General features: G+C 49.0%; 34 protein-coding genes, 1 other RNA gene and 1 pseudogene (1 of these 36 running past the window's edge). 9 read left to right on the top strand and 27 right to left on the bottom strand.

Annotated elements, in window-relative coordinates:
* Positions 1-252: 252 nt before the first annotated feature.
* The 14 genes and pseudogenes from FJQ58_RS01660 to rpoE all read right to left on the bottom strand — a co-directional run bounded on the left by FJQ58_RS01660 (position 253) and on the right by rpoE (position 12,959).
* On the bottom strand, positions 253-516 hold the full coding sequence (locus FJQ58_RS01660; protein WP_139990706.1) for a pro-sigmaK processing inhibitor BofA family protein: 264 nt from the start codon (positions 514-516) through the stop codon (positions 253-255).
* Positions 513-761, bottom strand: coding sequence for a DUF2508 family protein (locus FJQ58_RS01655; protein WP_238403706.1), 249 nt, complete (start codon positions 759-761; stop codon positions 513-515). Before FJQ58_RS01655 ends, FJQ58_RS01660 begins: the two co-directional genes overlap by 4 nt.
* Positions 762-928: 167 nt before the next feature.
* Positions 929-1,528, bottom strand: a complete 600-nt coding sequence (recR, locus tag FJQ58_RS01650) for a recombination mediator RecR (protein ID WP_139990705.1) — start codon at positions 1,526-1,528, stop codon at positions 929-931.
* A 137-nt stretch (positions 1,529-1,665) separates the two neighbouring features.
* On the bottom strand, positions 1,666-1,977 hold the full coding sequence (locus FJQ58_RS01645) for a YbaB/EbfC family nucleoid-associated protein (RefSeq protein WP_139990704.1): 312 nt from the start codon (positions 1,975-1,977) through the stop codon (positions 1,666-1,668).
* Between the two features lie 23 nt (positions 1,978-2,000).
* Positions 2,001-3,791 carry a DNA polymerase III subunit gamma/tau gene (gene dnaX, locus FJQ58_RS01640; protein ID WP_139990703.1) on the bottom strand — a complete coding sequence of 597 codons (1,791 nt, stop codon included), beginning with the start codon at positions 3,789-3,791 and terminating at the stop codon, positions 2,001-2,003.
* A 231-nt stretch (positions 3,792-4,022) separates the two neighbouring features.
* Positions 4,023-4,291: signal recognition particle sRNA large type (gene ffs / locus FJQ58_RS01635), an RNA gene on the bottom strand.
* Positions 4,292-4,361: 70 nt separating this feature from the next.
* Complete coding sequence (locus tag FJQ58_RS01630; RefSeq protein ID WP_139990702.1) at positions 4,362-4,769, bottom strand: hypothetical protein; 408 nt, start codon at positions 4,767-4,769, stop codon at positions 4,362-4,364.
* An 83-nt stretch (positions 4,770-4,852) separates the two neighbouring features.
* Complete coding sequence (rpmE, locus tag FJQ58_RS01625) at positions 4,853-5,050, bottom strand: 50S ribosomal protein L31 (protein ID WP_053373265.1); 198 nt, start codon at positions 5,048-5,050, stop codon at positions 4,853-4,855.
* Between the two features lie 143 nt (positions 5,051-5,193).
* Positions 5,194-6,447 (bottom strand): radical SAM family protein, encoded by a 1,254-nt coding sequence (locus FJQ58_RS01620; protein ID WP_139990701.1) that lies wholly within the window; start codon positions 6,445-6,447, stop codon positions 5,194-5,196.
* 21 nt (positions 6,448-6,468) lie between these two features.
* Positions 6,469-7,806, bottom strand: coding sequence for a transcription termination factor Rho (rho, locus tag FJQ58_RS01615; protein ID WP_139990700.1), 1,338 nt, complete (start codon positions 7,804-7,806; stop codon positions 6,469-6,471).
* Between the two features lie 128 nt (positions 7,807-7,934).
* Positions 7,935-9,191, bottom strand: coding sequence for a UDP-N-acetylglucosamine 1-carboxyvinyltransferase (locus tag FJQ58_RS01610; protein WP_139990699.1), 1,257 nt, complete (start codon positions 9,189-9,191; stop codon positions 7,935-7,937).
* A 484-nt stretch (positions 9,192-9,675) separates the two neighbouring features.
* Positions 9,676-10,135, bottom strand: a pseudogene (locus FJQ58_RS01605) (response regulator).
* A 157-nt stretch (positions 10,136-10,292) separates the two neighbouring features.
* Positions 10,293-11,894 (bottom strand): CTP synthase, encoded by a 1,602-nt coding sequence (locus FJQ58_RS01600; RefSeq protein WP_139990698.1) that lies wholly within the window; start codon positions 11,892-11,894, stop codon positions 10,293-10,295.
* Positions 11,895-12,383: 489 nt separating this feature from the next.
* Positions 12,384-12,959, bottom strand: coding sequence for a DNA-directed RNA polymerase subunit delta (rpoE, locus tag FJQ58_RS01595; RefSeq protein WP_139990697.1), 576 nt, complete (start codon positions 12,957-12,959; stop codon positions 12,384-12,386).
* Positions 12,960-13,421: 462 nt separating this feature from the next.
* Here rpoE and FJQ58_RS01590 point away from each other — a divergent pair, with 462 nt between their 5' ends.
* Positions 13,422-14,558 (top strand): S8 family peptidase, encoded by a 1,137-nt coding sequence (locus tag FJQ58_RS01590; protein WP_238403705.1) that lies wholly within the window; start codon positions 13,422-13,424, stop codon positions 14,556-14,558.
* A gap of 29 nt (positions 14,559-14,587) precedes the next feature.
* Here the strand turns inward: FJQ58_RS01590 and argS are convergent, their stop codons facing one another.
* From argS to FJQ58_RS01525, 13 genes are all read right to left on the bottom strand, one after another.
* A complete protein-coding gene (gene argS / locus FJQ58_RS01585) occupies positions 14,588-16,267 on the bottom strand; it encodes an arginine--tRNA ligase (protein ID WP_139990696.1) in 1,680 nt (559 codons plus the stop codon).
* Complete coding sequence (locus FJQ58_RS01580) at positions 16,264-16,737, bottom strand: YwiB family protein (protein ID WP_139990695.1); 474 nt, start codon at positions 16,735-16,737, stop codon at positions 16,264-16,266. The genes argS and FJQ58_RS01580 overlap by 4 nt, the downstream gene beginning before the upstream one ends.
* 79 nt (positions 16,738-16,816) lie before the next feature.
* The gene (locus tag FJQ58_RS01575) at positions 16,817-17,326 is read right to left on the bottom strand and encodes a DNA-deoxyinosine glycosylase (protein WP_139990694.1); all 510 of its coding nucleotides are present in this window, start codon (positions 17,324-17,326) and stop codon (positions 16,817-16,819) included.
* Between the two features lie 188 nt (positions 17,327-17,514).
* A complete protein-coding gene (speB, locus tag FJQ58_RS01570) occupies positions 17,515-18,384 on the bottom strand; it encodes an agmatinase (RefSeq protein WP_102708963.1) in 870 nt (289 codons plus the stop codon).
* Positions 18,385-18,421: 37 nt separating this feature from the next.
* Positions 18,422-19,249, bottom strand: a complete 828-nt coding sequence (gene speE, locus FJQ58_RS01565; protein ID WP_139990693.1) for a polyamine aminopropyltransferase — start codon at positions 19,247-19,249, stop codon at positions 18,422-18,424.
* Positions 19,250-19,541: 292 nt separating this feature from the next.
* Positions 19,542-20,249, bottom strand: a complete 708-nt coding sequence (locus tag FJQ58_RS01560; RefSeq protein ID WP_139990692.1) for a hypothetical protein — start codon at positions 20,247-20,249, stop codon at positions 19,542-19,544.
* 43 nt (positions 20,250-20,292) lie between these two features.
* Complete coding sequence (locus FJQ58_RS01555; RefSeq protein ID WP_139990691.1) at positions 20,293-22,386, bottom strand: 3-keto-disaccharide hydrolase; 2,094 nt, start codon at positions 22,384-22,386, stop codon at positions 20,293-20,295.
* A gap of 90 nt (positions 22,387-22,476) precedes the next feature.
* A complete protein-coding gene (locus FJQ58_RS01550; protein ID WP_139990690.1) occupies positions 22,477-24,048 on the bottom strand; it encodes a response regulator transcription factor in 1,572 nt (523 codons plus the stop codon).
* Positions 24,026-25,762, bottom strand: a complete 1,737-nt coding sequence (locus FJQ58_RS01545) for a sensor histidine kinase (RefSeq protein WP_238403713.1) — start codon at positions 25,760-25,762, stop codon at positions 24,026-24,028. Before FJQ58_RS01545 ends, FJQ58_RS01550 begins: the two co-directional genes overlap by 23 nt.
* An 83-nt stretch (positions 25,763-25,845) precedes the next feature.
* Positions 25,846-27,207, bottom strand: coding sequence for an ABC transporter substrate-binding protein (locus FJQ58_RS01540; RefSeq protein WP_139990688.1), 1,362 nt, complete (start codon positions 27,205-27,207; stop codon positions 25,846-25,848).
* Between the two features lie 165 nt (positions 27,208-27,372).
* Positions 27,373-28,203, bottom strand: a complete 831-nt coding sequence (locus FJQ58_RS01535; RefSeq protein ID WP_139990687.1) for a carbohydrate ABC transporter permease — start codon at positions 28,201-28,203, stop codon at positions 27,373-27,375.
* Positions 28,204-28,233: 30 nt separating this feature from the next.
* Complete coding sequence (locus FJQ58_RS01530; protein WP_139990686.1) at positions 28,234-29,175, bottom strand: carbohydrate ABC transporter permease; 942 nt, start codon at positions 29,173-29,175, stop codon at positions 28,234-28,236.
* Positions 29,176-29,250: 75 nt separating this feature from the next.
* On the bottom strand, positions 29,251-30,615 hold the full coding sequence (locus tag FJQ58_RS01525; RefSeq protein WP_139990685.1) for an FAD-dependent oxidoreductase: 1,365 nt from the start codon (positions 30,613-30,615) through the stop codon (positions 29,251-29,253).
* A 352-nt stretch (positions 30,616-30,967) separates the two neighbouring features.
* Between FJQ58_RS01525 and FJQ58_RS01520 the strand changes: the two genes are divergently transcribed.
* The 8 genes from FJQ58_RS01520 to FJQ58_RS01485 form a co-directional block, all read left to right on the top strand.
* A complete protein-coding gene (locus FJQ58_RS01520) occupies positions 30,968-33,070 on the top strand; it encodes a transglycosylase domain-containing protein (protein WP_139990684.1) in 2,103 nt (700 codons plus the stop codon).
* A 180-nt stretch (positions 33,071-33,250) separates the two neighbouring features.
* Complete coding sequence (locus tag FJQ58_RS01515) at positions 33,251-33,532, top strand: hypothetical protein (protein WP_139990683.1); 282 nt, start codon at positions 33,251-33,253, stop codon at positions 33,530-33,532.
* A gap of 362 nt (positions 33,533-33,894) precedes the next feature.
* A complete protein-coding gene (gene cyoA, locus FJQ58_RS01510; RefSeq protein WP_238403703.1) occupies positions 33,895-34,893 on the top strand; it encodes a ubiquinol oxidase subunit II in 999 nt (332 codons plus the stop codon).
* A 62-nt stretch (positions 34,894-34,955) separates the two neighbouring features.
* A complete protein-coding gene (locus FJQ58_RS01505; protein WP_139990682.1) occupies positions 34,956-36,926 on the top strand; it encodes a cbb3-type cytochrome c oxidase subunit I in 1,971 nt (656 codons plus the stop codon).
* Entirely contained in the window at positions 36,926-37,567 is a 642-nt protein-coding gene (cyoC, locus tag FJQ58_RS01500; RefSeq protein WP_139990681.1) for a cytochrome o ubiquinol oxidase subunit III, read from the top strand. Before FJQ58_RS01505 ends, cyoC begins: the two co-directional genes overlap by 1 nt.
* A gap of 1 nt (position 37,568) precedes the next feature.
* Complete coding sequence (gene cyoD / locus FJQ58_RS01495) at positions 37,569-37,892, top strand: cytochrome o ubiquinol oxidase subunit IV (protein ID WP_139990680.1); 324 nt, start codon at positions 37,569-37,571, stop codon at positions 37,890-37,892.
* Positions 37,893-38,520: 628 nt separating this feature from the next.
* On the top strand, positions 38,521-39,525 hold the full coding sequence (locus FJQ58_RS01490; RefSeq protein ID WP_139990679.1) for a GNAT family N-acetyltransferase: 1,005 nt from the start codon (positions 38,521-38,523) through the stop codon (positions 39,523-39,525).
* Positions 39,526-39,788: 263 nt separating this feature from the next.
* On the top strand, positions 39,789-41,386 hold the 5' portion of the coding sequence (locus tag FJQ58_RS01485) for a CotH kinase family protein (RefSeq protein WP_238403701.1). 289 nt of this gene lie beyond the right edge of the window; the window shows 1,598 of its 1,887 coding nt (coding positions 1-1,598); it begins with the start codon at positions 39,789-39,791; the stop codon falls past the right edge of the window.

The following is a 41,386-nucleotide window of genomic DNA, read 5'->3' as shown; positions in this document are numbered from 1 at the left end:
TTTTCGCTTATCCCGAAGGATTTGCGAGGCAGTTATTACTCGTTGTTCAGTTTTCAAAGAGCAATCTTTTCTTTCGTGTCGGCCGTGTGTCTCATTGGCGACTTTTATAATATATCACAGATGCCCAAGTTAATGCAAGTACTTTTTTTATTTCTTTTTTTGAAGCTTGTTTACTTACTCTTGGCGCGAGATATAATGTAGCATATAAATACAGCCCGAGTCAACCTTTTGCCTGAACCTTTTTTAAATTCACTACACAACAACCCATTGAAGACCGGCAATTAACGCAACTCCAGGTACTCCCAAGGTGAGTACAGTACCGATCGTCACTGGATTCAACGGGATATACATGCCAGGTACGAGTCCGGAATAGTTAAGTACATACAATAAACCAGCTGCCATCACCAGGTGAAGAGTAAAGCTTCGGAGCCACCCCCATGACAACTTGTTCCTTAATATAACCAAGATCAATAAAGCCGATGAAGCAATAAAAACAGTCATCCAAATCGTTTTCATTTTATGATCCCCCTCCAGCTTGCCCAATTTCCACTCGTACGCTTAGCTAATCGAAGCAGCATGTCATATCTTTTCTCCGCGGTCACCATACAATGAATGGCATAATCGATTTGATCCTTTCCAAGCGCATAATCAAAAAATCGATTGGCATTCTCCCACTCTCGGTGAGCCTCAACGATTTCGCTTCGAATCTCATCCATTTGTTTTGCTTCTTTCTCCATATTGATATCCTGCCGCTTTTTCAATTGCCAACCCCTCCCGCTTGTCCGGTTTTCATACAGCACATTACTATATGTATAAACATGGGGAAAGGATTAGAACGCCGTTCCTCGCTTTTAAGCGTTCCTTCCAGAAAACAAACAAAACGGCAGACCGTATTTCCCTCGGCCTGCCGTTTTGTTTGTTTTCTGCTCTAATTTATTTCCCTGCGGCCCTCCAGCGCTTTGGAGAGAGTTACCTCATCGGCATATTCAAGATCGCCGCCAACAGGCAAGCCGTGGGCAATTCGCGTTACACGAATACCGAAAGGCTTAATCAGCCTAGATAAATACATGGCCGTCGCTTCACCCTCGATATTCGGATTAGTCGCCAGTATTAGTTCTTGGACTCGCTCGTCGCTCAGTCGCCGCAATAGCTCAGCGATTCGAATCTCATCCGGACCAATTCCCTCCATTGGAGAGATGGCACCCTGCAGCACATGGTACTGCCCTTGAAAGTCCTTCATTCGTTCAATGGCCACAAGATCTTTCGATTCTTGTACGACGCAAATGACGGAATGATCGCGGGATTTATCCTGGCAAATCCGGCACGGGTCCGTATCGGTAATATTGCAGCAAACCGAACAATAGAACAAATTGCGCTTAACGCTAACTAGCGCCTTCGCAAAATCAATGACGTCGTCTTCTTTCATTCGAAGCACATGAAACGCCAGACGGGCGGCCGTTTTGGGTCCAATACCCGGTAATCGCGTAAAAGCATCAATTAACTTCGCTATCGGTTCGGGGTAATACAAATCAGGGTACAGCTCCTTTCAAGCAAAAAACGCCTTCGGTGTCTCCTAGACACTGAAACAGCCTTGACGAAGAAATAAAAGAAAAGTACGAACGTACTATACTTTTATTTATTTCAAGCAAAGAGCAGGGTCGCTTCTTAGAACAATCCAGGTATTTTCATACCGCCAGTGAATTTGCCCATATCTTTGTTAGCCAGCTCATCGACTTTAGCGAGTGCATCATTAACAGCGGTAAGCACTAGGTCCTGCAGCATTTCAACATCATCCGGATCAACCGCTTCTGGCTTAATTGTAATGCTTAGAAGCTTCTTGTGGCCATTTGCTGCAACCGTTACAACGCCGCCGCCTGCTGTGCCTTCAACCGTCTTCGTTTCAAGCTCTTCCTGTGCTTTCATCATTTGATCCTGCATTTTTTTCACTTGCTTCATCATTTGGTTCATATTGTTCATTACAGTCACCTCATCATTAGTATTTAATCTTTATCCTTCACTACAACCAGATCCTCACCAAACAGCTTAACCGCTTCTTCTACCCATTCAGGCCTGCCGGAATGCTGTGCTGGAATGGAACCCTCAGGCTCCAACTGAAGCGTCTCGCTCTTCTGAACGGTTGCGCCTTGCGCTGCAGCTTGCCAATCCTTCAGCATAACGGTAACAATCCGAAATGGGCTGCCAAGGACAGTATGCATGACTTTCTCAATAATATCACGATTTGCAGGTTTTTCGGTCGTTTCCCTATGCATTGTATTTTTGAAAGCGACAAGTATGGCGTCGTCAGCCGATGCAACCGGCTCGCCATCCTTCAACCATGCATGTACCGTGATTTTTGCATCCTTTACGCCCTGGAGCACATCATTCCATTTCATGCGGATTTGATTGAACTCCGGGCTTCCCGCTGTCGCAAGATAAGGATCGAGCTTAACCGATGACCTTGCTATGCCGCCTGAACCGCCAAATGAGTTGCGAACCGCATTGGTTCGCGCCGCCTGCTTGCTGGCAGCTTGGTCGCTAGCCGAAGCCGATCCCGAACTAATTCCATTCTGAATCGCTTGCTCGAGCTTCCGCTCCAACGCCTCTATCTGCTGCCGCAATCGGCCGACTTCAGCCGATGGCACTCCACCAGACGCAGCTCCCTGCGATTCAGAAACCGCCGATTGCCCTGAGCCAGACGACTGTTCTTCGCTTAGCGTGCAAAGTTTCATCAGAGCAACCTCAAACAAAGTCTGTGGCTGCGATGCATGCTTTAGCTCAACCTGATAGCGGTTTAGCGTATCAATCATGGCAAACAGACGGGTTGGAGTGAACGCTGCAGCCATGGCCTTAAAGCGCTCTGGATCAACGATGCGCTCGGTGGCCGCCCCCCCTTGCGGAGCAAGCTTCATGACTAGCAAGTCTCGGAAATAATATATCAAATTCTCCATGCATTTGTCCGCACTTTTGCCTGCTTGCATCAAGCTCTCCACAAGCGGCATTACTGCCGCAACATTTCGGTCCTTCACAGCCTCGGCCAGCTGATAAAAATGGTCAGCCGCCATGCCCCCGGTAACGTCTACCGCCGCTTCTAGAGTGATGCTTCCATCGGCAAAAGCAGAAACCTGCTCCAGCAAGCTTATTGCATCGCGCATTCCGCCTTCAGATAATCTTGCGATATACGCAATGGCATCCTCTTCTGCCTGAATGCCTTCCTCGCGGCAAATCTTCACTAAATGCTCCGTCTGCTCTTCCAGCGAAACCTGCCTGAAATCAAAGCGCTGGCACCGTGAGATAATCGTCGCAGGAAGCTTATGCGGTTCAGTCGTCGCCAAGATAAAAATCACATGCCCCGGCGGCTCCTCAAGTGTCTTGAGCAGCGCATTGAACGCCTCTGCCGTAAGCATATGTACCTCATCTATGATATAAACTTTGAACCGCACTTCCGAAGGGGCATACCGCACTTTATCGCGAATATCACGGATCTCGTCAATCCCACGGTTAGAAGCGGCATCGATCTCGATAACATCCATAATGTGGCCTGCGGTAATGCCGATACAAGCGTCGCACTCATTACAAGGCTCTTCTGCAGGGCCCCTTTCACAGTTAACCGCTTTCGCCAAAATTTTAGCCGCGCTTGTTTTTCCCGTCCCCCGAGGACCATTGAATAGATACGCGTGAGATACGCGCTGTTCGCGAATGGAGTTTTGCAGCGTTTGAATAATATGCTGTTGACCAACCATGTCCTGAAACGTCTGCGGACGCCAGGCACGGTATAAAGCGATATGTGACACGCAGACCTTTCCTTTCATGTTGCCTTTTTGTATCCATGAACTGCAATATATTAATGCTTTATCCCTATTATACAACAACTGTGTAGCAAGCAAAACTTCTTTTGACCTTAGCCGCTTGAATAAAACAAAAGATTTAAAAACAAAAACACCTGCAATCGCTAGTTTCGATAAAATATCGAAAAACGGTTACAGGTGTTATGATTAGCGTTACACTTCAGAAAATAGTTAGTACCGTGCACCTACTCCTGATAAATGCGACCCAAGCGACATCCTTGCACTACAGCTCGAGTCAGGCACTCCCCCGGCACATGAACTAATTTGCTTATGGCTGCTTCCTTCCGGACCTGACCGGGTTCACAAACGTCCATTGCGGCGGACCCAACTGTCAACACTGCTCGCAAGTGCCAAGACCCTACATCAGCACAACCTCAAATAGGAATTCAACCTCGCTACAGCGGATTGCGAGTTACAGGGCACCGCTACCTCCCCATCTAGCACGGCAAAAATAAGTATAGCCGATTCCGAGGCAAAGCGCAACTCGTACCTATAATTGATTAAAATGGGCTGCAATTACTTCTTCGCCTCAACATGCACGTCATACCGCGGCATATTATATTGCACCACGGATTGGGCCTTTGCAAGCAGTTGCTCGGCTTGCGCGTCAGAGAGCGATTTGTTTACTTTTATATTCACATGCAAAGCCGTACCATTGAAGTAGATTTGGGTACGTTCTATTCCCGTTAGAGGCTCAAGCACCTGCTCCACCATCTTGCCGTCTGCATCATAATTAAGATATTGATACCGGTTAGGCAAATTGGGGTTGCTGTTGGAGTATCCCATATACCCGTCATGCCCATAGGTTTTTAGCCTGTTTTCTTGCTTGCTGTTGCCACAGCCCGCCACCACAAATAGGAACGCAGCTGTCAGCATCATAACAAAGGCAATGCGGCTAAACGATTGCAATGATTTTTTTTCCAATCAAAAAACCTCCCTTCTATCCAATAGGATGGCTGAGGGAGGCTCTTGTATTCTGCCAAATAAAGGCAAAATGATTTGTAGGATTAGATGCCGTATTTCTTCTTGAAACGATCGACGCGGCCGCCAGCATCCAGGAACTTTTGCTTACCCGTGTAGAATGGGTGGCATTGGGAACAAACCTCTACGCGAAGGCTCGGTTTAATCGAACCAGTCTCGAAGGAATTTCCACAAGCGCAAGTTGCTGTAATGATGTGGTATGTCGGATGAATAGCTTGTTTCATCTCGTTCACCTCTTTCTGCCCTGAATCGCATGCGGACCCAGAGTTAAATCACACATCTCGGATTATAGCATGAACTGATTTGCAGTTGCAATGAATAATCGCTCATATGTTAATAATAACTGAAATTACCGTTTAATTGTCAGTTAACGAAGCATCGTGGCTGGCGGTACATGTGTGTAGGAACCAATGACAACGTCAGGAAGCTCTTCACGGAATATTTCAAGCATCTGCTTCATCCCGTAAATTTCGCCCTGCGCCTTTGGAATAATAGCCAGATAACTCTCGGGATCGATATTGAGATTACGCATCTGAATGAGCTTCAAGCCCGTCCGCTTCACGAAACCAATCATCGCTTCGATTTCTTCCTCACGGTCCGTAACCCCTGGAAAAATCAAATAATTGATTGAGGTATAGACGCCCTTGTCGGAAGCATATTTTAAAGATTTCTCGACATTTTTCAGCGTATATCCGCGCGGTTTGTAATAAGCGTTGTAATGATCATCCAGCGCACTGATCGTACTTACGCGCATAAGATTCAGTCCTGCATCTACAATAGCACGCATGTAATCGGTCAAACCCGCATTAGTATTAATATTAATATAACCTAACGAGGTCTGACTGCGTACGCGATTCATCGCTTCCACAATAATTCTCGCTTGCGTAGAAGGCTCGCCTTCGCAGCCTTGGCCAAAGCTGATTATGGATTCCGGGGCATTTAAATGCTCCAGCATGATCTCAACGACTTCATCAACGGTAGGCTTAAAGTTCATCCGTGTCTGAGGCGCTACAAAGCCGCTGTCATCCGGCTGCTCTGAAATACAGCCAAAGCATCCCGCGTTGCAGGAATAAGATACCGGGACTGCGCCTTCCCAACGGCCCAAGAACGTATTGGATGAAGTTAAACACTCATAACCCAAAGCGCAGTTGGATAAATGCTTGTATAAGCGGTTTTCCGGGTATTTAGCAAGCAGTCGCTCGACCTGAATGCCCAGCTCGCCACGATCGCAGTTGAGCGGGTCCCAACGTTCCGGATCATCGCATTGCTCCGCCGTTACATAGAAATTGCCGTCCTTCCATACGACTGCTGTATATCCGAATAACGGGAGTTTTTCGTTTTTGTCTGCCTTGACATAACCAGGCAGGCACAGACGCGTAAAGCCTTGCGGCAGCAGCGCGCCAACCGCCTGAGCACCTCCAGGAAGCACCTGCATGTCACCCGTGTCCGGGTTAAGTCCAATAGGCCTAGTAAAGGGCAAGCTGACTAAGGTCGCACCATTAGGAAGTGGAATTAGTTCATCCTCCATAATTTCAACGATCATGTCACCACTTCTACCCAAGGCTATAAAATCCGGATGGTCAAATACATTGCCTTGTTCATCCGCATATACGAGATTCATGTTGTTCTCCCTCCTGCGGTCTTACGATCCGTGCGTCGTTCTAGGCGTAGGCCGTCTGCTTGTCGTCGTTGCTGTGCTGCTCTTGATACTAGAGCGCTCCGGCTTGGCTTCCACTGTAGTATCTAGCGACATCAAAAACTGTTCGTTGTTCTCGCTGTCCTTGAGCTTCTTAAGGAAATTATCAACATAATCAGGAGTATCCGTCATGCCTCTACGGATCGCCCACACTTTATCAAGCTCTTCCTTCGTAAGCAGCATTTCTTCGCGTCTTGTCCCTGATCTGCGCATATCAAGCGCAGGGAATATCCGCCGTTCGGAAAGCTTCCGGTCAAGATGAAGCTCCATATTGCCCGTACCTTTAAATTCTTCATAAATGATATCATCCATACGCGAGCCCGTTTCAATCAGAGCTGTAGCGAGTATCGTCAAGCTGCCGCCTTCTTCCACATTCCTTGCCGAACCAAAGAAACGTTTCGGACGGTGGAACGCCGCCGGATCAATACCGCCGCTTAGCGTACGGCCAGATGGAGGTATGACCAAGTTATAAGCACGAGCTAGACGTGTAATACTATCCATTAGAATAACGACATCCTTCTTGTGTTCCACAAGGCGAAGCGCACGTTCAAGCACAAGTTCGGCTACTTTAATATGATTTTCTGGCAGCTCATCGAACGTTGAGGCGATAACTTCACCTTTAACAGAGCGCTGCATATCGGTAACTTCCTCTGGACGCTCATCAATGAGCAGAACGAATAATTTAATATCGGGACGGTTTTCAGAAATACTGTGGGCAATTTCTTTGAGAAGCAGCGTCTTGCCTGTTTTCGGAGGGGCAACAATGAGTCCGCGTTGTCCGAGCCCAACAGGAGCGAGCAAATCCATCATGCGAGTAGAAAGCTTCGAAGAGGTGGTCTCAAGCACCAGCTTCTTTTCGGGATAAAGAGGGGTAAGCGCTGGGAAATGAAGTCTTTCTGATGCTGTTTCCGGGTTTTCACCATTTACAGCATTTACCTGCAAAAGCCCGAAATAACGTTCGTTCTCTTTTGGCGGGCGACATTTCCCGGATACGAGATCGCCGCTTCTAAGATCGAATCTCCGTATTTGGGAAGCTGAGATATAAATATCTTCCTTGCTCGGCAAGTAATTAATCGGCCGTAAAAATCCAAAGCCTTCGGACAAAATATCCAGCACGCCTTCCATGAACATTAAGCCGCTTTTTTCCGCTTGAGCACGCAATATAGCAAATATTAATTCCTTTTTCTTAAGAGTCCCGTAATACGGCACCTGAAATTGCTTGGCTAATTTGTATAGATCGGTCAATTTCATTTCTTCTAGATCAGCGATCTGAAGGTCTGTCATATTCTCACCACTTTATTCAATTTTCAATATAAGGTTGGATATCTAGTAAAATCATAGCACTGATTAACCATCATTGCCGAATTAGACGCCGTCTATTCCACAGCGTCCGCATCGCCATGTTTCTGAGATTATGCTTCCGTCTCCCGCCACACCTCGGCACCCAAACGGCACAGGTTTTCTACGAGATTATCATATCCGCGGTCGATATATTCCACGCCTGAAATTTCAGTAACGCCATCATCCACCGTTAGCGCAGCAACAACAAGCGCAGCGCCCGCTCGCAAGTCCGCGGCTTTCACTTTAGCGGCATTGAGCTGATTGCCCTCAACTACAGCCGATCGGCCTTCCACGCGAATATTCGCACCCATACGGGTAAGCTCGGGGACGTGCTTGAATCTCGTCCCATAAACATAATCGGTTAGAATACTAACCCCGCTTGCCTGGGTAAGCAAAGTCGTCATAGGAGATTGAAGATCCGTAGGAAAACCAGGATAGACGAGCGCTTTTACATCAATCGAAGAATACACCGGCGCGCCAATAATTCGGATGGATTCATCCATCTCAATGACTTGGACACCCATTTCCTCGAGCTTGGCTGTCATTGCTTCCAAGTGCTTTGGAATAACATTATCAATGAGGACATCGCCGCGCGTCGCGGCAGCTGCAATCATGTACGTACCGGCTTGAATGCGGTCTGGAATAATGGAATGGCGGCAACCGTGCAGCTGATCGACTCCTTCAATCCGAATCGTTTCAGTCCCGGCACCTTTAATTTTTGCGCCCATGGCATTAAGGAGGGTAGCTACATCTATAATTTCTGGCTCTTTTGCCGCGTTTTCGATAATGGTTAACCCTTTGGCCCGGGATGCCGCCAGCATAATGTTAATGGTTGCTCCGACGCTTGATACATCGAGATATATTTTCGCTCCGCGCAGCTCCTTAGCAGAGATACGAATCGAACCATGATCATTAGTAACCGTGGCGCCCAACGCTTCAAACCCTTTAATGTGTTGATCGATCGGTCTCGGTTCGAAGTTGCAGCCGCCAGGCATGCCTATCGTCGCTTCCCCGAAACGCCCAAGCATAGCACCCATTAGATAATAAGAGGCGCGCAATAGCTTTACTTTTCCGTTGGGCATAGGCTTAGAAACTAGCTCCGAGGGATCAATTCGCATCATGTCGCCATCACGCTTTACTTTAGCCCCAAGCTCTTGCAAAATTTCACTGTATACGGCTACGTCACTTATCATCGGCAAATTATCTAAAATGACTTCAGATTCTGCTAAAATCGCTGCGGGCACAAGCGCAACAGCGCTGTTTTTGGCTCCGCTAATTTGGACGGTTCCACGAAGCGGCCGTCCACCGCGTATCATCAATTTCTCCATCTAATTATAGTTCCTCCCGTAGATTGGAAGAGAATAAAGGAAAAACCGCCTATGCAAGCGAGTGTTGAGCCCACTTATCGTTTTGAGGCGGTTTGACTCCCTTGCTCCTGTTATTACGCTTGATTGTAGCTTCCGAACAAACGGATTTCCTTGCATAACAGCCATCGCCGCATGGCAATCGGCTGTTAAATATTTACGCAGACTCGGTGTATCACCTTATTCGCTATAGCTTCACGTATAAGGCCAGTACAAGCTGCTTGGTTTTCGGTGTTCACATGGGTTTGGCTTAAATCAGCTGCAATAGATTAAATAATAGCTTTATCAGAAAAAATGGAGCACGACTAGTACAGCCTGCTCTGACTTGTCATTCTGAGCCATTATAACATAATGCGCCTCCAAATAGTAAAGCTTGTTTCGCCGCTTCCAACAAATGCAAAAAACGACACCGTCTCCAAGCTAGCGACGATGCCGTTTGTAAGCTACACTAAGAACCTATTGCAAAACGACTTGGAGGGTTCCCGCCTCGCAGCTGCATATTGACTGCAATTCGCATCTCATCGATGTCGAAAGGCTTCGTAAAATGCATTAATGCGCCAAGGTCTGTCGCTTCTTTAATCATATCTAATTCACCATATGCGGTCATCATGATGACTTTAATGTTTCGGTCGATTGCCTTCACATGCTTCAAAATTTCGAGACCATCCATCCCAGGGATTTTCATGTCCAGCAGCACAAGGTCCGGAGCATCGTTTTTCACGATTTGCAGAGCCAGCTTGCCATTAGACGCCTGGAACGNGGTCCGGAGCATCGTTTTTCACGATTTGCAGAGCCAGCTTGCCATTAGACGCCTGGAACGTATTATAACCCTCACTGCTGAATACTTCCATGAGCAATACGCGAATACCGTTCTGATCATCAACGATCAACACTTTCTTCTTATCCAACTCCAAATCCCCCCGCGACTGAGCTTACCTACAAAAATGGCCAACTCTTCCATAATCGTTAATATATTCGCTAATGTGGGTATATAATCCTTCTCGCCTTGAGAAAAACTTATCAGGTGTTGTAATAGAATGTATCATTGATAGAAATCGCAACTATTTACTCCGAATATCCTAGCGCAGCTTGAACAAATCCACGGAACAATGGCTGAGGACGGTTCGGTCTGGAAGTGAATTCCGGGTGGAATTGAACAGCCAGGAACCAAGGGTGATCAGCCAGCTCCACCATTTCGACAAGGCGGCCATCCGGGGATGTGCCGGAAATGGAAAGACCTGCTGCCTCAACAGCTTCACGGTATTCATTATTAAATTCGTAGCGATGACGATGGCGCTCATAAACAAGCTCATCTCCATATTCCCGTGCAGCAAGCGTGTCCGACTTGAGCTTGCAAGGGTATAGGCCAAGACGCATCGTGCCGCCCATGTCCTCGATGTCCTTCTGATCCGGCAGCAGATCGATAACCGGATACGGGGTAGACGGATTAATTTCAGAGCTGTTTGCATTAGCAAGTCCCACTACATTGCGGGCATATTCAATGACGGCTACTTGCATACCCAAGCAGATGCCGAAGAATGGAATTTTATTCTCACGTGCATATTTAATTGCAGCAATCTTGCCTTCAATGCCACGATCGCCAAATCCGCCTGGTACAAGAATGCCATGAATGCCTTGCAGTTGCTCGTGCGCATTCGCATCCGTAAGCTCATCGGCGTGCAGCCAGCGAATCTTAACTTCCGAATCTGATGCAATACCTGCATGCTCAAGCGATTCTACGATACTGAGATAGGCATCATGCAAAGCTACATATTTGCCGACAATCGCGATTTCCGTCTTCTTATGAAGCGATTTTACGCGTTGAACAAGACTTTCCCACTCACGCATATCCGGCTGCTCGGTTTTCAGCTTCAAATGATTAACAACGATCTCATCAAGGCCTTCCTCACGAAGCATCAATGGCACTTCATACAGCGTCGATGCATCGCGGCATTCTACAACGGCATTGGCATCAATATCGCAGAACAAACCGATCTTGCGCTTCAAATCCTCGGCAAGCGGGTGCTCTGTACGGCATACGATGACGTTAGGCTGAATACCGATGCTGCGCAGCTCTTTAACGCTGTGCTGGGTAGGCTTCGTTTTCACTTCGCCTGCCGCTTTAATATAAGGAATAAGCGTAACATGGATATACATCACGTTGTCGCGGCCAATATCACTCTTAATTTGGCGGATAGCCTCGAGGAACGGCAAGCTTTCGATATCGCCGACCGTACCGCCGATTTCGGTGATAACCACATCAGATCCTGCTTCTTTGCCCGCGCGGAATACGCGGTCTTTAATTTCGTTTGTAATATGCGGGATAACCTGAACGGTTCCTCCCAAATAATCGCCGCGGCGTTCTTTCGTAATGACGTTGGAGTAAATTTTACCGGATGTCACGTTGTTGTTCTTCGACAGGTTAATATCGATGAAACGCTCGTAGTGACCCAAATCCAAATCCGTTTCCGCGCCATCATCGGTGACGAATACTTCTCCGTGCTGATATGGACTCATCGTTCCCGGGTCCACGTTGATATAAGGATCAAACTTTTGAATCGTTACTTTGAGGCCCCTGTTCTTCAGCAATCTACCGAGCGAGGCTGCTGTTATCCCTTTGCCCAAGGACGACACTACGCCGCCGGTTACAAATATATATTTGGTCACTGTGATGATACCCTCCAAGCTCTTATGGTTATTGTTTAGGTTTGCCCATTTACTCGATAAACATGGATGCGGATACGCTCCGCCATTCCATCCAGTTTGTGGAAACTCGTCCTACAGAGCCATTCCCTACAAACAAAAAAAGTGACACCCGTAGCAACGGGGCACTTTTCATTTTTTTGGCATATATAAAAATATAAGAAAGCATAAACTCAAGCGAGCCACACTTTGCTCATACTTCAACGCGAAACGAGTTTATGCTGCCAAATGACAGCGTCCGTCGCTTACGGTTGTATGCGTTATTTGTTAACCGAATCTTAAGCCCATGAGATAGTTTACTCTGCCCTTGTAGGACCTGTCAAGCGAAACTGACAGGATAAGTAAAAGTGAGCCTGAATCGGCTTAATCCCTATCTATCGCCAAGCATACTCACCCATATAATACAGGGCAGGAAAAGCTCTTCGCTCATCCTGCCCTGCTGCTTGTCGCTTATTATTTCTCGTTCTCGTCATCGTCCTCGAAATCTTCATCCTCGTCCGAGTCGTCATCGTCAGCTTCCAAATCGCCGTCGACCTCTTCCTCATCCAATTCTTCATCATCGATTCCGACTTCCTCATCGACTTCGGTTTCCTCTTCCGCTTCTTCGAAGTCCTCGCGGTCCTCGTCAAATACGTCGTAGTCCTCTTCCGCCTCTGCGTAAGTATCTTCTTCCTCGTCCGCGAATACATCGTCATCCTCGAGATCATCGTCATCGTTAATGATGCGCGTACGCTTAGCGTTGCCTACAGGATCTTCCGAACGCTCAACCGGGTACCAACGCTTCAGTCCCCACATATTGCTGCCTACGCAAGCAAATCGACCGTCAATATTGATTTCCGTGTATACCTGAGCAATAAACTGGTTGATTCCGTCTGCGGAAAGACCGCGTATTTTAGCGATCTCCATCATAAGATCGCGATAGTAGTAAGGGGTATTAGCCGCTTTCAGCACTTCAAAGGCCAAATCGACCATAGGCATTTCCTTCATACGTTCAGGATCCAGCTTTAACGTAAAATTGCTGCTGCTCATATGGACACATCCTCTCTTGCCATTCAAATTTATGTACTCGTTCATTACCTTCAACATGCCAGGAATGTGTATGCTTTCCTCTTATACACCGCTCGCATATCATTGCGCAACGAGCGGGTGCTGCCAGAGGATGGCACCGTCGTATACGCTAGTCAAAGTATAGTAAAACCTATTTCCCCCAAAAAAGCAAGCGGCCCTTGCGCCAACGGGTACAGCTTGGACTTAAATGCAAAAAGCGAAAGGATAGACCTTCCGCTCCGACTGTATCCATCCGACCATGACACGAGGTATCGTATCTTGGGCGTAAGAGCCCCTGAGAACTCTTTGTTCATCGTATGTACCCCGATGATTTTTGACACGGTTTGTTGCCCAATTATACGAAAAAAGGCAAGTGGCTCATGCGCCGAAGAGCATTTCCTCATACAATAGTTCAGCACGGTCCGTCGGGAGGGGAAGCCAAGTTTGGACACCGCCGCTTTTATCCGCTTGCTGCAGGATACGATGGCTTGCACGGACGCCACGACTGTAAAACGTATCATTCGTTTTCGGCGTGCGAGCGACTACCGATATTTTCTACAGCAATTGTCTCAAGTCGCTTCGTCGTCATCGCCTCAAAAAAGCATCAGACAAATGCCCAGTATTCGCGGTATTTCTTGTAGATTGCCAGCCGAAGAAACGCTTGAGCGATTCTCGGGACGCGTATGGATTGAGAAGGATTGCAAAATCAGCGTTCATTCCTCTGCACAAAAGTCGATTATTGTAGATAAAGGAATTCCCTGGGGTGTCAATCAAATAAAAGCCCCCCAGGCATGGAGCACGACAACGGGCCACCGCATAAAGGTTGGCGTCATCGATACAGGAGCTGATTTCAGTCATCCTGATCTCCGTCATTCCCTCTCTAGGGGCATCAACCTGCTGAACCGAAGCATGCTTCCTCACGATGACAATGGTCACGGTACGCATATTGCCGGCACGATCGCTGCGGCCAACCAGCTGCAGGGGATGATCGGTGTAGCTCCGCGCGCGCTGATCTCGCCGGTCAAGGCCTTCGACCACAATGGGAGCGCCTTCGTATCCGACATTATTCTCGGTATTGAATGGTGCATCCGCAATCGCATGAATGTCATTAATATGAGCTTCGGCATGAAGACCAGAAGCAAAGCGCTGCTCGGCGCTGTAATCAATGCGCATAACGCAGGCATCATTATCGTTGCCTCCTCCGGCAATGACGGAAAAAGGCGCACGGTTGACTATCCCGCCCGCTATCCCCAGACCATCGCTGTAGGAGCTACAAACAAGCTGCGCCGCGTTGCTCCATTCAGTAACCGCGGGGCCTATATTGATGTATATGCCCCAGGAGACAAAATTGTATCGGCATGGCTGCGCGGCAAATACAACGAAATGAGCGGCACTTCGATGGCCACCTCGCACGTCAGCGGTGCTATTGCCTTGCTGCTTGCCCACAAGCCGGGGCTTACCCCAACTGAAATCAAGACCATTATAAAACGCTCCGTACAGCCCCTAAGGGGCAGCAAAGCCCGCCGAACGATCGGCGAGCTTGATGTGATGCGTATGATGCAAGCCGTGGATAAAGCATGAATCCACGGCTTGTCTTTGTGCGGCAGGTTCTACATACGCTCGGGAGCGGATACGCCAACCAAACGCAGTACATTGGCAATAGAGAGGCGAACCGCTCCAAGCAATGCCAGACGTGCCTGCGACTGCTCAGCATCGTCAGTAATGACGCGCTCTGCCCGATAGTAGCTGTGGAACTGCGAAGCCAGCTCGTAAACATACCGAATCAGGCGATGCGGCGCGTATTGGGCAGCTGCCTCCGAAATCTCCTGTGGAAGCTCTCCAATTTTGCGAAGCAGATCATACTCCCCTTCGGCAGTCAGCTTGCTGAAATTAATGCTGTCCACAGACTTAAGCGCGATACCTTGCTCCTCAGCCTGCCTGAATATGCTGCAAATGCGCGCGTGCGCATATTGTACATAAAAGACCGGATTTTCATTAGAGGTTGAAATGGCAAGGTCCATATCAAAGTCAAGATGCGAATCCATGCTCCGCATAGAGAAGAAATAACGAATGGCATCGATGCCGACCTCATCCATCAAATCCTGCATCGTTACCGCTTTGCCCGTACGTTTGGACATTTTCATTTTCTCGCCATTCTGGAACAGGCTTACCATCTGGGCGATCAGTACGGTTAGTTTCTTCGGATCGTTGCCAAGCGCCTCCATAGCTGCTTTCACACGCGGAATATAGCCATGGTGATCGGCTCCCCAAATATTGATCATTTGATCAAAGCCACGGCCGTATTTGTCACGGTGATAGGCGATATCCGGCGTCAAATAAGTGTACGAGCCGTCATTTTTCACGAGAACGCGGTTTTTGTCGTCGCCAAAGGTCATGGTTGACAGCCAGGTCGCCCCTTCTTCTTCATACACATGCCCAGTTGCTTTGAGTGCCGCAAGGCCTTGCTCGACTAACCCGCTCTCATATAGAGATGTTTCACTGTACCATACGTCGAAACCTACGCGGAACCGTCCCAGATCACGCTTGATCTTGTCAAGCTCCCGCTCTAGGCCGAACTGGCGGAAGAACGTAAAGCGTTCCTGATCAGGAAGCTCAAGCAGCTTGTCTCCCTCTTGCTCCACGAGCAGCTTGGCGAAACCGATGATGTCCTCGCCGTAATAACCATCCTCGGGCATTTCCGCGGTTTGTCCTAGCGCTTGCCGGTAGCGAGCTTCAATGGAGACAGCGAGGTTCTCGACCTGTTTTCCCGCATCGTTAATATAGTATTCCCGAGTAACCTCATAGCCGGCGTAATCGAGCACATTGCACAATGCATCGCCAACGGCCGCGCCGCGCGCGTGGCCAAGATGCAGGCTGCCTGTTGGGTTTGCGCTGACAAACTCTACTTGGACGCTTTTGCCGCGGCCATCCTCGGTGCGTCCGTAGTTTTCTCCCGCCGCAAGCGCAGCCCCTACAACCGGATAGAGGTAGCTGTTGTCCATGCGGAAGTTGATAAAGCCTGGACCGGCAATCTCAGCGGCTTGAATGGATGCTTTCTCTTTATCCAAATGAGCGATAATCGCTTCCGCGATCTGGCGCGGGTTTTTCTTAGCCAGCTTCGTCAGCTGCATGGCCGCATTTGTCGCCAAATCGCCATGCGATTTGTCCTTTGGCACCTCCAGCACGAATGCGGGCAGCTCCTCCCGCTCCGCAAGTCCCGCCGCTACTGCCGCATCGGCGATCGCCGCCTTGACCTGCTCATACATGTTTTCCAATACATTTGCACTCATGAAATTAGTTCCTCCTGTATATGGAGCCGTATATGAAAACGGCCCGACATTTGTTCGCCTACGTGAAGCTCGTATTTCCATTCTAATGTAAAAGGCAGCTGTGTGGGCAGCAATTCAGCCTCCGTGCTTCCGCCCTTGCCGTCTGGCACCTGCATGGAGAGCATATTCGTGTCCGTCTCAAGCTCAAATGAAGTCATACTCGAGTGATAACGGCCTGTCCGTCGCAGTCCCTGCACGAACAACTGCTCCGATTCGATGACGCCGCGACGCACAATAGACAGCTCGCCAATCCGGTATTTGAGCAGCGTACGCACTTCGCCGGCACTCGGATCTCCTTCGACAGCGGGTTCACTGTAACGAATAAAAATCGATTTTTCCTTACGGAACCATTCGCCCTCGTAGGTGTGAAGGTGCGAGCTTCCATCCTGCACGCTCTCTAATGTAATTCGCACTTTCCTGCTATCGCTCATGATCTTTCTCCTGTTATCAGACTAATCTTATGTAACTACTATATACAGGAAGCTTCTTAATTTCAACGCTAGAGCATGGTTAAGTTGTGGCATATGGCACAATTACGCTCCATGCGCTTACGCGATCCTCAAGCGTCCGCATGCGGGGGGTTGGGATCGGGCTGGAGGAAGGAAGCTTAAGCAGGGCAATATCTTTAAAGCTTTCATGCCCACGGTAAAACTTATGAAAGGTATCATAGGCTTTACTCCCATTAAAAGCAAAACAGCGCAGCGACGGGTAATTGGCGACAAGTTCCGGCAGCTTTTGCGGCACTTCCGCCTTTATATTCACATCAAGGCTGCCCTCCCGCTCGCAGGATTCGATGACGTCCCATAACGCCAGATGGTGCTCCTTCAAGAAAACAAGCCGGTTTTCATACACCGGGTCCATCTCGGAATCGTTAAACAAACGATAGATAATCTTCCACATAAAATTTTGCGGGTGGCCATAAAATTGTTTGTGCTCCAGCGACTTTACGCTCGGTGCCGTTCCTAATATGAGCACGCGCGCATGCTCGTCTATCACTGGCGGAAATGAATAGATGCGCATGTGATCATCCCCTTGGCTCTTTTCTGCTGAAGATCGTTATCCTTTCATTTTAGCCTAATTTGTATGCTGGCATCCACCTCATCCGGCTTGGCGGGTTCAGAAGAAACCGTCATTAACGCAAAAAAGAGCTTCGTCCCAAGCGGAATGTTTACCGCAAGGGGCGAAGCCTTATTTTGATCAAATCAATCCTATTTTAAAAATCCGAGCAGCATTTCACGAATGACTTTAGCTGCCACGATCTGCGTTTGCTCCGTTGGATCATAAGCTGGCGCGACCTCAACGAGGTCAAAGCCCACGATATTCACGCCGGAACGGGCGATTGCATGAACCGATTCGATCAACTCTTTCGACGTAATGCCACCCGCTTCGGCCGTGCCTGTGCCAGGCGCCGCAGAAGGATCCAGCACATCGATATCGATCGTCAGGTAAACCGGACGTCCTTCAAGCTCTGGAAGCACCTTCTTAAGCGGCTCCAAAACCTCGAACGGATGGAAGTTAATATTCTCGCGTGCATACTGCCATTCCTCACGGGAGCCTGAACGGATACCAAACTGGTAAATGTTCTGACCGCCCATTAGGCCTGCTGCTTTGCGAAGCGGCGTAGAGTGCGACAATGGCTCGCCTTCATACGATTCGCGCAGATCCGCGTGAGCATCGAAGTGGATGATCGCAAGATCAGGATATTTTTTGTATACCTCTTGGAAAATCGGCCATGAAACGAGATGCTCGCCGCCGAGTCCAACAGGGATTTTGCCATCGTCTAGCACGCCGCGCACGAATTCACCGATAATTTCAAGGCTGCGAGCCGCGTTTCCGAAAGGAAGCAGCAAATCGCCGGCATCGAAATATTCAATATCCTCCAGGCTGCGGTCTAGGTAAGGGCTGTACTCTTCAAGTCCAATGGACACTTCGCGGATGCGCGGAGGGCCAAAACGCGAGCCCGGACGGAAGCTGACCGTGAAATCCATCGGCATACCGTAAATAACCGCTTTGGAAGCTTCATAGTTTTCCGAGCTCAAAATGAAGACATTGCCGGAATATTTTTGATCCAATTTCATGAGGGCTTGTCCTCTCCTTCTATATCGTAGCCGCTAATTACTTAATGAGGTCTTCAACAAATTTAGGCAGCACGAAGGCTGCTTTGTGAAGGCGCGGCGTGTAGTATTTCGTATCGATTTCCGGAATTGCCGTCTCGTCAACAGCCGTCGGATCGTATTTTTTGCTGCCCATTGTGAATGTCCACAGACCGCTTGGGTAAGTCGGGATGTTAGCGCCATAAACGCGAACGATCGGGAATACTTCTTTTACGTCTTTGTTTACGCTTTGAATCAGGTCAGCCTTGAACCAAGGGTTGTCCGTTTGCGCAACGAAAATGCCGTCTTCCTTCAAGGATTCGTAGATGCCTTGGTAGAAGCCTTTCGTAAACAGGTTGGCAGCAGGGCCTACGGGCTCCGTAGAATCAACCATGATCACGTCGTACGTATTTTTATGGTCATGAATATGCATAAAGCCGTCGTTCACAAGCACTTCAACGCGCGGGTTGTCGAGCTCGCCAGCGATGGATGGCAAGTATTTTTTGGAGTACTCAATCACTTTACCGTCGATGTCGACCAAAACAGCCTTCTTCACCTTCGGGTGCTTCATTACTTCACGAATGACGCCGCCGTCTCCGCCGCCAACTACAAGCACGTACTCCGGATTCGGATGCGTGAAAAGAACAGGATGCGCAACCATCTCGTGGTATACGAACTCATCCTTAACTGTAGTCATAACCATGCCGTCAAGCACGAGCATCGTTCCGAACTCTTCCGTTTCGATCATATCCAACTGTTGAAAATCCGTTTGTTCATTTACGTAAGTTTTCGTAATCTTCGCCGTAATGCCGAAGCTCTCTGTTTGTTTTTCCGTATACCACAATTCCATGTCGTAAAATCCCTTCTTTCCTTCAATCGTTCAACCTGTATTATATGCAAATTATCCAATCACTACAAGTACTCTATACAAGCCGTAATATTAAGGATTTTTAAATATTTCATTGTATAAGCTCCTTAGCCCAACGTGATTTTCCGCACTGTATTCCAATCCCCCTCCAAGCTGAAAGTCCAGGTACCCTGTTATGAACATGCGGCCACAAGGCAAAAGAACGTTCCCCGGTTAACAAGAGGAACGTTCCATTTGCTTCTTATGGTCAGCTCAATCGTCGTGTCTGCTTCCGCTATTGTAAACCGGACAGCTTCAGGCGCGAGTACACCGATGGATTGATTTGAACGTCGGCGGCGCTTAACTGCTCTGTCAGCCATGACTCATACGAAGCGTGAGTAAGCGGGTGACTGGATGCCGCTCCGTTAGCATCGGCAGCGTCCTCCAGATGTGCTTTGAGTTCAATCACCATGTTCGCCAGCGTATAGGCATAGTAGACTTTCTCGCTGTACTGCTTAGGCCCATAAATGGTTTGACCCTTAGCTAAGCGGCTCTTACGCTGGCTATTCTCCTTCTCCATCCCAGCCAGGAACGCTTGATAACTGATATCCTCGATAATACCGGCATTTCTCGCAGCTATTTGCTGCACCTTAATTTCGGCCAATCGGTCAAGCGCAAGCTTCCGTAAGGCCTCGATCGGCATATGCCCGTTCTGAGCCTCGTACCAGAAAGAATCCGAGCTGACATCCCCCGAAGACGGCTCCCATTCAGCTGCGACAACACTTCGCAGCTCAAGCATGCGGGGCATCCATTCCCCAATAGTTATCGGCTCGTTATTGATCCATGCGACAACGTCATCAGATGCTTCCGACGGTTGCTCCGTATCAGCTTCTGCATTCATCCCTGCCGGCGCAGCAGAACAAGCGGTAAACAGCAGCGGCAAGATCAACAACAGGAGGGATATGGGCAACAATAATGCCCGAATGCCTACCTTCAATTCCATTTCCCCTATCCCTCCTTTTTACCCTAATCTGCTTAAAATTCGCTTAATGGAAAACTTGCACATTATCGTACGATGCCGGGGTCGAGTGGCTGCGCAGCCCAATCTTTCCGGTTTGCAGCTCCGCAGGATTCCCGGCCCAGGTGAGCATGGACGTTCCATTCACGTAGCCCGTTATATTCCCGCCGCTTATCGCAGCCTTAAGCCGAATAAACTGTCCTGCGCTGATGGGCGAGGACACGCTCGTAAGCAATTGAAGTGTACCCGCTGTCTTCTTATAGAGGTCAACGGTATCGCTCGTGTCGTTCAAACGAAGCATATAGAAGTTGTTCGCATCTTGATAGCGGAACAGAATGCCTGCATTGCCTCCATTGGAATTGATTTTGATGTCAGCTTCCACGCTGTAATCACTCCAAGATCCATCGCCTGCATAAGCGATAAACTCTCCTGACAATGAATTCTGCACATAGGAGAACGTCCCGTCATTCTGCACGGCCCAGCTGCCGCCGATAGTCGTCCAGCCGTTCGCGTTTCCATCTTCAAAGTTATCCGTGAACAGCGTGATGGGAACCGTTACCGCTCCCGTGTATTCATGCACACCGATGTCTGGGACGCCGTTGTACAATGGATTGCCGAAGAAGTCACTCCCACCGTTGCTCGTGATGGTTAGGCCTTTGTTGATGGCAGGAGACGCCGAGGTCAGCTTGTAAGCATCCGCGGTTGCGATGCCGGTTGCTGCCCCTCCGTTTACGAAGAGCGGGTTGCCGATCACTTTATTCGCATCATTGGCAGTGCCGGTATTGGCTCCGTAGAACAAATTGTTATTATATTGAACACGGGGGCTGACTGTATAATTACCACTGCCCATATTATAGAAGATGTTATTGCTGTAATAAACCATGCCCGTATTGCTGCCCTCGGTCAAATGGTTGTATGTCCCGTTGGTCCGATAGATGACGTTGTTGTATACGTATAGGTTCCCCCCGTTGTTAATCACATCAAAGGTCCCAAACCTATCTCCGTCGTTCTGGCTAATGTTATAACGAAACACATTGCCATCTGTATTATTCATAACAAGCAGCGCGCCGCCTTCATTGTGATGGCTGAAATTATATTGGTAAATGCTGTTGTACACATCGATATCGAAGTCCCATGCTTGCCCATCTCCGTTGATAACTTTAGTATTGAAGGCTTCATTGTTCTGGAATACAGCCCCCGTCGTCGCATAAGCCCACTGCGCGGCCACAACATAGATCGGATCCAAATAGTTGACGATAGTCGTATTGACGTCGCAGCTTACTCCGATCTCGTTCGTCGTATTGTATTCAATTAAAGGAGAAATCGCGGCACGTACAAGAATGCCATCCCGATGAATACGCTCCACATAATTGTCGCGGATGACTACATTTGTAAAGGCGTTGAACTTGTGCGTCCAAGAAGCATTCGCAAAGGCATCTGTCATAATCTGAATGCCCGTATCCGCCACGTTAATCACGGTGTTATTCTCAATAAGCACATCGTCCCAAGTGCTCTCCGCCATCCAATTGCTTCCCCGCGCATAGAAATTGATGCCGCCGGTTCTTCGGTTTGTGCCAAAAACATCATGAATATCGTTGTTGCGAATATAAATATGGCGGAACGCTCCCGCTCCGGCGCCTTCACCGAGCACCAAAATGCCGCTTCGTTTGCGGTCTGTCGCATGCTGTCCACTCGTAATTTCTAAATTGTTGACCTCCCAGTACGAGACGTTTTTGAGCCTGACGCCAAAACCGTCTCCCTCTACCTCCGTGTCCCCAAAGTTGATTAGCGGCTTAGGACCCGAACCGTAGCTATCAACCACAATGGGGCTGCCGCTCGTCCCTGAGCCTTGCAGATCCAAATACTGATTGTTCCAAATGGAACCTGCCTTTAGCAGGATCCGGTCTCCTGGACTAAACACGGCATTGTTCACCTTCGGCAGCGTACGCCAGGCGGTTGAGCTGCTTGTTCCTGCGTTGGCATCATTCCCTGCGGCGGCATCTACATAATAAGTCGTTCCTGCGGCCTGCACCGATGGCGTACGGATAGGACTCTCTGGCGCTACGAATACAATGGCAGAAACCAGAATCATTAACGAGACTTTAAATAAGAGCGCTTTCATAAATACTCCTCCTAAAAATAATATTTAATTGGCCAACTAAAGAGATTCACCCCGATAACAGGATGCCTTAGCGGCACCCCTTGATTTCTCTTATTGACCCTTGTATTCGCTAGGGCTTTTGCCGCTGTACTTTTTGAAAACCTTGGAGAAGTACGCACGATCCGAAAACCCGATGGTATAAGCAACGTTCTCAACCGTCTCATGCTCTTGCTTCAGCATGGCAATCGCAAGATTGATCTTATATTGGTTAACGTAGTCTGTGAAATTCACACCTGCCAGCCGTTTGAAGAACCGCGAGAAGTAGCTTGCATTCAGGTGCAAATGTGCCGCCATATCTAAGGAGGTGACCATTCGGTCAGCATTGGCCTCTAAATACGAATCGATGGCTTGCAAGCGGACATCCTTCTCGCTTCCTGTCGGAGCCCCATTAAACTGCTGCCCAAGCAGATTTCGCAGCTCCCGCTTCGTCAACCGAGCAGCCTCGTCTGCGGTAAAGGCATGACCCAGGAGCATATAGAAGCCGTCCTCCACTTCGGTATTCGTCTCGTAAGCGGATTGACGTACCAGGTCTGCCATTCTCTCCTTCATTGAACGCGGTGACAGCTGTTCAGTTGCCGCCTGCTGGGTTAAACCGTTGATCGCAAGATCGAATAAGGACATGTTGCCTTCGGAGAAGCCCAGCGCCAACAGCGAGCGCTCCTTGTCTCCTCTTCCATCGAAAGACTGCCGGAAGCTGACCTGCCGCTCCGGTGCTGCGACAACGGCGTCCGATACGTAAAAGATACTATCGCAGCGGCTCATTAAGGAATGATAGGAAGCGCTAATCTGATGAAACGAAAAGGCGTCTTTGCTGTATATGCCGTACAGCTCCACCTTTAAATATTGATGGACCTTATCCCCAACCGAAGCAAGGTAGGCCTGAAGTGAGTCTTCTATTCCAACTGAACCGTGAATGTTTGAAATGATATAGAGATTCGATTGACCGCTAGGCAGCACCGTTATTGCCGTGCCTGCAGATAGCTCGGCAGCAATATTGGCGACGCCGAAATGAATAAGCGGCAGATCCTGATTCCGATAGCGTCCCAGGGCACTCGCTGCGTCGATATGCAGTACGGCGTGCTGGAAATACGGAAGCTTCCAGGATATCCCAATACGTTCCCCGAACAACAGCAGCTCCTTCTCACTGCTGCCGGAAAGCAGCTGCTTAAGAAAGCTTTGCTTCAACGCTTCCTTATGCCGCATCATATCCTGCTGAAGCGTGTACCGATCCAACAGTTCGCGACGGCTTCTAATCCGGCGCATCGCTTTGTCAAGACTGGTCGCCAGCTGTTTGGCCGACAGCTCATCCTTGATAATATAATCGTCAGCATCCAGTTGAAAGGCTCGCTTCGAATATTGGAAATCCTCATAACAGGTCAGAAATAGCAAGCGCACCTCGGGATTCACCACTCGGAAGGCTTCGGCCAGTTCGAGACCATCCATGCCTGGCATGCCAATATCGGTCACGACGATGTCGGGCTCGGTAAGCCTGAACTGCTCCAACGCTTGCTCACTCGCAGATGCCGAGGCAACGAGCGCCAAACCCAGATTCGACTCGGCCAGCAGCCGCCCGACATATTCCAACATCGGGACGTCATCGTCAATTAGCATGATCTTCATCATGGCGCTCTGCCTCCTTTCTGCTTTGCATAGGAATCTGCAAGATAAAGCCCATGCCCCCGCCTTCGCCTTTGGCAGCCGTCAAGCGTGCACGATGGCCGTAAAGCACACGCAATCGCCGTGCAGTGTTAACAAGCCCTACGCTTTTCTCTTGCGCGGGCATGTTGGATTCCGCATCCAGCAGCCGTTGATTTAGGCTCATTATCGCTTCTTCCGTCATCCCTCGCCCATTATCACAAATCTCAATTTCCGCCATGCGACCTACTATGCGGGCTGATAACGTGATGACCGGCCATTCGGGACGAGCCGAGAACCCATGTATGATGGCATTCTCCACAATCGGCTGCAATAATAGCCGCGGCAGAGAAAGGGATGACAAGCCTTCATTCAGCGTAACAACAAAGCGAATATCGAGCCGGTTGCGAATCTGCATCACCTGGATGTAGCTATCCAATATTTTGACTTCCTCGTCAAGCTCTAGCGGAGCATCCACTCTTACGTAAGCGCGCAACAGCTTCATTAAGGAATCAATCATTCCGCCATGGGCATCGTCGCCAGCCATGAGAAGGTTGACCTTGATCGAATTAAGCGTATTGAGTAAAAAGTGAGGTCGTATCTGTGCCGCCAGCGCTTGCAGCTCCAGCAGTCGTTTTTCCTCTTGTTCGTTCTCCACATGTCGAAGCAGTTGATCCATCTCATCGAGGATCTGATTAAAGGCTGCGGACAGTACAGCTACTTCATCCTTTCCCTTTACGGGGATGCGTACAGCCCGGTTGCCTCCGACATACTGCTTGACGTTTGACCGCAGCAGACTGATTGGCTTATTAATCTGCCTGGCCCAGAGCATGGACAGAATCAGGAAAAACAGAAAGAACAAGCCGACGAGCGAAGTGGAGACGAAGAATTCCCGATTGATCTGCCCAACCACAGAGCGCTGCGGCATGTGGCTCTCCAGCTTCCAGCCGACTCTCTGGATGACCGTTTCGCTCTTCAGCATGCTGCCTGACGATACCGATTTGCTGCCCTCATGCCTTGCAATCCGTATGCCCGCGCGATCGGACAGCGTAATGGAGACTGCCGGATTGCCCGTATCCAACAGACTGCGGAAATAATCGGCGGGGATACCAATGAACAAAGTAGCCAGCCGCTCCCGGTCAAGCGGATCCACGATGAAACGTGCCGCATAATACGTATCTGGCAAGGCCCCAGCCTCACCATCTGCGAACCAATGTAGCTCAGTTGTTTCCTTCGTATCCAGCTTGCCGAGTTCTTTCTGAAGCCGGTCTGGCAGCACAGCAAACACAGGCCTGCCTTGGTTGGAAATAATGACACGGTCATGGCTATTAATAATAAGAATCTCAAGATTGAGGTCGAGCGACTGGATAGAGAGGATGCTCGCCATCTCCTTCAGCTTCGCTTGATGAACATAGGTCTCGTAATTCGCAAAGCTCTCCACATCCTTCAATCCGCGCAACCGTTCGAGCACATCGGAATCGTAGGGTTGAGAGAAAAAGACCGACGCAAAGGAAATGCCGTCGATCGTTTTCTCCATTTGATGGGCAATGACGTTCAGTGTCTCTTGGTTAGAGAGGGTAATCTTGTCGCTTACATTGCGGCCTACAGAAGAGTAGGACCAGAACGTAACCGCGATGAATGGCAGCAAGATAAAGATAATGAAGGAGAACTGCAGTCTGCGATAGAAAGAAAATCGACTCATCCAATCCAAGCTGACATCCATCCTCACGCTGATTTTTAGTTACGTTCTATTATATCTTATCGCTGCCACTGCCCGGCCATCTTTTATTTTTGGTTCGCCTGAACGACCTTCTCAACTTCAGCAGTCATTTCCTTCTGGACATCCTCGAAGCTGCGTTCATCCAGCATGAAGCTGGCGAAGCCGTTTTCGACGATTTTCTTAAGCTCACTTCCATAAGGAACACTGAAGCTATCAGGCATTTTGTTGCGAGGATCGAACAACGTCTTCGCTAGAGAGTCAATATCGATCAGATCCTTGTTTTCGCTAAAGAATGTATTAAGCAGTGCGGTACCGTCCACATTCTTGATGTTTGGTATTTCCTGCGTAAATTTGTATGACTCCATCGTCATCCAACGCATAAAATCAAAGGCTGCATCCTTGTTTTCCGACTTGGCGCCCATGGCAAGACCGCCGCTGGATATATTCGTCATGCCCACATCCTTGGCATCCACCGAACGCGGCAGCGGTGCGTAGACCATTTGGAAGCTATGAGGGAATTTCTCCAAATTCAGACCAGCCCGAACGGCGTAACTCGGGACAGCCAGCATGCTTGCGTTACCGGCAAAAAATTGCTGAAGCACATGATAATTAGCGGCCAATACGTCGGCATAAGGTTCAACGCTCTTGTCTTCCTTCTCCATCGCACGGCGCAGATTAAAGAAGTAATTGAAAGAAGGGTCATCAAAAATCGGCTTAAGATCGTCGCCGAGCTGCGGATTGGAGCGCTCGGTATACGCTACGATATTCGGATATTCACCCCACGTGTGGAAATAGGTTCCGTAGTGGTCCTTCGTGGTCAGCTTCTTGGCATAAGTACGGAAGTCATCCCAAGTCCAGCCCATCTCAGGCAGCTCCAGCCCCGCTTCTTCAAGATGCTCGCGGTTGAAGACCGTGAACCACTGCGTAACGCTGTTCATCAAACCGTAAGTCTTCTTATCCATTTTGAGTACTTTAAAGTACTCATCTTCCGCTTTAATGCCTTCCGCCTCTAAATAGCTGTCAAGCGGTTCTACCACACCGCGCGACGCGCGTTCCATAAGCGTCTCCTCGTTGCCTGTCATAAAGACATCTACGACTTCGCCGCCCGCGATCAGCACGTCAAGCTTGCTCAGAAATTCTACGCTGTCGCTGTTCTGTACGAGCGACACGTATTCAACCTCCACCTTGTCTTGCGATTTGTTGTACTCCTGAACCGCTTGGTAGGTTGGTTCCTCCGGTTTGTTGGCCTTAAAGGTATAAAACTTAATCTTGGACTTCGCTGACGGCTCCGCCTTCTCAGTCGCCGTTGTTGACGTGCCCGGAGCTGCGGATGGGCTGGCAGGCTGTTCAGTGCCGTTATTTCCTCCGCATGCGGCAAGCGGTACGATAATCATCAGACTGATAAGCAAGGCTAATGCTCTCTTCAAGTTGAATCCCCCTATTTAGATGATCACTGCAGGCTCATTATATAATGGCTAGAATTGAAATACCGTGTATCGTGTTGCGGTTAAGGCGTGGATATTTTTGACTTCATGCATGAGCCTCCCAGGCAAACTGTCGCACAACAGAGAGCGACCTTTATCCACCCCTCGTCAGCCCTTGACGCCACCGATGGCAATTCCATTAATGACCTTTTTCTGCAGCAGCAGAAACAGTATCAGCAGAGGAACAATCGCCGATAAGGATGCCATCATCATGACCGATATGCGGGTGCCAAACTCCTCCTTGAAGAATTGCATCCCTAGCGGAATCGTGAATAGGTTATTCGAATAGAGGAAAATAAGCGGACCCTGATAGTCGTTCCATGTCCAGATAAACTTGATAATGCCCACGGTCGCCAGAATAGGCTGACTTAGCGGTAACACGACACTCCAGAAGACACGAATGAATCCAGCGCCGTCTAGTTCAGCGGCCTCGAGCATATCGCTATGGATGCCAAGCATGAACTGACGCAGCAGAAACGTAAAGTAGCTGGAGAACAGCCCGAGCAAAATAAGTGAGGTATGTGTGTCGTACAGCCCCATCTCTTTAATCATAATATAGCGCGGAACGAGGGTGGCCTGCTCGGGAATCATCATAAAGGCCATCATCAAGCTAAAAATCAAGCCTTTTCCTTTAAAATTCAGCTTGGCGAGCGCATAGCCTGCCATCGAGCAGACCAGAATCGTGCCGATTGTAGACAGAATACTGATCTTCAATGAATTCAAATAAAACAGGCTGAAAGACACATCTCCCATCCAGACCGCCTTGAAGTTCTGGATAAAGTTCCATTGTTCCGGAATCCATTGGATCGGAAACGTCCAGACGTCGAGTTCCGTCTTGGAGGCAGCTGACAGCATCCAGAACAGCGGCAATAGAAAAAATAGGGAGAGCGCTGCAAAGAGCAGCGTTAACAGCAGGTTGCTTACTTGTACTTTTTTCATCACAGCGGGCCTCCATTAAGTCTCAATAGGTCAAGCATGAACCTTCTTGCTTTGCGACATCCAAGTGATCGAAGTGACGAGGAGAATGAGCAGGAACAGCATCCAAGACATCGCTGAAGCATAACCCATTCTGAAATTCTTAAAGCCTTCCTCGTAAATTTGATACACGATGACCGTACTGGAATGAACGGGACCGCCATTGGTTAGGAACTTAATCATGTCGAACACCTTAAAGGAAGAGATTGTGCTTGTTATCGCTAAGAAGAAGGTTGTTGGCGCCAGCAGCGGCAGGGTGATCAGTCTGAACTGCTGGGTGCCGTTCGCTCCGTCGATTCTCGCGGCCTCGTACAGCTCATCCGGAATATTCGTCATGCCTGCCAAGAAGATAATGATCTGATACCCCATTAGCTGCCAAATATAGATAATCATGATCGCAATCAGCGAGAAGCTTGTATCGACAAGCCAGCGAGGGGGATCGGACAGGCCAAGTTGTATAAGAAACTGGTTCAGCGGTCCTTTCGACGGGTGATAAAGTGCCGACCAGACGGCTGCGACCGCAACTGTGGAACAAATATAAGGCACGAAAAAAGCCACTTTAAAATAACTCTTCGCATATAGCTTCTTATGAATCAGCCCCGCCATAATAACGCCCAGCAGCATCGTTATCGGCACTGTACCCAGCGCGAACAGCAAATTATTTTTCAGGGCGCGAAGAAATAAATTGTCTCGAAACAACTCTATAAAATTATCTAACCCAATATAGTTAATGGCAGACAGACCGCCGATGAGATTCCATTCGGTCAGGCTCAGAAACAGGCTGAATCCAAGTGGAAACACCGCCAGCAGCAGCATGCCGAGCGCCTCGGGGGCAATGAAAAGCCAGCCGGCAAGCGTCTCGCGGCGCTTGCGATTCCAATAGGTTCTTGGGGGTACGGATGCCGCTTTCCGAAGTTCGGCTTGTTCGTTTATCATGGGGCACTCCCTTCCTATCGTTAATTACAAGCAAAAGCAATCGTGGTAGCATTTCGAAACAGCGCTTGTTTCTGTTTAAGCTATAGTAAATGGAGTTGTCTCAGCCGGAAATTTAGGCAAATAAGCACCTTCTTCGCGCAAGCGGTCTCTCAGAACATGTACGTCAACCGCATGAACGTCCCCTTGATTGCCCGAGGCCGCCATAGCTGCTGCGAGTCCAGCTGCCTCGCCCATCGCTAGGCATACCGGCATGACACGCACACTGCCGAGCACCTTGCGCTCGCATGAGATCGAACGGCCGGCTACGAGTACGTTGCGCAGACCGCGTGGCGTAAGACAACGGTAAGGAATGCCGTGCGATTCGCCTGGACCGTACAATTCAATGCTAGGCGTATTGCCGCTCTTCTGTTCTTTCTCCGTTCCGTGCACGTCGATGAAATAACTATTGCGGCAAATCTCATCCTCGAAGCTTCTGCGCTCGACGTAATCCTCTACCGTAAGGGTATAGTCGCCGGTAATGCGGCGTGATTCGCGCGTACCCATCAATGTTCCCGTACTCATAATGTAGGCGTTGCTAAAGCCAGCCGGATGCTCGACAGCCAGCATATCCCGGTAAGCGGCAGCCATGCGACGGCCCTGAATCAATGCGCGGGACACCGATTGCGAATCCGTATTATCCACACCCCAGAGATGGCCGGCGTTGAATCCAACCGCGCGAGGGGCGACGAGATTGTTGCACAAATGGGTATCCGGGATCAACGGGTAATTTCCCGATTTGACGACTTCGTGAATCGGGCTTTGCGGGTTGCCGGCGTAGAGCATTTGCCCGTTCAAATAGGCATACTCGTCCACATTGCCAAGAATGAAGCAATGTGTGGCAGGCTGAAGGTCGCCCGTCACCTCGTCTCCCTTGTTATACTCGGCGCCCGCCCAGGCCGCGACATCGCCATCGCCTGTGCAATCGATATAGACCGCCGCGCGGAATGCCTGCAATCCGCTCTTGTTGAGCACGACCAAAGCCTTGATATTGCCTTCGTCATCTGTCTCCACTTGCGCGAGCGAGGTCAGGAATAATACGTCTGCTCCGGCCTCTGTAACGAGATCGTCATACACCACTTTGAGCTTCTCCGGATCGATCGGGACCCAGTCCATCGCATCCGGCCTGACATGAGGCATCTGAGCCTTTAAGGTTTCGAAGACGCGGGCGGCAAGGCCCCGATAGACCATCTTCTCCTTGTCGGAAAATGGACACCAAGCAGGGACAAGGCCGGAAGTGCCCATCCCGCCAAGACTTCCCGTGCCTTCAATTAAAAGCGTGCGCGCGCCTTCGCGAGCAGCGGCTGCCGCTGCCGTGCACCCTGCCGGCCCGCCGCCGACAACGATGACGTCATAGGATTCATTCAGTAATATCTCTCTTTGTTTCATTAAATAAGTTTCCATGTATACCATCCTCTTTTCGGTCTGCGTATCCCTGTTTCCATGAATCGCCCCGTAGTGTTTCTTGCTACATAGTTATTGTAGCAACCGGCTTCCTACTTGACGGTATAGGTTTCATACGCATTTTCGTGTATTATTTTGACCTCGCCTTTGGCGGACAAGAGTTACGGACAAAGACATGCTGACGCTGTTCTCAGTGCACAGCACTGGCTTTCACCATTCGCTTCGATTACGTTCTATTTTCTAACGTAATCAAACAAATATTTATACGAATGGGCTTGGCTCATGAATAGGTTGCTCTTTGTTTTTCCATACTAAGGAAAAGCGAAGCTATGCATCGAAGGGAGCCTGCTCCATGAATAAGCCTTCCAATCGGCAAGGGAAACCGCGCCGCCAACCCGTCTTCCCTATCATCGCGGAACGGTTCCTCCCCTACTTGATGAGAATGAAAAATTGGCTGCGATGGGGCGCCGCTACCGTTATTATATTTTTGCTGGTCATGGCAGGTACGCTTATCTACCTTCGTACACAATCGCTGCCTGTAGCCGCCATTAGCCAAACCTCGCAAATGGTCGATTTGCAAGGCAATGTCATTGATACGTTCCATGCGGGAGAAAACCGTCGTTCGGTACAGCTCTCAGATATATCCCACCATGTGATTGAAGCCACCATCGCCATTGAGGATCGACGCTTTTATGATCATCGCGGCTTTGATATGAAGGGTATGGCACGCGCCGTTATGGTGAATGTTCAAAGCTTCTCGGCACGCCAAGGAGCTAGTACGCTCACGCAGCAGCTGGCACGCAATCTTTATCTGACGCATGAGCGAACCTGGCAGCGCAAGATGAAGGAAGCCATGTACACCGTTCAGCTCGAGATGCGTTATTCCAAAGACGAGATTCTTGGCATGTACCTGAATCAAATTTATTACGGCCATGGCTCCTATGGCATTGAAGCCGCAGCCATGATGTATTTCAACAAACATGCCTCCGAGCTTTCGCTTGCTGAAAGCGCCATGCTGGCCGGCATTCCGAAGGGGCCTAAATATTATTCCCCTTATTTGAATATGAAAAATGCAAAGGACCGCCAACTGACGATCTTGCAAGCGATGCTGGAGGGTGGTTCCATCACGGCGGAGCAGGCGGATGCCGCCTATGCGGAGGTTCTTCATTTTCAATCGCTGGGTTCCGGCGAACAAGAGGGCTTTGCCCCTTATTTCCGGGATTACATTCGTTATATCGCTGTGGACAAGCTTGGCATTCAGGAGCAGTTGCTGAACGAGGGCGGCATCACCATCTACACCACGCTTGATCCTGCTGCCCAGTCGAAAGCGGAAGAGGTGCTTGCGGAAGGCATCCCCGAGAGCTCCGAGCAGCAGGCGGCGCTAATCGCCATTGATCCTCGCAACGGGTATATTAAAGCGATGGTGGGCGGTAGGAATTACAAGAAGAACCAGTACAACCGCGTATTTGCCAAAACGCGCCAGCCTGGCTCATCCTTTAAACCGTTCCTATATCTAACGGCTCTGCAAAGCGGCTTCATGACGCCGATATCCCGCTTTAAGAGCGAGCCTACCGTATTTACTTACGACGAAGGACGCAAAAACTATGAACCGCATAATTACGGAGATAAATACTTAAACGAGCTAATTGGCATGCGCCAAGCGATAGCAAGCTCAGACAACATATATGCCGTGAACACCATCATGACCGTCGGCGCGGACAAAGTCATCGAGACAGCCAAGAAGCTTGGCATAGACAGCCCTATGAAGCCGGTGCCGTCGCTGGCGCTCGGCACTTTCCCGATCAGCCCATTTGAGATGGCATCGGCATTCGGTACGTTTGCAAACGGAGGTGTCCATGTCGAACCCATTGCGATCTTGCGAATCGAAGACCGCAAAGGCCAAGTATTATATGAAGCGGAACGAAAATCCGAACAGGCGTTAACCTCGGCTGAGGCTTATGTGATGACCAGTTTAATGCAGAGCGTATTCGAAGAAGGCGGAACTGCCTTCCGAGTATCTTCTATTATTAAACGCCCAGTCGCCGGTAAAACCGGTACGACGCCAACGGATGCTTGGCTGGTCGGTTACACGCCCGAGCTTGCCACAGCCGTATGGGTAGGCTACGACAAGGATCGGAAGCTTACCGTCGCAGAAGCTTACCGCGCCGCGCCGATGTTCGCCAAGTTTACAGAGGGTGCGCTGGCTGCAATCCCGCCAAAGATGTTTCCAATTCCTGAAGGTGTGGTAAATGTATATATCGACCCGACAAGCGGCAAGCTTGCTGAAGGCAGCTGTCCGAACAGAAAGCTGGAATCCTTCCTTGCCGGAACCGAGCCCACCGAGGTTTGCGGCGAGCCTGCCTCCGCAGAAGAGAACGGCGAGACCAAGGATGGGGCCAAAGCAGCGGGACGGCACTCCTGGTGGAGTGACTTGAAGCGTTGGTGGACAGACTAACTGGACGGCTAAGCGCCGTCGGTCGATCTCAGGTTGTAGACGTCGGATAGACATTCGCAAAGGCCTTTGCACATTTTTGTCCGATTTATGATCAAAAAGTGAATTTTCTTTGAACAAAAGCTTGAAGTTGTGGTATAGTAAACATAAGAAAACACTTACAATTGACCGGGAGTGTTCAATATGACAACGAAAACAGCAACAATTAGCCAAGTTCAGCCTTTAAAATCAGATGTCAAGCGTCTTGTCAAGGCAATGACAGCCATCGCTTGGGTCGTTCTTGCCATCGGCGTTTTGCTCAGTCTAGTTAACTTAAGCCATTTCAGCGATCAAAATGTCGGCCTTATGGTTGGCATCGGGTTCCTAATCGGCAGCGTTCATATTTATGTCATCGGCACAGCGATCGGACTTGTCCACGCACGCCGAGTTCAAGACCAGCTGCAAAACGATCAAAGCGAACTTTAAGCTTTAAACAGCAATCCCATTGTTAGAAGCAAATAGACAGCCCTAAAGGGTCATTGACCTGGACGGGGGTGTCTATTTTCTTATGCCAAGGTGAAACGCCTGACGGCGTCCTTTGGCGGCGCGGCGTATTTCAAGCGTAGACAAGCCCACCTCTTCCTTGTAATGAGGCAATTTCGTTTTTTATGGGTATCTATTAGAAGAAGAATCCAAACCGCCAAGTTCCTAAATGTAACAGTTGTCTAAGCCGTGAACTTTCTATTACAGAAAAAAGACGAATTCTTGACGTAATTGTTAACCCCGCAGTTATTCGTCGAAGTATCTGCTATTGTAATCGTAAGCAGTAATTTTGAGGAGTTGAACTGATGATGAGACCGTATCTTCGTATGCTGACACCCGTTCTTATTATGCTAATGGCCGTTATGCTTTCCGGCTGCGGCGAGCAATTCATTGTGCTCGATCCGAAAGGGCCAATCGGCGAGTCTCAGAAAGATTTGATTTATTTTTCAACCATTCTATGTGCGGTTATCATCGTGCCTGTACTCATCCTGACCGCAGTCATCGTCTGGCGGTACCGCGATAAAAAAGGCAGCACGGCTTCCTATAAACCCAACTGGGAGCATAGCACGAAGCTGGAGATCACTTGGTGGAGCATTCCGATTGTAGCAATTCTGATCCTTGCAATCGTCACTGTTAAATACACGTATGCGCTTGAGCCCTCCAAGCCGATCGAGTCGGCTAAGGCGCCGATTACGATCCAAGTAACTTCGCTCGACTGGAAATGGCTGTTCAAATATCCCGATGAGGATATCGCGACGGTCAACTACATTAAGATTCCGGAAGATGTGCCTGTGAAGTTCCAATTAACATCCGATACAGCTATGAACTCCTTCTGGGTTCCGCAGCTTGGCGGTCAAATCTACTCCATGTCAGGAATGGCCATGACCTTGTACCTTCAAGCAGATGAGCAAGGCAGCTATTACGGCTCTGGAGCGAACTTTACCGGTAAAGATTTTGCAAAAATGACCTTTAAGGTCGATGCAACCTCTGAGGAAGAATACAAAGCATGGATTGCAGAGGTTAAAGCAACGTCTCCTGCGCTCACCATGGAAGGCTTCGAGCAGTTGACTGAGCCAAGCACGTCTGACGTGCAGTTATTCTCCAGCTTCCCAGAAGGATTATTTAATAAAATCGTAACGCAATATGTGAACGGCGACGGCGGTGCTCATCATAACCATGGCGGCGGTACGACCGAGCCGGCAGCAGCTGCTGATGAAGAAGCGACTCCTGCGGATACGACTGAGTCACATGATCACACGGCCAGCATTACGAACTCTAATGCTCATAACCATGCGGGTCATTAGCCCATTAACAAGCGAAGGCTTTTGAAGCGAGTTTGTTCCACAAACTTTTAGGAGGACCCCTCATGTTAGACAAAATTAAAGAATTCGCATCCGAATTTTTCGTTACTGGCGATCCGCTTATTTTAGGGGCTCAGGTATCCATCGGGTTGTCGATTGTCGCGATCATTTTCGCGCTCACTTTTTTCAAGAAATGGCGCTGGCTTTGGACGGAATGGCTGACAAGCGTCGATCACAAAAAAATCGGTATCATGTATATTATCGCGTCTATCCTCATGCTCTTCCGCGGTGGCGTCGATGCGCTGCTTATGCGGGTACAGCTTGCCGCTCCGGAGCTTGAATTTCTAGTCCCGGAACACTATAACCAGATATTTACTACGCATGGCGTAATCATGATCTTGTTCATGGCCATGCCGCTGATGTTCGGCTTATTCAATATCGTCGTTCCGCTGCAAATTGGCGCGCGCGACGTTGCATTCCCGTTCCTGAACTCCCTAAGCTTCTGGATGTTCTTCTTCGGGGCGATGCTGTTTAACGTTTCATTTATTATCGGCGGTTCTCCCGATGCAGGTTGGCTGGCTTATCCGCCGCTCTCCGAGCTCTCAGGCAGTCCGGGCCTTGGGCAGGACTTCTATATTTGGGGGATTCAAATCTCCGGTATCGGCTCCTTGGCAACAGGGATCAACTTTGTCGTTACGATTCTAAAAATGCGTGCACCAGGCATGAAACTGATGCAAATGCCGATGTTCGTTTGGTCGGTACTATCATCATGTATCACAATTATGTTCGCATTTCCGATTTTGACCGTTACTTTGTTCCTGTTATTCATTGACCGCTATCTGGGCGCGCACTTCTTTACGCTCGACGGCGGCGGTAATCCGATGATGTATATCAACCTCATCTGGATGTGGGGACATCCCGAGGTCTATATCGTTATTTTGCCCGCATTCGGGATTTTCTCCGAGGTCGTATCCGCGTTCTCGAAGAAAAAGCTGTTCGGTTACAAGTCGATGGTATTCGCCCTGATGTCCATCAGCTTCTTCTCGTTCTTTACTTGGGCGCATCACTTCTTCACGATGGGTTCCGGCGCAAACGTCAATGCATTCTTCGCTTTAACGACGATGCTTATTGCGATACCGACCGGGGTCAAGGTGTTCAACTGGCTCTTTACCATGTATCGAGGAAGGATCAAGTTTACGACTCCGATGATGTGGACAATCGCGTTCATCCCATGTTTTGTCGTCGGGGGCATGACCGGGGTGCTCTTATCAGTAGCACCTGCTGACTTCCAGTTCCATAACAGCTACTTCCTAATTGCGCATTTCCATCAGGTGCTGATCGGTGGCGTAGTGTTCGGTTATTTCGCCGGCCTTTACTACTGGTGGCCAAAAATGTTCGGGTTCCGTTTGCATGAAGGCCTTGGAAAATGGGCATTCTGGTTCTGGAACATTGGTTTCTACGTCTGCTTCATGCCGCAATACGCGCTTGGCCTAATGGGTATGACGCGCCGCTTCAACGCCTATGACTTCGATATGGGCTGGCAGCCGCTTAACGTCGTATCGACGGTTGGTGCATTCTTAATGGGTATCGCGTTTATTTTCCAAGTGTGGCAAATCGCGCACAGCATCAAGTTCTACAAGAAAGAAAAAGACGGCGATGCTTGGGATGGCCGCACGCTAGAATGGTCGATTCCATCGCCAGCACCGCTATACAACTTCGCGCGCTTGCCGCAAGTGACAAGCCAAGACGAGTGGTGGGAAGAGAAACAACGCATTGCAAACGGCCAGCCTGCCAAGCCTTTGGTACCGCTTGAGCCGATTCATATGCCGAAAAACTCCGGTATCCCGTTCATTATGTCGCTCTGCTGGTTTACCGCAGGCTTTGGCTTCGTATGGGATTGGCTGTGGATGGCCATTCCGGGTCTGATCGGCGTAGCCATATGTATGCTTGTTCGTTCCTTCTCTTACGATACCGACTATTACATTCCGGTGGATGAGATTGAACGTACGGAAGCCGCTTTAAGGGGGACAAAATAATGGCACATGCAGTTTCTACCCCGGCAGGGGCGCATGGCGGACACGGAGCCGGTCACGGCGGCGGTCACCATGATGACCATCATGATCAAGAATCATTAAAGACATTTGGCTTCTGGCTATTTCTTATAACCGACGTTATCTTATTCGGTACGTTATTCGCTACCTATGTGGTCCTTCGTCTGAATACAGACGGCGGACCGACAGGCGCGGAGCTGCTGGAGATGAACGGCATTATTATTTCCACATTCATCTTGCTTACAAGCAGCTTCACGAGCGGCATTGCCGTTCTCGAAATGAACAAAGGAAACAAGCGCGGCCTCATCTTATGGCTCGCCATAACAGCTGTGCTTGGCGCATCCTTCGTTTTTCTTGAAGTCAACGAGTTTATGCACTTAGTACACGAAGGCGCAAATATCGGAACCAGCGCATACTGGTCAGCCTTCTTCGTACTCGTCGGCACTCACGGACTTCACGTTTCCGTTGGTCTTGTCTGGATGGTCGCTTTGATCCTGCAGCTTAGCCGCCGCGGCATTACGCCGGTAACGAAGCGCAAAGTAAGCATCATCAGCCTGTACTGGCATTTCTTGGACGTCGTATGGATCTTTGTATTCTCAATCGTTTACTTGATGGGGGTGATGTAGGATGGAAAATCATAACGCGAACGCGCATGACGCACACGGCGGGTCGATGAAGTCCTACGTCATCGGCTTCCTCTTCTCCATCATCCTGACGATCATTCCGCTTGTTGTCGTCATGAATGATTTGCTAAGCAAGACGGCTACAACTTTACTCATTCTTATTACGGCGGTTCTGCAGTTCGCCGTTCAGCTTATCTTCTTCATGCATATCCGTGATGAAGAGAAGCCTCGCTTCAATCTTATGGCGCTTATTTTCGGCCTCGTCATCTTGCTGACAATCGTCGCCGGATCTATCTGGATCATGACTTACAACGCTGTTGCTTCCTAAACAGCAACCATCATAGGCAGAACCTCAAGTAGAGTTATCTACTTGGGGTTCTGTCTTTTTTTTGTTACGTCAGAACATAGCTATATTCCTATGTAGAAGATGCCTCTCGAAAGTCAGGGATGGCATGGTCCTTTTCAACCTCCTTACGGGCTATATCTACTATAGTCAAACTTTACCTTTATTCCCTCTATTCTTCCATGACATAATCAAGCTATATAAAAGAATCTGATCCAATATCAGCTTCATCTCCAACAAGATGAAAGATCCTGCTTGTTCTTTTTTTCAAGGCGCTTGTAAGAACGGTTTTGGATCGACTTTGTTAATAAAAGTTCTCTCTATGAAAATTAACAGGAATTTGTCCCGTTATTTTAAGAGATTTTGAGATTTTTAGACATTTAGCATGATTTTCTCCCGTTAATTCCATATGGCATGATGAAAATGGAGCAAATCGGTTGAATTAACAGGAACAATTCCCGCTATTTCATGTGCCAAGCGAATAACGAGCATTTAACAGGAAAAAATCCAGCTAATTCATAACCTTTCTATACTCACCACCCTCTAAGACAAATGAAAAAAGATCAGCATAAATTCTCTTTATATAAAATTCCATGAAAATGAGGTATTTCCAATGTCGATAACGATTCGTTCGCTCCAGCTACCGGATGATTACGAACAGCTTGCCGAGCTGCTCAATCAGGTTTGGTCGGAGCCCACTACCGCGCAAAGCCTCCTTGAGGCAGATCAGAAGCTCTATGAAGTAGGGCACACTTACATGGACGATAACGGGCTGCTCGCCGGTTATGACCGGGAGCGCAAGGTTGCCGTGACTGCCGAAGGGGAAATCGCAGGTTATGCGTGGTCATGGAGAGCCCCATGGACTGAGCCTGGGTATCTCTGCAATACACTCGTGGTGAAGGAGACTTACCGTACTCAGGGGATCGGACAGCTATTGCTACAGCATATTGGACAGTGGGCCTTGCAAATAGGGGCCTCTGCATTGATTACAGAAGCATGGGATGATCAGCCCGCTTCGGTTCGTTTTGCCCATAATCGGGGGTTTATTACAGAAAGGCATGCTTTCCAATCCATGCTGAAGCTGGATCATACGTATGAGGTTCCCGCTATGCCTGAGATGGGCAACCTGCGGTTGCTAACGCTGGCCGATGCTCCCAGTGAGGAAAGCGAACTCAAGCTGTATGGTCTCTATAAGGAAACCTTAGTGGATATTCCTGGATTTCTAGGAGAGGTGCCCGTGTTCTCCGAATGGCTCAAATGGTATTTGAGGGTAGATGGCTACGCACCTGAGCGTGTCATCATAGCAGCAGACGGCGATTCCTATATCGGGGTAACAAATGTCCTGCATAATCAGCAAACCAACGGCATGTATCATGAATATACTGGCGTAAGCCGAGCCTATCGGGGCAAGAAAGTAGCCTTAGCGCTTAAAATAAAAGCCATACAACTGGCGACAAGCCAGCAAGCTGCGTATATTCGGACAGATAATGACTCAACCAACCAGCCCATTCTCAGCATCAACCGCAGGCTTGGTTACGTACCCCTTCGCGGCTCTTTTCAGCTTCTCGCTCCACTGGATCATGTGATGAATCGCTTGAAGCCTACCGCCCATCTATAAAATCAGTAACTCATTTAGCAACTCTGTCACACGCTGCTGAGCCATCCATTGCGCACTTTCAGCAATAAAGCCTTCAAAACCGCGAAAATGCGGAGTTGAAGGCTTTTATTTTTGTAGCTAAATAGAGCGCGCTCACTCTTCCTCTTTCTAGCTATGGGCATACATTCAGTGAACTTTCAATTTCGATTAAGGTTAGGCTAACTTCCAACAATTAGACTGAATGAAGGATTTAAATCTGATCAACAAGGAGGAATAATCAACACATGACCGTTCATCAGTTATTTAAAAAATGTACCCTTTCAGCAATAGCGTTCATGATTGCAGCAGTCCTCTTCACATTCAGCACAGCAAGCAGCGGCTCTACCGCATGGGCCGCAGAGCAAGGGGTAGCCCAGCCTTACGAATCCTTATTTGAGGGAGACCAAATGATTGATGTAAATGTGACGATTGGCGACGAGGATTGGAAGAGCATATTGGAGAGCCCTCTCGATAAAGAGTATAAAAACGTTACCGTTGAAGTAGATGGCAATGTAGTCAATAACGTCGGCTTCTCTACAAAGGGGAACCTAACACTCAATGCTGTTGCAAGCATGACCGATTCCGATCGTTACAGCTTTCGCTTAAAATTTGATAAATACGACAAATCACAAACCTTGCTCGGCCTGGACAAAATGGTGCTAAACAACAGCTACGCCGATCCATCGTTCCTGCGCGAGTATTTGCATTATGAGGCTTTGCGCGCAATTGGACTTGATGCCCCGCTTACAGTATTCACCAATCTTTATATTAACGGCGAATTGTACGGCTTTTATGTAGGTGTAGAAGCTATTGATGATAGCTATATGGAAAGAAATTTCGGAGAGGGTTATGAAGATGGCGTGCTCTATGATACGGATGAGAAAAGCTACCTCCAGTATGCAGAGAACAGCTCCTATGATTCCCTTACTTACGAGTTAGGCACGGAGGATGAGAAAGCCTCGCTTAAAAAATTTATCAGCGTATTAAACGCTATGCCTGATGGCCAGAAGGGTGATATTGAAGATGTCCTTGATGTAAGCACCGGTTTAAAATATATCGCGGCAAACGCCGTGCTAGGCAACTATGACAGCTATAACGGCGATAAAGGCCATAACTTCATGCTGTATGGCGATGCAAGCGGCAAATATTCTGTACTGCCATGGGATTTTAATATGTCTTTTAACGGCTATTCTGGAGGTGGACGAGGCACCTCTTCAGCAACAGGCAGCACAGTTAATACCAATGCAGCAACCGCATCCGTGGATGTGCCGGTGCTAGGCATTAACATGGAAAGCGTACCTTTGATCAATAACTTGTTAAAGGTTGATGAGTACAAAGAGCAATACTTGACTTACGTCACCGAACTCGTTGACTATTTGGAAGGCATCGAGAACCGCATCACGGAGCTCTCTGATCTAATTAGACCAAGTGTACAAGCCGATCCCACCAAGTTTTATACGATGGAGCAGTTCGAATCGAATATTGCTTATTCCTCTGTGGAAGAAAGCAATGTAGGAGGCATGGGCGGCAGCGCGCCTGCAGATGGCCAAACGCCTCCTACAGGGACAGAAGGCCCCCCTCCTACGCGTCCAGACAATAGCCAGCAGCCAACTGAACCACCTGCTGGGGCTGCCCCTGGGGCAAATGGCGGCGCAGCAGGACAAGGAAATGGTATGGGAAACATGGCCGCCGGCTCATTAATGACGTTTGCGCTGAATAGACTGAATAACCTGCAAACGCAGTTGGACCTGACAGTTACAGCCTTGCCTACTGATAAAGAAATCTCCGTCATCATTGACGGCACCAAAGTCAATTTCAGCCAACAAGAACCCTTGATTCGCAG

Source organism: Paenibacillus paridis, assembly GCF_006345825.1.
GTDB lineage: Bacteria > Bacillota > Bacilli > Paenibacillales > Paenibacillaceae > Pristimantibacillus > Pristimantibacillus paridis.
The sequence above is the reverse complement of the archived record's forward strand: the minus strand, read 5'-3'. Positions and strand labels throughout refer to the sequence as shown.

What these genes read in the sequence shown, in the direction of transcription:
- FJQ58_RS01660 (WP_139990706.1), bottom strand. Translation starts at nt 516, where the DNA reads ATGAAAACGATTTGGATGACTGTTTTTATTGCTTCATCGGCTTTATTG.
- FJQ58_RS01645 (WP_139990704.1), bottom strand. Translation starts at nt 1,977, where the DNA reads ATGAACAATATGAACCAAATGATGAAGCAAGTGAAAAAAATGCAGGAT.
- rpmE (WP_053373265.1), bottom strand. Translation starts at nt 5,050, where the DNA reads ATGAAACAAGCTATTCATCCGACATACCACATCATTACAGCAACTTGC.
- FJQ58_RS01620 (WP_139990701.1), bottom strand. Translation starts at nt 6,447, where the DNA reads ATGAATCTCGTATATGCGGATGAACAAGGCAATGTATTTGACCATCCG.
- rho (WP_139990700.1), bottom strand. Translation starts at nt 7,806, where the DNA reads ATGACAGACCTTCAGATCGCTGATCTAGAAGAAATGAAATTGACCGAT.
- FJQ58_RS01610 (WP_139990699.1), bottom strand. Translation starts at nt 9,191, where the DNA reads ATGGAGAAATTGATGATACGCGGTGGACGGCCGCTTCGTGGAACCGTC.
- rpoE (WP_139990697.1), bottom strand. Translation starts at nt 12,959, where the DNA reads ATGAGCAGCAGCAATTTTACGTTAAAGCTGGATCCTGAACGTATGAAG.
- argS (WP_139990696.1), bottom strand. Translation starts at nt 16,267, where the DNA reads ATGAGTGCAAATGTATTGGAAAACATGTATGAGCAGGTCAAGGCGGCG.
- FJQ58_RS01580 (WP_139990695.1), bottom strand. Translation starts at nt 16,737, where the DNA reads ATGAGCGATAGCAGGAAAGTGCGAATTACATTAGAGAGCGTGCAGGAT.
- FJQ58_RS01575 (WP_139990694.1), bottom strand. Translation starts at nt 17,326, where the DNA reads ATGCGCATCTATTCATTTCCGCCAGTGATAGACGAGCATGCGCGCGTG.
- speB (WP_102708963.1), bottom strand. Translation starts at nt 18,384, where the DNA reads ATGAAATTGGATCAAAAATATTCCGGCAATGTCTTCATTTTGAGCTCG.
- speE (WP_139990693.1), bottom strand. Translation starts at nt 19,249, where the DNA reads ATGGAATTGTGGTATACGGAAAAACAAACAGAGAGCTTCGGCATTACG.
- FJQ58_RS01560 (WP_139990692.1), bottom strand. Translation starts at nt 20,249, where the DNA reads ATGGAATTGAAGGTAGGCATTCGGGCATTATTGTTGCCCATATCCCTC.
- FJQ58_RS01555 (WP_139990691.1), bottom strand. Translation starts at nt 22,386, where the DNA reads ATGAAAGCGCTCTTATTTAAAGTCTCGTTAATGATTCTGGTTTCTGCC.
- FJQ58_RS01550 (WP_139990690.1), bottom strand. Translation starts at nt 24,048, where the DNA reads ATGATGAAGATCATGCTAATTGACGATGACGTCCCGATGTTGGAATAT.
- FJQ58_RS01545 (WP_238403713.1), bottom strand. Translation starts at nt 25,762, where the DNA reads ATGAGTCGATTTTCTTTCTATCGCAGACTGCAGTTCTCCTTCATTATC.
- FJQ58_RS01535 (WP_139990687.1), bottom strand. Translation starts at nt 28,203, where the DNA reads ATGAAAAAAGTACAAGTAAGCAACCTGCTGTTAACGCTGCTCTTTGCA.
- FJQ58_RS01530 (WP_139990686.1), bottom strand. Translation starts at nt 29,175, where the DNA reads ATGATAAACGAACAAGCCGAACTTCGGAAAGCGGCATCCGTACCCCCA.
- FJQ58_RS01525 (WP_139990685.1), bottom strand. Translation starts at nt 30,615, where the DNA reads ATGGAAACTTATTTAATGAAACAAAGAGAGATATTACTGAATGAATCC.
- FJQ58_RS01520 (WP_139990684.1), top strand. Translation starts at nt 30,968, where the DNA reads ATGAATAAGCCTTCCAATCGGCAAGGGAAACCGCGCCGCCAACCCGTC.
- FJQ58_RS01515 (WP_139990683.1), top strand. Translation starts at nt 33,251, where the DNA reads ATGACAACGAAAACAGCAACAATTAGCCAAGTTCAGCCTTTAAAATCA.
- cyoA (WP_238403703.1), top strand. Translation starts at nt 33,895, where the DNA reads ATGATGAGACCGTATCTTCGTATGCTGACACCCGTTCTTATTATGCTA.
- FJQ58_RS01505 (WP_139990682.1), top strand. Translation starts at nt 34,956, where the DNA reads ATGTTAGACAAAATTAAAGAATTCGCATCCGAATTTTTCGTTACTGGC.
- cyoC (WP_139990681.1), top strand. Translation starts at nt 36,926, where the DNA reads ATGGCACATGCAGTTTCTACCCCGGCAGGGGCGCATGGCGGACACGGA.
- cyoD (WP_139990680.1), top strand. Translation starts at nt 37,569, where the DNA reads ATGGAAAATCATAACGCGAACGCGCATGACGCACACGGCGGGTCGATG.
- FJQ58_RS01490 (WP_139990679.1), top strand. Translation starts at nt 38,521, where the DNA reads ATGTCGATAACGATTCGTTCGCTCCAGCTACCGGATGATTACGAACAG.